This is a genomic window from Pseudomonas helleri (assembly GCF_009600315.1).
GTDB lineage: Bacteria > Pseudomonadota > Gammaproteobacteria > Pseudomonadales > Pseudomonadaceae > Aquipseudomonas > Aquipseudomonas helleri_A.
In genome coordinates, this window is sequence record NZ_WIWC01000007.1 from 1 (window position 1) to 57671 (window position 57671).

At 57.2% G+C, this 57671-nt stretch carries 49 protein-coding genes (1 of these 49 running past the window's edge); 25 read left to right on the top strand and 24 right to left on the bottom strand.

The window, feature by feature from the left end:
• Positions 1-178: 178 nt before the first annotated feature.
• Positions 179-1492 (bottom strand): MFS transporter, encoded by a 1314-nt coding sequence (locus GHN86_RS06265; protein ID WP_153378196.1) that lies wholly within the window; start codon positions 1490-1492, stop codon positions 179-181.
• Between the two features lie 160 nt (positions 1493-1652).
• Here GHN86_RS06265 and GHN86_RS06270 point away from each other — a divergent pair, with 160 nt between their 5' ends.
• The 3 genes from GHN86_RS06270 to pssA all read left to right on the top strand — a co-directional run bounded on the left by GHN86_RS06270 (position 1653) and on the right by pssA (position 5420).
• The gene (locus GHN86_RS06270; RefSeq protein ID WP_153378197.1) at positions 1653-2768 is read left to right on the top strand and encodes a sugar diacid recognition domain-containing protein; all 1116 of its coding nucleotides are present in this window, start codon (positions 1653-1655) and stop codon (positions 2766-2768) included.
• Positions 2769-2846: 78 nt separating this feature from the next.
• On the top strand, positions 2847-3983 hold the full coding sequence (locus GHN86_RS06275) for a glycerate kinase (protein ID WP_153378198.1): 1137 nt from the start codon (positions 2847-2849) through the stop codon (positions 3981-3983).
• A 93-nt stretch (positions 3984-4076) separates the two neighbouring features.
• Positions 4077-5420, top strand: a complete 1344-nt coding sequence (pssA, locus tag GHN86_RS06280; RefSeq protein ID WP_153378199.1) for a CDP-diacylglycerol--serine O-phosphatidyltransferase — start codon at positions 4077-4079, stop codon at positions 5418-5420.
• A 36-nt stretch (positions 5421-5456) separates the two neighbouring features.
• Here the strand turns inward: pssA and GHN86_RS06285 are convergent, their stop codons facing one another.
• Genes GHN86_RS06285 through GHN86_RS06325 form a run of 9 tightly spaced genes read right to left on the bottom strand, consistent with a single transcriptional unit; the run spans position 5457 to position 17385 of the window.
• Positions 5457-8165: a cellulose synthase subunit BcsC-related outer membrane protein gene (locus GHN86_RS06285; RefSeq protein ID WP_153378200.1), complete on the bottom strand. Its 2709-nt coding sequence runs from the start codon at positions 8163-8165 to the stop codon at positions 5457-5459.
• Positions 8153-9265 (bottom strand): cellulose synthase complex periplasmic endoglucanase BcsZ, encoded by a 1113-nt coding sequence (bcsZ, locus tag GHN86_RS06290; RefSeq protein WP_153378201.1) that lies wholly within the window; start codon positions 9263-9265, stop codon positions 8153-8155. Before bcsZ ends, GHN86_RS06285 begins: the two co-directional genes overlap by 13 nt.
• A gap of 4 nt (positions 9266-9269) precedes the next feature.
• Positions 9270-11558: a cellulose biosynthesis cyclic di-GMP-binding regulatory protein BcsB gene (gene bcsB / locus GHN86_RS06295; protein ID WP_153386248.1), complete on the bottom strand. Its 2289-nt coding sequence runs from the start codon at positions 11556-11558 to the stop codon at positions 9270-9272.
• Positions 11555-14137, bottom strand: a complete 2583-nt coding sequence (bcsA, locus tag GHN86_RS06300; protein ID WP_153378203.1) for a UDP-forming cellulose synthase catalytic subunit — start codon at positions 14135-14137, stop codon at positions 11555-11557. The genes bcsB and bcsA overlap by 4 nt, the downstream gene beginning before the upstream one ends.
• Positions 14134-14856, bottom strand: coding sequence for a cellulose biosynthesis protein BcsQ (bcsQ, locus tag GHN86_RS06305; RefSeq protein ID WP_153378204.1), 723 nt, complete (start codon positions 14854-14856; stop codon positions 14134-14136). Before bcsQ ends, bcsA begins: the two co-directional genes overlap by 4 nt.
• Positions 14853-15080: a cellulose biosynthesis protein BcsR gene (bcsR, locus tag GHN86_RS06310; RefSeq protein ID WP_153378205.1), complete on the bottom strand. Its 228-nt coding sequence runs from the start codon at positions 15078-15080 to the stop codon at positions 14853-14855. The genes bcsQ and bcsR overlap by 4 nt, the downstream gene beginning before the upstream one ends.
• On the bottom strand, positions 15080-15664 hold the full coding sequence (bcsG, locus tag GHN86_RS06315; RefSeq protein ID WP_153378206.1) for a cellulose biosynthesis protein BcsG: 585 nt from the start codon (positions 15662-15664) through the stop codon (positions 15080-15082). The genes bcsR and bcsG overlap by 1 nt, the downstream gene beginning before the upstream one ends.
• Positions 15651-15851 carry a cellulose biosynthesis protein BcsF gene (bcsF, locus tag GHN86_RS06320; protein ID WP_153378207.1) on the bottom strand — a complete coding sequence of 67 codons (201 nt, stop codon included), beginning with the start codon at positions 15849-15851 and terminating at the stop codon, positions 15651-15653. The genes bcsG and bcsF overlap by 14 nt, the downstream gene beginning before the upstream one ends.
• Positions 15838-17385, bottom strand: coding sequence for a BcsE family c-di-GMP-binding protein (locus GHN86_RS06325; RefSeq protein ID WP_323369237.1), 1548 nt, complete (start codon positions 17383-17385; stop codon positions 15838-15840). The genes bcsF and GHN86_RS06325 overlap by 14 nt, the downstream gene beginning before the upstream one ends.
• Positions 17386-17798: 413 nt before the next feature.
• Between GHN86_RS06325 and GHN86_RS06330 the strand changes: the two genes are divergently transcribed.
• Together GHN86_RS06330 and GHN86_RS06335 are read left to right on the top strand one after the other, a co-directional pair.
• Positions 17799-18053, top strand: a complete 255-nt coding sequence (locus GHN86_RS06330) for a YdcH family protein (protein ID WP_153378209.1) — start codon at positions 17799-17801, stop codon at positions 18051-18053.
• A 9-nt stretch (positions 18054-18062) separates the two neighbouring features.
• Positions 18063-18359 (top strand): putative quinol monooxygenase, encoded by a 297-nt coding sequence (locus GHN86_RS06335; protein WP_153378210.1) that lies wholly within the window; start codon positions 18063-18065, stop codon positions 18357-18359.
• Between the two features lie 60 nt (positions 18360-18419).
• Here the strand turns inward: GHN86_RS06335 and GHN86_RS06340 are convergent, their stop codons facing one another.
• Positions 18420-20192, bottom strand: a complete 1773-nt coding sequence (locus GHN86_RS06340) for an acyl-CoA dehydrogenase C-terminal domain-containing protein (RefSeq protein WP_153378211.1) — start codon at positions 20190-20192, stop codon at positions 18420-18422.
• 41 nt (positions 20193-20233) lie between these two features.
• Positions 20234-21856, bottom strand: coding sequence for an acyl-CoA synthetase (locus GHN86_RS06345; RefSeq protein WP_153378212.1), 1623 nt, complete (start codon positions 21854-21856; stop codon positions 20234-20236).
• Between the two features lie 179 nt (positions 21857-22035).
• Between GHN86_RS06345 and GHN86_RS06350 the strand changes: the two genes are divergently transcribed.
• Positions 22036-23844: a PAS domain-containing sensor histidine kinase gene (locus tag GHN86_RS06350; protein WP_153378213.1), complete on the top strand. Its 1809-nt coding sequence runs from the start codon at positions 22036-22038 to the stop codon at positions 23842-23844.
• Positions 23845-23847: 3 nt separating this feature from the next.
• Positions 23848-24483, top strand: a complete 636-nt coding sequence (locus GHN86_RS06355; protein ID WP_153378214.1) for a response regulator transcription factor — start codon at positions 23848-23850, stop codon at positions 24481-24483.
• 84 nt (positions 24484-24567) lie between these two features.
• On the opposite strand, the gene GHN86_RS06360 is transcribed toward GHN86_RS06355, so the two are convergent.
• Complete coding sequence (locus tag GHN86_RS06360) at positions 24568-25425, bottom strand: SDR family oxidoreductase (protein WP_153378215.1); 858 nt, start codon at positions 25423-25425, stop codon at positions 24568-24570.
• A gap of 300 nt (positions 25426-25725) precedes the next feature.
• On the opposite strand from GHN86_RS06360, the gene GHN86_RS06365 reads away from it, so the two are divergent.
• From GHN86_RS06365 to GHN86_RS23380, 3 genes are all read left to right on the top strand, one after another.
• Positions 25726-26571 (top strand): site-specific integrase, encoded by an 846-nt coding sequence (locus tag GHN86_RS06365; protein ID WP_153378313.1) that lies wholly within the window; start codon positions 25726-25728, stop codon positions 26569-26571.
• Between the two features lie 66 nt (positions 26572-26637).
• Complete coding sequence (locus GHN86_RS06370; protein WP_153378216.1) at positions 26638-26871, top strand: PLD nuclease N-terminal domain-containing protein; 234 nt, start codon at positions 26638-26640, stop codon at positions 26869-26871.
• On the top strand, positions 26868-27038 hold the full coding sequence (locus GHN86_RS23380) for a hypothetical protein (RefSeq protein WP_194286201.1): 171 nt from the start codon (positions 26868-26870) through the stop codon (positions 27036-27038). The genes GHN86_RS06370 and GHN86_RS23380 overlap by 4 nt, the downstream gene beginning before the upstream one ends.
• Before the next feature lie 9 nt (positions 27039-27047).
• Here the strand turns inward: GHN86_RS23380 and GHN86_RS06375 are convergent, their stop codons facing one another.
• Positions 27048-27497 carry a GNAT family N-acetyltransferase gene (locus GHN86_RS06375; RefSeq protein ID WP_153378314.1) on the bottom strand — a complete coding sequence of 150 codons (450 nt, stop codon included), beginning with the start codon at positions 27495-27497 and terminating at the stop codon, positions 27048-27050.
• Positions 27498-27829: 332 nt separating this feature from the next.
• Between GHN86_RS06375 and GHN86_RS06380 the strand changes: the two genes are divergently transcribed.
• Positions 27830-29377: a TerC family protein gene (locus tag GHN86_RS06380; RefSeq protein WP_153378217.1), complete on the top strand. Its 1548-nt coding sequence runs from the start codon at positions 27830-27832 to the stop codon at positions 29375-29377.
• A gap of 54 nt (positions 29378-29431) precedes the next feature.
• Here the strand turns inward: GHN86_RS06380 and GHN86_RS06385 are convergent, their stop codons facing one another.
• Entirely contained in the window at positions 29432-31852 is a 2421-nt protein-coding gene (locus GHN86_RS06385) for a glucose/quinate/shikimate family membrane-bound PQQ-dependent dehydrogenase (RefSeq protein WP_153378218.1), read from the bottom strand.
• Between the two features lie 377 nt (positions 31853-32229).
• Between GHN86_RS06385 and GHN86_RS06390 the strand changes: the two genes are divergently transcribed.
• Together GHN86_RS06390 and GHN86_RS06395 are read left to right on the top strand one after the other, a co-directional pair.
• A complete protein-coding gene (locus GHN86_RS06390; RefSeq protein WP_153378219.1) occupies positions 32230-33591 on the top strand; it encodes an MATE family efflux transporter in 1362 nt (453 codons plus the stop codon).
• A gap of 22 nt (positions 33592-33613) precedes the next feature.
• Positions 33614-34261, top strand: coding sequence for a TetR/AcrR family transcriptional regulator (locus tag GHN86_RS06395; RefSeq protein ID WP_153378220.1), 648 nt, complete (start codon positions 33614-33616; stop codon positions 34259-34261).
• Positions 34262-34277: 16 nt separating this feature from the next.
• Here GHN86_RS06395 and GHN86_RS06400 read toward each other — a convergent pair whose 3' ends face one another.
• Positions 34278-36974, bottom strand: a complete 2697-nt coding sequence (locus GHN86_RS06400; protein WP_153386250.1) for a beta-glucosidase — start codon at positions 36972-36974, stop codon at positions 34278-34280.
• Positions 36975-37006: 32 nt separating this feature from the next.
• A complete protein-coding gene (locus GHN86_RS06405) occupies positions 37007-37252 on the bottom strand; it encodes a hypothetical protein (RefSeq protein ID WP_153378222.1) in 246 nt (81 codons plus the stop codon).
• Between the two features lie 609 nt (positions 37253-37861).
• Here GHN86_RS06405 and gspE point away from each other — a divergent pair.
• The 12 genes from gspE (at position 37862) to GHN86_RS06465 (ending at position 48517) form a co-directional block, all read left to right on the top strand.
• Positions 37862-39586 carry a type II secretion system ATPase GspE gene (gene gspE / locus GHN86_RS06410; protein ID WP_153386252.1) on the top strand — a complete coding sequence of 575 codons (1725 nt, stop codon included), beginning with the start codon at positions 37862-37864 and terminating at the stop codon, positions 39584-39586.
• Positions 39583-40785, top strand: coding sequence for a type II secretion system inner membrane protein GspF (gene gspF, locus GHN86_RS06415; RefSeq protein ID WP_153378224.1), 1203 nt, complete (start codon positions 39583-39585; stop codon positions 40783-40785). Before gspE ends, gspF begins: the two co-directional genes overlap by 4 nt.
• A 20-nt stretch (positions 40786-40805) precedes the next feature.
• Positions 40806-41231 carry a type II secretion system major pseudopilin GspG gene (gene gspG / locus GHN86_RS06420; protein ID WP_153378225.1) on the top strand — a complete coding sequence of 142 codons (426 nt, stop codon included), beginning with the start codon at positions 40806-40808 and terminating at the stop codon, positions 41229-41231.
• Positions 41232-41240: 9 nt separating this feature from the next.
• Positions 41241-41672: a pilus assembly FimT family protein gene (locus GHN86_RS06425; protein ID WP_153378226.1), complete on the top strand. Its 432-nt coding sequence runs from the start codon at positions 41241-41243 to the stop codon at positions 41670-41672.
• Positions 41669-42037: a prepilin-type N-terminal cleavage/methylation domain-containing protein gene (locus GHN86_RS06430; RefSeq protein WP_323369238.1), complete on the top strand. Its 369-nt coding sequence runs from the start codon at positions 41669-41671 to the stop codon at positions 42035-42037. Before GHN86_RS06425 ends, GHN86_RS06430 begins: the two co-directional genes overlap by 4 nt.
• On the top strand, positions 42034-42663 hold the full coding sequence (locus GHN86_RS06435) for a prepilin-type N-terminal cleavage/methylation domain-containing protein (protein ID WP_323369957.1): 630 nt from the start codon (positions 42034-42036) through the stop codon (positions 42661-42663). The genes GHN86_RS06430 and GHN86_RS06435 overlap by 4 nt, the downstream gene beginning before the upstream one ends.
• A 47-nt stretch (positions 42664-42710) precedes the next feature.
• Positions 42711-43382, top strand: coding sequence for a type II secretion system protein GspK (locus GHN86_RS06440; protein ID WP_228384899.1), 672 nt, complete (start codon positions 42711-42713; stop codon positions 43380-43382).
• Positions 43379-44434, top strand: a complete 1056-nt coding sequence (locus GHN86_RS06445) for a PilN domain-containing protein (RefSeq protein ID WP_153386254.1) — start codon at positions 43379-43381, stop codon at positions 44432-44434. Before GHN86_RS06440 ends, GHN86_RS06445 begins: the two co-directional genes overlap by 4 nt.
• Positions 44415-45026 carry a type II secretion system protein GspM gene (gene gspM, locus GHN86_RS06450; protein WP_153378229.1) on the top strand — a complete coding sequence of 204 codons (612 nt, stop codon included), beginning with the start codon at positions 44415-44417 and terminating at the stop codon, positions 45024-45026. The genes GHN86_RS06445 and gspM overlap by 20 nt, the downstream gene beginning before the upstream one ends.
• A complete protein-coding gene (locus tag GHN86_RS06455; RefSeq protein ID WP_153378230.1) occupies positions 45023-45544 on the top strand; it encodes a general secretion pathway protein GspN in 522 nt (173 codons plus the stop codon). Before gspM ends, GHN86_RS06455 begins: the two co-directional genes overlap by 4 nt.
• Complete coding sequence (gene gspD, locus GHN86_RS06460) at positions 45544-47751, top strand: type II secretion system secretin GspD (RefSeq protein WP_153378231.1); 2208 nt, start codon at positions 45544-45546, stop codon at positions 47749-47751. Before GHN86_RS06455 ends, gspD begins: the two co-directional genes overlap by 1 nt.
• 280 nt (positions 47752-48031) lie before the next feature.
• On the top strand, positions 48032-48517 hold the full coding sequence (locus GHN86_RS06465; protein WP_153378232.1) for a hypothetical protein: 486 nt from the start codon (positions 48032-48034) through the stop codon (positions 48515-48517).
• Between the two features lie 178 nt (positions 48518-48695).
• On the opposite strand, the gene GHN86_RS06470 is transcribed toward GHN86_RS06465, so the two are convergent.
• The 7 genes from GHN86_RS06470 to GHN86_RS06500 all read right to left on the bottom strand — a co-directional run.
• A complete protein-coding gene (locus GHN86_RS06470; protein ID WP_153378233.1) occupies positions 48696-49811 on the bottom strand; it encodes an aromatic ring-hydroxylating oxygenase subunit alpha in 1116 nt (371 codons plus the stop codon).
• A 255-nt stretch (positions 49812-50066) separates the two neighbouring features.
• Entirely contained in the window at positions 50067-52478 is a 2412-nt protein-coding gene (locus GHN86_RS06475) for a glucose/quinate/shikimate family membrane-bound PQQ-dependent dehydrogenase (RefSeq protein ID WP_323369240.1), read from the bottom strand.
• Between the two features lie 390 nt (positions 52479-52868).
• Positions 52869-54149, bottom strand: a complete 1281-nt coding sequence (gene dctM / locus GHN86_RS06480) for a C4-dicarboxylate TRAP transporter large permease protein DctM (RefSeq protein WP_153378234.1) — start codon at positions 54147-54149, stop codon at positions 52869-52871.
• The gene (locus GHN86_RS06485; RefSeq protein ID WP_153378235.1) at positions 54146-54784 is read right to left on the bottom strand and encodes a TRAP transporter small permease; all 639 of its coding nucleotides are present in this window, start codon (positions 54782-54784) and stop codon (positions 54146-54148) included. Before GHN86_RS06485 ends, dctM begins: the two co-directional genes overlap by 4 nt.
• A 115-nt stretch (positions 54785-54899) precedes the next feature.
• Positions 54900-55892, bottom strand: a complete 993-nt coding sequence (locus tag GHN86_RS06490; protein WP_153378236.1) for a TRAP transporter substrate-binding protein — start codon at positions 55890-55892, stop codon at positions 54900-54902.
• 55 nt (positions 55893-55947) lie between these two features.
• Complete coding sequence (locus GHN86_RS06495) at positions 55948-56775, bottom strand: HpcH/HpaI aldolase/citrate lyase family protein (RefSeq protein ID WP_153378237.1); 828 nt, start codon at positions 56773-56775, stop codon at positions 55948-55950.
• 35 nt (positions 56776-56810) lie between these two features.
• Positions 56811-57671: the 3' portion of a CaiB/BaiF CoA transferase family protein gene (locus tag GHN86_RS06500; protein ID WP_153378238.1), read on the bottom strand. It continues 345 nt past the right edge of the window; only the last 861 of its 1206 coding nucleotides appear in the window; its start codon lies beyond the right edge, outside the window; the stop codon is at positions 56811-56813.

Here is a 57671-nt window from a genome sequence, read left to right on the forward strand (position 1 = left end):
TCCGTGGGCACGCCGTGACGGGCCATCCTTGGCCCAACACGGCTCTCCCGGCATCCATGCCGGTCGACCCACTGCGCGAAACCTCCTCTCGGCCTTCCGACGGGGCGGCAGATCAAGATCACAAGCCAGATCACAAGCCGATCACACGCAGATCGAAAACTCGCTTACGCGCTCACGGCTAAGCGTTATTCAGCCCGCGGGTCATCCGTAATGCCAATATGCTGCCACCGACGATAACCGCAGCGAGCAGGTACAGGGCCACATCGGTCGAGCCCGTAGTGTCTTTGACCCAACCCACCAGGTACGGGCTAAGGAAACCGGCCATCTGGCCCATGGAGTTGATCAACGCCAGGCCACCCGCGGCCGCTCCCGCACTGAGCATCGCCGTCGGCACGGGCCAGAACATTGGCAAACCGGTGAGGGCGCCCATCGTGGCAATGGTCAGGCCAAGAATCGCAATGGTCGGTTGCGCCGCAAAATTCACGGCAATCACCAGCCCAATTGCACCCATCAACATGGGCACTACCAAATGCCAGCGCCGCTCTTTACGCAAGTCTGCCGAGCGCCCCACCAGCAACATGAAGACCGCCGCCAGCAGGTAAGGAATCGCACTGATCCAACCAATCACCAGGGTGTCGCTGAAACCCAAGTTCTTGATGATGGAGGGCAACCAGAAGTTGATCGCGTAGACGCCGCTCTGGATGCAGAAGTAAATCAGGCCAAAGGCCCAGATCGCCGGGTTCTTGAACACGGCCAGCAGTGAATCGGTAGCCGTGGAGGGTTTGTTGGCCGCATCCAGGTCATGATCCGCTTGCAACACGGCACGTTCATGGGCACCCAGCCATTTGGCATTGGCAAAGCTGTCACTCAGCAGGAATATCGCCAGCCCGCCGAGGACTACGGTGGGAATGCCTTGCAGCAGAAACATCCACTGCCAGCCGGCGAGGCCGCCCTGGCCTGCGGCGAAGTGGCTGAGGATCCAGCCCGAGAATGGCCCGCCAATCAAGCCGGAAACCGGGATGGCGCACATGAACAACGCCATGATGCGACCGCGGCGAAAGGTCGGAAACCACTGCGAGAGGTACAACACGACGCCCGGAAAGAAACCCGCCTCAGCGGCGCCGGTGAAAAAGCGCAGGGTGTAAAAGCCGGTCGGTGTGGTCACGAACATCAGGCAGGTCGACAGCGCACCCCAACTGATCATCATCACGGCAATCCAGCGCCGTGGGCCAAATCGGGTCAGGGCCAGGTTGCTCGGCACGCCGCAGAGCACGTAGCCAATAAAGAAAATCCCGGCACCCAGGCCGTAAACGGTCTCGCTGAATTTCAGCGCATCGAGCATCTGCAGTTTGGCAAAGCCAACATTGACCCGGTCAAGGTAGTTAAACAGGTAGCAGATGAAGATAAAGGGAATCAAACGCAATGTAATGCGCTTGTAGATGGCGTTTTTATCGTCTTCGCTGATCAGCGAAGCGGTGGCGCTCTGTGACATTGCATGTCTCTCTTTATTATGTTTTTTCACGATCCGGGGTTAACGTTGATCGCGGCCTGAGTTTCGACCACCTTAACGCTGCTGTCTTTGTGCCTGCGCACAGGGAATTTCCATTTGCGCTGTGCCCAAGAACAAAAATTTCTCAAGGATTGTCGTCCCCATGTTTGAGTTGGATCATGATTTGGCGCAGGACATCGTCGATCGCGCGATGGCCATTTTGCCTTACAACGTAAACGTCATGGACAGCCAGGGGTTGATCCTGGGCAGTGGCGAACCCGAGCGTATCAATACCCGGCACGAAGGTGCGCAGTTGGTGCTGGCCAATGGACGAGTGGTGGAAATCGACGCGCAAACCGCCACCTGCCTGAAGGGGGTTCAACCCGGAATCAATTTGCCGCTGCTGCTGGATGAGCGGCTGGTCGGTGTGCTGGGACTGACCGGGGAACCCGAAAAGCTGCGCACCTACGCTCAGCTGGTGCGCATGACCGCCGAAATGCTGGTCGGCCAGCGTTATCAGCAGGCCGAACAGCAGTGGCGCCGCCAGCGTTGTGAAGACCTGGTGGCCTTGCTGCTGAGCGAAGGCGGCGATTCTCCGCGCCTGATCGATGAAGCCCAGCAATTGGGCTTGAAACCGCAGTTGTCGCGTATCCCTTATCTGTTCGAGCTGGGCAAAGGTCAAAGCGCCGAAGCCTTGAGTGTGTGGTTGCACTCGCGTTACCCGGACAGTTGGTGTGTGACCCCGGCAACCGGCTCGCTGTTGTGGTGCCGACCTGCCACGGTGGTGCTGGATGACCTGCGCCTGCTGGAAAGACTGGATGCTCAGGGCTGGAAGGTGTTGCGCATTGCGGCAGGCGGCCAGGCGGATGCCCTTAAAGGCTTGCGTCGTTGCTATCGCCGGGTCGCGGATTTGCTGGCGTATGGGCGCGACGTGCTGCCCCAGACCCGCGTGCTGGCGCTGGATCGCTACCGCTTGCCGGTAATGCTATGGCGCCACCGGCATGATGATGCCCTTGAAGAACTGCTGGGGCCGTTGCACAAAGTCGTGGCCAAGGACAGCAACGGTCAGTTGATTGCCACCCTGCGCAGTTGGTGTGAGCACGATGGACAGAGCCAGCTATGTGCGGACGCACTGGGCATTCACCGCAACAGCCTGCGTTACCGCATGGAACGCATCGCTGAATTGAGTTCAGTGGACCCGCTGAGCTTGAATGGCATGCTGGCGCTGTATTTGGGTGTGCAATTGTTGCCTTGTCAGAATGAACAACAATCACAGTGATTGCTTGTGCGCCTGACTGGCGTGTTTGTGGCCCATTGATGGCAGCATGGTTGGCATAAGACCTGGAGATGCGCCCCTATGAAAATCGTGATTGCCCCCGACTCGTTCAAAGACAGCCTGAGTGCCGAAAAAGTCGCCGATGCCATCGCCGCAGGCCTGGCCGATGCGCTGCCCCATGCGCAACTGGTGACCTGCCCGATGGCCGATGGCGGGGAAGGCACAGTGGAGGCCATCGTTGCCGCAGGCAATGGCCAGTTGCGCCGCAATCACGTGCAGGGCCCACTGGGCGAACCGGTCGAGGCTCACTGGGGCTGGTTGCCGGACAGCCATACGGCGATTATCGAAATGGCCGAAGCCAGCGGTTTGCAACGCGTGCCTGTGGCACAACGCGATGCGCGCATCAGCAGCACGTTTGGTACCGGCGAGCTGATCAAGGCAGCGCTGGATGCGGGCGCACAGCGCATTATTCTGGCCATCGGCGGCAGCGCCACCAATGACGCGGGCGCGGGCGCGTTGCAAGCACTGGGGCTGGGGCTGTTCGACGCTGAACAGCAGCTTTTGGCACCCGGCGGTCTGGCGCTTTCCCGATTGGCACGCATCGAATTATCAGGACTGGACCCGCGCTTGGCGGACGTTCGTTTTGAGATTGCTGCTGATGTTAACAACCCGCTGTGCGGCGAACACGGCGCTTCAGCCATCTTTGGCCCGCAAAAGGGCGCAACACCCGAGCACGTTCACTTGCTGGATCAGGCGCTGGGGCACTTTGCCGATCATTGCGCGGCTGTTTTACCCAAGGATGTGCGTGATGAGCCCGGTTCGGGCGCCGCGGGCGGACTGGGTTTTGCAGCCAAGGCGTTTTTTGGCGCACAGTTTCGCGCCGGGGTTGAAGTGGTGGCGGAATTGGTGGGGCTGGCAGAAGCTGTCAAGGGCGCCGATCTGGTGATTACCGGCGAAGGCCGTTTTGATGCGCAGACCTTGCGCGGCAAAACGCCTTTTGGCGTCGCGCGCATTGCTCAGGCTCAGGGTGTGCCGGTCGTGGTGCTGGCGGGGACGTTAGGCGAGGGCTATCAAACGCTGTATGAGCACGGCATCAACGCCGCGTTCGCCGTGACCAGCGGCCCCATGACCCTCGAACACGCCTGTGCCAACGCCGCGCAATTGCTCACCGACCGGGCGCGGGACATTGCTCGGCTGATGGCTATTCACACGTCTTGATTCGAGCGGGCCGCCGCTTTCGCGGCGGCTACAGCTTCAAAGCTCAATCGTGTAAGCTTTGCGGTTCTTCGCATTCGACCCTTAGCGAGCCCTATGCCGTCGCTCTTCAAACGTTCTTTGCTGCCTAAACTGCGCAGCTTTCCTATGTCCGCCGATGCCATCAGCATCTTGTCCAGTGCGGCGCAATTTCGTCAGTGCCTGCTGGATCACATTGCCAGTGCACGCCAGCGCATCACGCTGGTGGCTTTGTACTTGCAGCAGGACGAAGCCGGACAGGAAATCCTCGATGCCTTGCACGCCGCCAAAGCCGCTCGTCCAGAGCTGGAAATCGTGGTGGTGGTGGATTGGCTACGGGCCCAGCGCGGCTTGATCGGCGCCGGCAAACAGCCGGGCAATGCTGCCTGGTATCAGGCCCAGACCGCTGCCCACAGCAGCGAAGTGCCTGTTTATGGCGTGCCGGTGCAAACCCGCGAGCTGTTCGGCGTGCTGCACCTCAAAGGCTTTATTGTTGACGACAGTGTGATCTACAGCGGCGCGAGCCTGAACAACGTGTACTTGCACAAGTTCGACAAGTACCGCTTCGACCGTTATCACGTGCTGCGCAACAAACCGCTGGCGGATGCCATGCAGCGCTTTGTGGTTGAGGATTTAATCACCACCAAGGCGGTGCATCGTCTGGATGTGCCTCAATTGCCGTCTACCCGCAGCCTGCGCAGTGCCATTGGCGATTTGCGCAGCAGCTTGAAAAAAGCCGCTTACGACACCCGCGAAGCGACAACCGGCTATTTTGGCCTGTCGGTAAGTCCGCTGCTGGGTGTGGGCAAAAACAACCCGCTGAGCCGGGTGATTTGCGAGCTGATTGCCAGCAGCCAACAGCAATTGACCATTTGCACGCCGTATTTCAACTTGCCGCTGCCCGTGACCCGTGAAATCAATCGGGCGCTGGAGCGTGGCGTGAAGATTGATATTGTGGTCGGCGACAAGACGGCTAACGACTTTTACATACCGCCCAGCGAACCGTTCAAGGTGATCGCGGCGTTACCGTACCTGTATGAGTTGAGTTTGCGCCGGTTTGCCAAAAAGCATCAGCGCATGATCGACAGCGGCTTGTTGAACCTGCATCTGTGGCGCGATGGCGATAACACCTATCACCTTAAAGGCATGTGGGTGGATGACCGTTACACCTTGCTCACGGGCAACAACCTCAACCCGCGAGCGTTCCGTCTGGACCTGGAGAACGGGTTACTGATTGATGATCCGCGGCGCGAATGGCTGGAGCCACGACGCCAGGAACTGGCATCGATTTTCGCCCACACCCGGCGCATCGAGAGTTACAAGATTCTGGAAACGCTTGAGGAATACCCGGCAGCAGTGGCCAAGTTCTTGCGCCGAGTGAGTCGGGTCAGAATTGAACGGTTGTTGTACCGGATTTTGTGAGTCACCGGCTTGCCTGTTTGGCAGGCAAGCCGAACCTTAGCGAAATTGCGCATACGGTATTAACGGCTGTACGGGTAGTGGCAAGTTGCCTTGCCACGGGTCGAAGGTGTACCTCAGATACAGCATCGCCCGACTGGGTGCGTAATCTTCACTGTGCTGATAGAGCACACCGCCCCCCAGCACCAGATGGTCTGACAACCTGCGCTCGACCAGCCCTTGCAGCTGAATGCCGATCCCGTTGTTGTTGTCTGCCTGGGTCTTGCCCAGATCGCCCACCACCTCAAAGCCCGCCTGATCGACTGCATTCAGCAATTTGTCGTTAAGCCCGCTCAGGGGATAGAGATCATTGCCCCGGCTTTTCGCGTAGGACCAGCCCACGCTGCTTTCCAGTGATACCGACCAGTTGGCGGTGCGAAAGGCATACGTCAGCGGTACACCGATCGAGTAATAGTGCTGCGGGCTGTAATAACCGCCCTGACCCAAGGTGTACTCACTGAGGTCCTTGTCGTAGCCCCAATACATCAAGGTCAACCCGGTGCGCAGGCGCTCATCGGCCCGCTCGACCAAGCGGTAGTAGTACCCGGCCATCGCCGTGGTTTTGTGGTTGTCCTGTACGTTTTTACCCTTCAACCAGTGTTGCCCCAGACTGGCCCAGACGCCGTCAACGCCGCCTTCGTCATGGCTCAGGTCCAGGGTTAGACCGTTCGCGGTCACACCGCCCCAGGTCACTCCAGTCGCGGGATCCGTAGCCCCTGCATACGACACAATAGAATTACTCAACGGCCGCCGTGAGCCGGTCAGGGTCCACCCAACCGAACCCAGTTTGCTGCTGTATGCCACGCCACCCAGCCAGTTAGGCACTTTGAAGGTGTCGGGCGTACGGCCGATATCGACGTTCCAGCTCTGGTTTTTCCAGCCAGCAGCCATTAGCGTGCCATCTGCGGTTTGAGAGCGATCATCACAGCCTGAATAAATCGGCCCCTGCGTGCCCTTGCGTCTGACGCCCACTGCACAGGTGCCATAGCCCTCGCGAACACGGCCGTCTGAATCGGTATCAAAACGCCCCGCGTCCATATTGATGTGTTCGGCCCGAACAAATCCGACGCCATCAGCCATTGGCAGGTCAGCTTGCAGGATAGTGGTTTGGGTGTCGGTGTCCGAGGTGCCTGCAGACGCATCGTCGGCGCGCCAGCCGTAATCGGTATACAGGTGCACGGTGGGCGTCTGCCGCTGGTACAGCGCGTCAACGTCACTGCGCAGGCTGCGTTCCAGCCATTGATCGCTGTCCTTGGCGCGACTGGCCCGTGTCAGGGCACGGTTGTCTCGTGGGTTGGCGTGCTCTTCGCTCAACAACCCGGCGCTGGCCATGCTTTTGGCGTAGTAATCCAACGCCAGCTGCGGCTGGATGGCAGAGAGCAGTCTTGCCGCGTCGCGGTAAATCAGCGGGTCGCTCTGCGGCGTTTTGAGCAGGTGCGCATACAGGGCGCGGGCTTTGTCAGGCTCACCCACGTCGGCCCAGGCATTGGCGAGGCGGCGTAGCTGCCAGGGCGCAAGCTCAACGCCAGACGCTGTGTTGAACTGCTCCAGTTGCTGTCGGGCAGGTTTCAATTGCTGATCAGCGATCAGCGTTTCGATAACCCCAAGCCGTGCTCCGGTGTTTTCAGGGTCTTGTTTGAGCACTTGGCGATAGAGCGCTTGGGCCTTCGCATAATCCCCGCGCTCTTGAGCCCAGTCTGCCACCGTTATCAAGTCGTCGCGGGTCGGGTTTTGCATCAGCAAGGCAATGGCCTGAGGCTCTTGCCCCGCCTTGCGCAGGCTGTGCGCTCGGGCGACAAGAAGAGTGCGCTGCAAGCGGCTGTGCAGTTCACCCATGGAAGGGCTCCACTGCACTTCAGGCACTTGCTCAAGGGTGCGCAAAGCACTGGCGTCACGGTCGCTGCTCGACAGGTAGAGTGCGTACGCATACGCGGCTTCGGGGTTGTTGCTCTGCTGCTGCATCAGCTGTTTGAACGCCTCATCCGCCGCGCCCGGTTGATTGTTTTGCTGAAAAGCTTTGGCCAGATGATAGGTGGCCCATGGGTCATTCGGAGTCAGCGTGCGAATTTTTTCGCGCAGGGCTACAACGTGCGGCCAGTCGTGTCGAGCGGTGGCGGCCTCGGCTTGTTGATTGAGTTCATCCCGTTGCAAAGCGAGGTGCTGCCAATCAACTTTTTTATTGCGAGCGGGCTGTTTGCTGTTGAGTGGTGCTTTGCGGGGCTGGCGCGCAACCGTGCGCAGCTGCGTTCGGCTGTTTTGCTTAGCCTGCGGCTTGCCTTGATTGACGGATGACGGCTGGGCTGGCAGAGGGTTATCACCGTCATTGCTCTGGGGCGCAGCCGGGGCCTGTGCCTGCTGCAGGTCTGTCGGGCCGGGCGGGTCTTGTAACTGAATCAGGGCTTGCGCCTCACGCCACGTATCGGAATCGGGTGCCACGGCGTGTAACTGAGCAAGACGCTGCTTGGCCAGTTCGCGGTTGTCCTCGCGCAAAGCCTGACGAATCAAGGCCAACAGGGTGCGCGGGTCATTGGGCGCAATCAGCTGCAAACGCGCCAGTGAGTCGCGCACCAGATCATCACGGTGCAGGGCTTCCCCCATACGCACCTGTTCGAGCAGCCACTGCTGCTGATCCACCACATCGGCCGGTTGTGCCAGAGCGGTCATCGACCACCCACTGAGTAGCAATACCCACGTGTTCAGTTTTGGCATGTGTGCGTCCATGCAGGCAGAAGCTGTCCATTTTTGTCAAAGCGATAGCGCTGTTCGGTCCAGCCCAGACCAAACAGCATCAGTGAGCGACTGTAGTAAGCATCTTCTGCGGGGGGGTGGTCATGTACCCGCGCACGTTGTACTGCGAACGCGGGTGAATCGGTGCTGGCAAGCAAGGGCAGCATCGCCGCCGAAAAGCCCACGGAGCCTTGGCCTGAGTAAGTGCCGGTCAGCGCGTTGACGCTTTCTGGGGGATAGCCGAGTTTCTCCGTGAGTTTGACCATCGGGGTAAAGTGCTGTTGCAAGGTATGACGGTTAGGAGCGTCCTCAGCCAGCGTTCCCACCCACAAGTACACGCGAATGGCATCGTAGTCTCCCGCACTGTTTTCTACGGGGTCTGGTGCCCAACCACCTGCGGTTCGCCATAACAACCAGTCCGGTGCGAAGCCTTTGGGCGAACCCTCAATCAGCAGGCGCTGCTGGTTAGCCGCCAGTTCTGCCCAGATGCTGGCTTTCTGGGCAAAAAGAGCAAGCATGGCTGGCGGCAAATAGCTGGGGTTAAACCGCCAGCCTTCCGGGGGTTCAAAGCCGAAGTTGCCCGGCAACAGCATTAAGCCCAGACCGGGCAACGTGCGCAGGCTTTGCGCGGCACTGCGCCACAGCAGGTTGTTTCCCTGCGCGGCATACTCGGGTACGTCCCACAGCCTGCCGGCTTCAAGCAGGCTATAGGCGAGCCACAGGTCTGCATCACTGGCGTTGTTTTTATCCAGGACTTGCCATTTTCCCGACGCCGATCGGCCCCATTGCCACGCCGGCAGGTGGGCGTCCAGACTTCCTTCGGCCAGATTGTTGCGCGTCCACTCAAGAATCCTGGCGAAACTTGCACGATCATTAGCGACCAAGGCAAAAAACAGGCTGTAACTTTGCCCTTCGGAGGTGCTAATCATCTGTTCCGTCGAGCGGTCGATGATGCGTCCGTCGGCACTCATCATGGCGTGTTTGTAATGGTCCCATGCAGGCCAGGAGCACTCGGCAGCACTTATGCCCCGAGACCCCAGACCAACTATCAAGAAAAGGGCGAGCGCGCCAAAGGTTCGCATGGCTTCATTCATCCTGTTGCTGACGACGATCAGTCGCCCAACGCTGGGCCCGCCACGCCAAAAACGTGGCGAGCAGTACGCTGATCACCGCAAAAAGGGCCAGCAGCACCGGGTGCCCGGACAGGTGATACCACAACAGCCAATACCAGGGCAGGTTGCCCACGTAATAGGTGTCACCCACCCGCTGGCTGTAAACCCCGCTGCTACGGATCACGGCCGCCGAGCCGGTTATCGCGTCGAGTTGGGCGCTGTCGCTCAGCGCTTCGCGCAGCAGCCTGAAGTCTGCGTCGTTGTTGCCCGACAGCACGACGATGCTGCGCTGAGGGTGGAAAGGCGACTGCAAACCCTCAATGGCCGCAATCGGTTGATCTGCGGACACTTCAACGCGGTGGGCGGCATTGATACGCTGATCAGCAAGCCTGTCGCGACGGGTGTCGGTTGCCGTGGTCATAGGGGTAAAGGGCTGCAACAACCTGTCGCGCTGACGTTGCAGCAGCACACTGATATCCGGGTTGTCCTGCATGTCTGGCGCCAGTGGCCCCAGCAACAACAGGTCGGCGTCTTCGTGAGCAACGGATTGCCAGTCATCGCTCAACCTCAAACCCAATGCCGGATACCCCGTGCGGCCAGCAATACCGGCGATAGCTTGCAGCAGCGTACTGATGTGCACGGGCGAGGCGAGGCTGGGGACTACCGCAATTGTTTCGGATAAATCAGCCATGCGACTGAACGGAAAACCACTGCGTGCAAAAGCTTTGAGGTTGGGCATGCCGATGTAGTGGTAATAGCCGGACAGATCGAGAGTCGAGTTCTCATCGACAATGGCTTCGTTCTTGATCGGCAGCATCGTCTGGCAACGATCACGCTGGGCGCTGCCGACGACGTTGGCGAAATTGAAGTCGAACGCCAGGCGATTGCGGTCCGCCATTGTCGTTAACGGCAGGATCAATGTGGCCACATGATTGATGCTGTCAGCCGTCAGCACCGTCGACAGTTCTTGCAGACTGCTGCGGTTCGGCTTGAGCAAGGGCAGGCTGCTGATGAAGCTGTTGTTAAGGCTGATGTTGAGTTGCGATTGCTCGTTAGTCGAAGGTGCCGAATAGCGATAGAGCAAGCGCAGAGGAATGCCCTGTTTGCGCCAGATGAACAAGTCCGGGGGCAGGTTGAAGTCGAGCATGACCGGCGGTGGTTGCAGTCCGCTGACCTGCAATTGCTGCGGGTAGGCCATCAGTTGAGCAAAGCGCACCGGTCCGTCGGTGGGCAGCCAGGCGGGCGCATCATAGGGTTTGCGCGGTTGCAATGGTTCAACCCCATTGACCGTCACCCGAGGGCCACGCATCAACTGAGCACCGAACGCCAGTGCGCTGGCCGCAGTGGCCAGGTCTTGATCGTTGCGACCCATCACCAGCAGTACCTTGCTGTAAGGGGCTTGCGGGTGATCAATCAGCTCGACCACAGGCGCCTCAACCAACGGAAAGGCTTCTAGATCGTTCATAAAGGCGGGTCGGTGGTCGTTGGTGGCGAACACCACCGAGGGCAGGGTCGGCGAACTATTTTGTACGCTCGGCAGGGTATCGAACAGCACCGGAAAGCGGGTGCCGCGCCAGTTGGCACGGGCACCAAAATAGGAAGCGAGTATCGCCGCCGCTTTTTGTTCGCCCACCGAGGGATTGGCGGCAAAAACAAAGGGCACGGTCAGCCTGTCAGTACTGCGGGGGTCGAAGAACGGTAACGGGAAATACGCCAGATCGTTACTCAGGCTCAGTGCTTGCTCTTGCAGATTAATGCGGCTGTCTCGGCTGATATTGACCCACAGGGTGTTATTGGCTGGGTCTTCGCAAATGTCGGTGTAATGGCCGATAAACTCCAGACGGACCCGGTTGAAGTCAGCGATCAATCGCGGATCCAGTGCGACGGTTTGCTCCGTGTTGCGCCCCAGTTGGTCTTTTTCGATGGGCAACACCTGCATTAATACGTCGTTGAGGTACACCCGAATCTGTGACATCACCGGGATCAACGACGGCGAGGGGGTGTACTGCAATTGCAGGCTGGCATCACGGGCGATACGGTCGCGACGCAACGTGAACTCGATCTGTTCGGTGTTGTGGATGCCCACCAGCAAAGAGTCCGACTCGCGGCCCAGTTGCTTGAACGTGCGCTGCACCGGCCAACCCGGCAACGCCTGTGCATCGCCCTCCACGGGTGACTCAGGCAGCGGCGCAGACATCAACGCAGAGGCAAAGGACATCAGCATGAGGCCGGCCAACAGGTTTTTTCGGGGGGATTTACTCATGATCTGCTCGCTGTCCGTGTGAGGGGAGGCAAGGGCATGCGCGGTAAATAGCTGCCCAGCCACTGAAAAACACGCCATAAAGGCCGCACCGTTGCATGCACCCCTGCAGGCAAATAGCGGTAAAGGCGGCGATAGCCGTCAACGCCCAGTGTCAGAATCTGGCGCAAGCTCTTGATCGGTTTATCGGCCTGAAAACCGCTGTTGTGGTCCAGCCAGGCATCGGCGCGTCCAAACGTGCACTGAACAAATTCGATCCTCTGCGCATGGCTCATGTGCGTCAGGCTCAAGCCTGCAAACAGGTCATTGCAGCGCGTCACGCTGGCGCTGAAAACAAACTCGCGGTGGCCTCGCATGAGCATCAGCGAGATTTGAGTTCCTATGGGCAATTGCAAGGGCTGGCTGAGTTGCAGGCCGACACCGCCCAGTGAGTAGTCCATCAGTTCACACGGGTAGCAGTGACCGTTAGCCAGCTTTATGGCACCCGGCAAGCGGGTTTGTACGCGGTGGTTATGGCGTAATTGTCGTGATTCAGCGGCAACCGCCACAGCGACGCCGATGATCAGCAGGTTGTAAATCACCCAGACCACACTGACCACAACGGTCAGGATTTCATTCTCCGGCCCGGTCAATAGACGCCATGCGGCAAAGCCCAGACCCAGCACGTTAAGTGCAGAGAGCAGCAGATAGGGTCTGGCGGTCTTCCAGTCGAAGTGCTCTTGTTCTATCCGCCCGCCCTTGACGGTCACGTTGAAGGTGCCGCGCGAGGGGCTGAACAGGGCCACGGTGGTGGGGCGCGCAATGTGCCAGGCCACTACGGTTTCGTAGATTTCACCCCACAAGGTTTGGCGGTAGGGGCTTTGCAGCCGATAGTTGGCGAGGATGGCGTGAATCATGTGCGGCAGTACGTAGAGCACAATCATGAGCGCCGGGGCATAAATGATGTAGGCATGCAACAGCAGAAAAGCCAGTGGCGCCGTTAGAAACACAATACGGGGCAAGCCCAGCAGGAAGTGAAGCATGGCGTTGGCGTAACAAATCCGCTGGAAGACCGTCAGGCCTTTGCCGAACAAGGGGTTATCGGTGCGAAAGATCTGCACCATGCCGCGCGCCCACCGCATCCGCTGAGCGATATGGGCGGACAGGCTCTCAGTGGCTAAGCCTGCCGCCTGCGGGATACGCAAGTAGGCCGAGTTCCATCCTTTGCGGTGCAACCGCAGTGCGGTGTGAGCGTCCTCGGTGACGGTTTCGACTGCAAAGCCGCCAATCGACTCCAGCGCCGAGCGCCGCAGGATCGCGCAAGAGCCACAGAAAAAGGCGGCATTCCACACATCATTGCCGTCCTGAACCAGCCCATAGAACAACTCACCTTCATTGGGCTGTTTGCCAAAGGTGCCGAGATTACGCTCCAGCGGGTCAGGGGACAGGAAGTGATGGGGCGTTTGTACCAGCGCCAGTTTGGGATCGCGCAAAAACCAGCCTGTGGTGACTTGCAGAAAAGAACGGGCCGGAATGTGGTCACAGTCGAAAATCGCCACCAGCTCGCCCTTTATCAGCGTCAAGGCATGGTTCAGGTTGCCAGCCTTGGCGTGACGGTTATCTGCGCGGGTGATGTAGTGGATGCCTGCGTCCTGAGCAAACGCTTTGAAATCGGCGCGCCTGCCGTCATCGAGCAAATGAATGCGCAGCTTGTCTTTCGGCCAGTCGATGCCAATGGCTGCGTAGACCGTGGCGCGCACGACAGACAACGACTCGTTGTAGGTCGGAATCAACAGGTCGACGCTCGGCCACTGTCGGGTGTCAGCGGGCAACGCCGCGGGCTTGCGTTTAAGCGGCCATGAGGTTTGCAGGTAGCCGAGCATCAGCACCAGCCAGGCATAGGTTTCAGCCATCAGCAAGGTAAGGCCGCAAACCAGATCCAGAGTGTTGTTCCAGTTCAAAGTCGAGGTGTAGCGCCACCATAGATACCGGCATGACACGATCACCGACAATGAAATCAGCAACAGTGTCGGGAAATGCCCCGGTAAACGCCGAATCAGCAGAGCAATGCCCCAGAGCAGGATCACAAAGACCGACTGCGCGACATAGTCGAAGGGCTCGGTCATGCACACGAGCATGAGCACCGTGGCCAGCACACCGATGACTACGTACAGCAGGTTGCGCACCGGCTTGCGCAAGCCGTCCCACCACCGCGAACTGTTGTTGACCTGCGGGGCAATGGCCACGGGCAGGCGATCAAAGGTTGTGCCGAGCTTTTCGCAGAGTGCGTGCACTCGGGCCCGCACGTTCTGCAGGTGCTCCCTTATCCATGACCGACGACCGCGCTCTGGCGCTTCGACACGCACCAGCAGTAGCCACACGGTCTGGATGAGGTAGCGCAACGGGTCGCCGAAGCTTGCCGGTTTGTCCGCCAGATGAGGATAAAGACGGCGTCGCTGTGCCCGCACGGTCTGCCAGCAGGGCGACTCAAAACGCAGGAATAGCCAGCCCAGCGCCTGCATCGAGGCCAGAAAGAAGGCGGTGATGCGGGTACAGTTCTGCTCCTCACGCAGTTTTTTATAGGGGAAGCATTGCTCAATCATGCCGCCCCCTGAGCACGCAACACACACCAACTGGCCAGACTGAGAATGTCCTGAGCAATCAGACTGTTCGGCGCGTATCGGCCTGCCGGCTCGCGCCGAGCCAGCGCTTCAGTCATGGCCTCGTCAGCGTGCATCGTGAGTGCCAGCAAGGATTGGGGGTGGTCATGCTGCCAAAGCAGCAGCAGGTCACGCTGCAATTGGCTGGCGGGATCAAAACGGTTAACCAGCAGTAACGGCATGTTATTGACCCGTGACTGCAACAGTACGTGGCAAGCGGCGTCGGCATTGACCAGGGTCATCGGCATGTCGCACAGCGGGCTCGTGGCATGCCCCGGCAGCCGTTGTGGCAGATCAAACAGCAGCCAGTCGAACGCGTCGGCCAAGGCGGCCTGACGTGAGCGCCACAGTTGCGGGTGAGCAACCAGCTGCGTTTCGAGCTGTTCGCACTCGGCGGCGTTCAACTGGCCATAGGGCAGCACGCACAAACCGGTCTCAACACGCCAGGCCTGCTCATGCCAGCGCTGCTGGTCCAGCGTGGCACGTGCCCATCCCGAAGCTGGCATCAGCGGCAGCCCCATGTGCAAACCGAGGGTGTTTTCCGGGCACATGTCGATCAACAACACTTTTTGTCCGAGCTGGTGCAGGGCGTACCCCAAGGCCGCCACGATGGAGCTGCTGCCCACGCCGCCACGCACGCCGCGTACGCTCAGGCTGATCATGCTTCAGGCTCCTTGTGCCGGGGCTCTTGACGATGCTGTTGTACATGGGCGAGCAACGGCCAGCGCGCCAGTGCTTGCGTCAGTTCAATCTGGGACGTGACCTCGACATACTGAAGGGTCGGCAGATCGACCAGAGTTTTAAGCCGGGCGATGTCATCTACCCGCGCACTGCGATCAAGAATATCTGCTTCTATCCGGGCGTTTTTTGGAGGAAGGGAGGCCATCAAGGATGCTCCTTTGTGTGCACTGAAGGCGTGTTGACCTCATCGCGCTCAGTGCTCTGCACGCTATTTGGCGTCTGAGAAGCAGAGCCCATGTAGGTTCGTTGCAGGACGTCCGGGGTTTCCACGGGGGTCAGCACATGACCGAGACTGAACCAGACAAATCCCAACAGGGTCAGCGTGGTCATGCGCAACCATGGGTTGAGGACCCAGTAGCCCACAATCAACAGCAACAACAACGCGCACACATGCCAGTCGATCACAGCTGCCAGCTCGTCTATCAGGTTTTTCAAAGACACACCTTGCGCTGGCGCTATTACATCGTGCAATGGCCCGAATCCAGCGTCTTGATACAGCAAGGTGACAGCTACCAGCAGGGCAACCAGCGAACGGATACGACGCCACAACGCAGAGCTGACTGGTATCAGCAGGGCCAGAGCGAAAATCAGGTTAGGCAATACCTGAAGATGCAGGTGCCCGCTCCAGGCCAATACAAATTTGCTCAGAAAATACAGGTTCCAGATGCCCAGCCCGTTCAAGGGGCAGGCTGACGGTTGAGCCACCAGGACGCTCTTAGATCGACTCATCAGTTGCCCTCGACGAAGCACTGACCGGAGCCCGGCGCCGTACGCCACAGGGTTTCAGGTAGCGCGGGGGCAAACGGCGTTCCCATTGACCCTTGGCATACCGCCCGAGCCGCTGTACCAGTAGCGTTCCTGTCACGCTGATCAGACAAGTCAGGGTGATGAGATCAATAAGGTCAAGAAACGTCATGATGCGGCTCGGCTATAGGTAACGTCATGGGCTGGGGGGCTAGCGGCGGCCGATTGCCAGCGGGTCTGAGAGGGATCGTAGTGTCGCTGAGCGCATGGCTGGCGTACTGGGGAAGTGCCGTGGCCTGTATCAATGCCTCCTCGGGCAACGCCTGCGGGCCGTCCAGACGCTGCAACCCGCTGAACATGTCCCGCCAGGGCAGCCGAAAAATATTGGCCAGTGCCGGCTGGAGCCCGTCATCGCGGCAGGCAAACAGAAACACAAACAGGTGCCCGCCAAACAAGCAGGCGAAATCTCCGTAACGGCGAAGCTGCATCTGGCTCAGGATCAGTTCATCGGAAAGTCCGGGCACCGGTTCGAACCTGATCAGTTGATGAGTGACATCGCTCGATTGGCTGTAAACCTGACGCACAGTGGTCACGAATTGATGCGCACTGACCAGCCCGCGGACGTGAGGTGGGCGCTGGCGCTCAAGCAACGATGCAAGGTCGGGATGGCGGGTGAATTGCCAGCGCTGCCCCTGAACGCTCTCAAGCATGTTGAGAAAACGCGAGAGCGGCGTGCCATAAGGCACCACAAGGTTCGCGCCACTGACCAGCAGCAACTCATCGTCTCGATAACGTACGGCAGGCTCCATTTCACGCACCACGATCTTGAGTGCAGGACCGCAATGCTCGCGCACGTCGAGCAGGTGTTGAGCCAGTTCGACCAGAGGCAGGTTGTTGTCCATCGCGACAATAACGGTCGCCGCTTGTGCGTTTGTGGCGGCCTCACACAGGGATGCAAGGTTCGGGAAAAGACGCCAGTGCCTGGAAGGTGCCGGTGTATCTTCCAGAACGGCACGGTCGGCCAGATAGACGTATTGATCGTCTGCTACAGGTGTTCGGGCATCGAGCGAGGCTTCCGGGATCAGTGTCAGGACGTTATCTTTGTCCGCGAGTTTGAACTCCTGGCCTGCGCTGACGCCTCTGTCGTTGTGCCAGAAAAACAGCCGATAACAGATGTCGTCCTTATGGCGGGACAGGTGACTCAACCCCGAAAGCGTTTCATCAAGAGGCAACAGGCGCTCGTGCAACAAGAGCGATTCGCCATGGCTGATAATGAGCAACGTGGCGTTGTGTACTCGCAACCATTGGCGCAACCCTTCACACCAGCGTGCAAAATCCTTAGCCGTCTCTAACTTAGCCCAACCCTGTGTTGGAGCCAGCAGCAGTATCTGACTGGCGTTTTTCACCCGCGCACGGCCCAGATCTCGGGTCAAATCAGCCAGACCTCGTGAAACCTGGGGGGCAGCCATCTCAAACAGGCGCAATGTATGAGGGCCACGCTGAGGGTCCATCGTACTGATGATGCTCTCTACAGGGTCGACGCAGCTGATAAGGGAGGCGGACACATCCTCAGGCATTGCCTGCAAAAATTGCTGAGCCAGATGCCTGGCATCCGTCAGTTGATCGGCTGTGACCCAATACAGGCCGCCTGCGCGTAGTTCTGTGTATTGATCCAGCATTGCGTGGATAGCCAAGTTGATCGGCACCAAGCGCTATCCTCCCTGAGTGAGCGGCAGGTATTCCTCTTGCGAAGCAGGGAACTGGTTTTTACGCTGAAGGACAGCCGCAGATTTGACCCCAGCCATAAGCCATTTAGGCTAGACGACCAAGTTTTGCTACAGCAGCCCTCTCTCTGGGGAACGAGAATAGTCCAAGGTTTGAAAAACGCTCGTAAACCCGGAACAGGCTTTGGTGGCCTGTTATCGCGCTGCCAGCGCAGAGCGCGTAGAGCGTTTTTTGCTTGATGTTTGACGAGGGGCTGAAGGTGAATGTTCACCCGTAACTGTCGAGGTGGTCAGTTGCGTGCTATTGCTTAGGGAGGTTTTATTGCGACACAACCTTGCCACGGTCTCATCACACGAGCCTTTGGCGATCACCGAAATTTCCACGAGGTGCCGATATGCCTGTCAAACATGATTTGCTCAAAGACCTGAGTGTGACCCCGGAGTTGGCCAGCAAGCTGCGTAACGAAAATCCTCATCTGGATAGATTGTTTGCAGAATACAAGGACAAGGATGAGCAGATTGTTGCGGCTGAAAAAGACAATGCGCTGGGAATATCGGATACGGCGTTACTCAAACTCAAGGAGCAAAGGCTTTTGATCAAAGACAAGATTGCCAGCTATTTTTCAGAATCAAATGCCAGCAAGGTCTAGGAAGTCGATATGTCCAATGTCATCAAGATTGTCGCCACGCTGCGCGCCAAACCCGGCCATCGAGCCGAGGTAGAACAGGCGTTGCGCGCCTGTGTAAAAGGATCACGGGCTGAGGCAGGCTGCATCGCCTACGCCCTGCATGTCGATATTGACGACCCCGACCGCTTTGTCTTTATCGAAGCGTGGGCGAACAGGGAGGCCATAGAGCAGCATAAAACCACGACGCATTACGAAACGATGGCTGGAGCGGTCAAGGATCTGCTTGAGCATCGCGAGGTGCTGTTACTGGAAGAGCTGGAGGGTTAGGTTCGTTCTGCCCGCTCGCCCAACGGCGGCCCTCGAAGGGTCGCCGTTTTTACGGGTGGCTTAAAAATGTGCAGCCTCAAGCTCGAACAGCGACTCACTGCCCGCACGTATGGATTGTTCAAGGCTCAGTGTACGTGGCAACAGGCGGCGAAAGTAAAACGAGGCAGTAGCCAGTTTTGCGTTGTAAAAGTCGCTGTCTGCCGGCAGTGCGTTTTGCGCCACCGCAGCCATGCGCGCCCATAACCACGCGTAGGCCACGTACCCGAACAGGTGCAGATACTCAACCGCTGCGGCGCCCACTTCATTGGGATTGATCCCGGCTTGCGCTGTCAGCCATTGGCTGACGTCTTCCAGACGTTGCACGGCGTCCAACAGTTCGCTGGCGTAAGGGGTGTCGGGTTGGCTGGCGAAGGTGCGGATCTGAGCCGTAAACAGCTCCAGGGCCACGCCATTGTTGGCGATAACTTTGCGTCCCAGCAGGTCCAGTGCCTGAATGCCGTTGGTGCCCTCATAGATTTGCGCAATGCGCACATCGCGCACCAACTGTTCCTGTCCCCATTCACGAATGTAGCCGTGGCCGCCGAACACTTGCTGACCCAGCACGCAACTGTCGAAACCTGTATCCGTGAAAAACGCCTTGGCCACCGGCGTCAGCAACGAGACCAGCGCACCGGCCTGCGCTTGCTCTTGCGGGTCGGCACTGAACTTGCTCAGATCCAGTTGCTGGCCGACATAACTGGCGAACGCCCGGCCACCTTCGGTCATGGCTTTCATGCTCAGCAACATGCGCCGCACATCAGCGTGGACAATAATCGGGTCAGCTATTTTGGCTGGCGCAATGGCCCCCGTGGCGGCACGGCCCTGGAGGCGCTCGCAGGCGTAGGCCGCTGCGTTTTGATAAGACATTTGCGCGCAACCAATGCCTTGAATGCCGATGGACAACCGCTCGTAATTCATCATGGTAAACATTGCCGCCAAGCCTTTATTGGCTTCGCCCACCAGCCAGCCGCGCGCATTGTCAAAGTTGATCACGCACGTTGCCGATGCCTTGATGCCCATCTTGTGTTCAATGGAACCGCAGCTCACAGCATTGGCTGCACCCAAAGAGCCATCGGCATTGACCAGCACCTTGGGCACCAAAAACAACGAAATACCCCGAGGCCCCGCTGGCGCATCCGGCAATTTTGCCAGCACCAGATGGATGATGTTTTCAGTAAGGTCCTGATCACCGCCAGTGATGAACATTTTGCTGCCGCTGAGGTTGAAACTGCCATCCTCCCGGGGTTCTGCGCGGGTGCGAAGGATGCCTAAATCAGTACCGGCATGAGCTTCAGTCAGGCACATGGAACCCGCCCAGCGGCCTTCATACAGCGGCGGCAGATAGGTGCTTTTGAGGTCGTCGCTGGCGTGTGCATCTATCGCCAGGCACGCGCCGCTGGTGAGTGCCGAGTACAGGGCAAAGCTTGAGTTGGCGGCGTAGAGCATTTCTTCGAACTGCACGGCGAGCATTTTGGGCATGCCCAGGCCACCAAACGCTGGATTGCCCGAAAGGCCGACCCAGCCGCCTTCTATATAGGTCGCGTAGGCCGACTTGAAACCGCTTGGGGTACTGACCTCACCGGCGAGCCATTGCGCACCTTCTTCGTCACCGCTGCGATTGAGCGGGGCAATGAGCTGAGCGGTGACTTTCGCGGCTTCTTCAAGAATCGCGTCGGCGGTGTCGGCGTCAACGTGATCAGCCAGAGCCGGGAGCCGGGCCCATAACGCGGGTGCGTCGAAAACTTCGTGCAAAACAAAGCGCATGTCGCGCAGGGGAGCCGTGAATGTTGGCATTTCAAACCCTTATTGTTATGAATGGCGGCTTAAACGCGTTTCTATAGCGCTTTGGCCATATCCCGCAGCACGAATTTCTGGATCTTGCCGGTCGATGTTTTGGGCAATAACGTGAACACCACAGTGCGCGGCACTTTGAACCCGGCCAGATGCTCGCGGCAAAACGCGATGATTTCGCTCTCACGCACGTGCTGGTGATCGGCCTTGAGGGTAATGAATGCGCAGGGTGTCTCGCCCCATCGCTCATCCGGACGGGCAACAACTGCGGCTTCCATCACCCCTGAATGGCGATACAACACGCCTTCGACTTCAATCGTGGAGATGTTCTCACCACCGGAAATGATGATGTCCTTGAGTCGATCGCGGATTTCGATATAACCATCCGGGTGGCACACGGCCAGATCCCCGGTATGAAACCAGCCGCCTTCAAAAGCCTCGGCCGTGGCGCTTGGGTTTTTCAGGTAGCCCTTCATCACGGTGTTGCCGCGCATGAAGATCTCACCCATGGTTTGACCATCCCGAGGTGTCGGCACCAGGGTTTTCGGATCGGCCACCATCACACCTTCCAGCGTGGGGTAACGCACACCTTGGCGCGATTTGATTTCAGCGCGCTCAACCAGTGACTGCTGGTCCCATTTGTCATGCCAGGCGCAAATGGTCACCGGGCCATAGACTTCGGTAAGGCCATAGACGTGGGTTACGTTAATGCCCATTTCTTCCACCGCGCCAATGACTTTGGCAGGTGGCGCAGCCCCTGCGACCATTGCCTTGACCGGGTGATCAATGGCGGCTTTGGCCGACTCAGGCATATTGACCAACGCATTAAGGATTATCGGAGCTCCACACAAATGGGTGACCTGATGCTCACGGATAAGCGTGAGGATTTTTTGCGGATCTACCCGACGCAAAAAGACGTGTACACCTGCCAGCGCGGTAATGATCCACGGGTAGCACCAGCCATTGCAGTGGAACATCGGCAACGTCCACAGGTACACCGGATGGTTGCCGATGGCCCAGACCATCTGGTTGCCCAGCGAATTGAGATACGCCCCGCGATGGTGATACACCACGCCCTTGGGGTTGCCTGTTGTGCCAGACGTGTAGTTGAGCGTGATCGCTTGCCATTCGTCTGCTGGCCACTGCCAGTCAAATTCAGGGTCGCCTTCAGCCAGCAGTGCCTCGTAGTCCAGCGTACTGACGGGCTGGCCTTCGCCGTACTCGGGATCGTCGACGTCAATGATCAGCGGCGGATGGTCGAGCATGGCCACGGCGGCGTGAATCACATCATGGAACTCACGGTCGGCAATCAACACTTTGGCTTCGCCGTGGGCCAGCATAAAGGCGATGGTTTCGGCATCGAGCCGCACGTTCAAGGCGTTGAGCACCGCGCCGGTCATCGGTACTGCAAAATGCGCTTCGAGCATGGCCGGGATATTCGGTAGCATCACCGCCACAGTGTCGCCTTTGCCGACACCGCGCCCGGTCAGGGCACTGGCTAATTGACGGCAGCGGTTGTACGTCTGCGCCCATGTGCGGCGAATCGAGCCATGAATGACGGCCGGGTAGTCGGGGTAGACGCTGGCCGTGCGCTCGATAAAACTAAGCGGCGACAGGGCAATATGATTGACAGCACTGGGCTCGAGGCCTTGCTCAAAGATCGACATAGGGAGTTATTCCGGTGGCTGATTGTTAGCTCTATGGCTGCCCGCGCTGCCGATGGCGTACGGGGCAGTTTTATGTCCGGCGTCACTTATAGCTCAGTCAGTGTTTGATATGGAAGTAATACCTAAGCACTATAGTAGTTGTTCTATATGACAATCCTTTCTCCCGGCCAGGATGCCCCATGCCACTTGCCCTGCTGACGTATGACCCTCAACCTTCTGTGGTGCTTGATGCAGAAGGCTCGCCGAGGATAGCCAATATGGCGATGTCGCAAATGTTGGCGGGAAAGCCGCTGGCTGAAGTGCACACGATATTGCCGCACAATTTGCCAGAGCTGGTGCGGGCCTGCCTGCAACAGCGCAGGGCAATCGAGCAGGTCGAGGCGCAGTGCAATGAGCAGGTGTGGCTCTGGACGTTAATCCCAGAGCCGGACGGCCAATGGGTTGTGGCACGCGGGCGCGAAGCCAGTGCTGAGCTAATGGCCGCGCGTGAAGCGGTCAAATCGCGGCGCCTGTATCGACTTATTACCGAAAACACCACAGACCTGATCTCCCGACATACCCCCGACGGGCGTTTTCTGGATGCCTCACCCGCCTCGTGGACGTTGCTGGGTTACTGGCCCGAGCGCCTTCGCGGCAAGTTGGCCCAGCGCTTCTTTCACCCCCACGCGATGGCTCCGATGTTGCGTCAGGCCAGCGAAGCCCTGGAGCTGGATGGCTATCACACGATGACGTATCGCATTCGCCATCAGGCGGGCCATTACCTGTGGTTCGAAACCGCCAGCCGGGCCATCCGCGATACCTACACGGGCACAGTGGTAGAGGTGGTCAGTGTGTCGCGCGATATTACTGCGCGTATCCACGCACAGGAAAACAAGCAACGACTGGCCGAAGTGGTCGAAGCCAATCCCGACCCGGTTCTGTTTATCGATCAGGCAGGCCGCGTGTCGTATTTCAATGTGGCAGCGCTCCGTTTATTGGCGCTCACGGGTGAGCAGGGCAGGCATTCGCTGTCTGACTTCCTGAGTGACCAAGACCTTGCCCAGTTTGACTCGATGGGCTGGTGTCACGCAGAGCAAGAGGGTTTGTGGCGGATTGAAACCTGCGTTGAACCGTTAAATGGCGCACCTTCGGTGCCTGTGTCGTTGCTGTTACTGGCGCATCGCTCGGCGGGCGGTGAGCGTTATTTCTCATTGGTACTTCGCGATCGGCGCGAGCGAGCGCTGCGTGAAGCCCAGCAACGCCATCATCAAGATGAAATGGCGCATACCGCACGGCTGGTGAGCTTGGGTGAACTGGCTTCCGGGATTGCCCATGAAATCAATCAACCGCTGGCGGCGGTGGTCAATTACGCCAGTGCCAGTCAGCGCTATTTGCAAAGCCTGGGGTCTAATCCGTTGGCCGCAGAGCGGGTGGCACAAGGGCTTGAGCGTATCAACCAGCATGCCAACCACGCCGCCGAGGTGATCAAACGGTTGCGCGGTTTCTTGCGCAAAGGCCGGCGCACCCTGCAACTGCTTGAGGTGCGTGAGGTGGCGCTTCAAGCTGTTAGCCTGTGTGCGTGGGAAGCGCGCGAAAAGGAAGTGACCCTTGACGTGCAACTGCCGCAGAACTTGCCGCAGGTGTATGCCGACCGGGTGCTGCTCGAACAAGTCCTTCTTAACCTGCTGCGCAATGCGATTGATGCCAACCGCGAGCATCATCCCGCGCAGCCATCGAGCGTTTTCTTGCGGGCCTGCACCCTGGGCAGTGACGGCTTGCAGATAACGGTGCAAGACCAGGGGCCGGGGGTGAATGCCGAACAGTTCGAGCAGTTGTTTACCCCGTTTTATACCAGCAAGGCAGATGGGCTGGGGCTGGGTTTATCCATGAGCCGCAGTATTGTCGAAGGCTTTGGAGGTGAACTCGATGCCCAAGTACAACCGCAAGGGCTGTTACTGTGCTGCCGTTTGCCCTTGATGGCGCCACTTAAAAAAGACGAAGGTGTTTAACCAATGACAACCCCAACCGGGCCTGTGGTGTACGTGGTGGATGACGATCAGGGCATGCTCGACTCAACGGTGTGGTTGCTGGAGTCAGTGGGTTTGAACGCCATTCCCTTCACCAGCGGGCATGCGTTCTTGCAAGCCTGTCACTCCCGGCACAATGCCTGCGTGATACTGGATGTCCGCATGCCTGCCATGGGCGGTCTGAATGTGCAGCACGCCATGCAGGAACGGGGGATCACGCTGCCGGTTATTTTTGTCAGCGGTCACGCGGATGTTCCCATCGTCGTACGCGCCTTCAAGGCCGGTGCCCATGATTTCATCGAAAAACCCTATAACCAGCAGTTACTGCTCGACAGCGTCCAGCAGGCGTTGAATGGCGCCTCCACCCAACACACCTCCAGTCAGGCGCAGACCGGACTGCAACTGCGCCTGCAAAGCCTGACGCCCCGCGAACGGGATGTATTGCTGCCTTTGGTCAAGGGCTACACCTCACGGGAAATGGCCGAGCTGCTGGCCCTGAGTATCAAAACCATTGACCTGTATCGCTCTCGGGTCATGCAGCGCATGCAAGCCCGGCATTTACCGGATCTGGTGGGCATGGCCATCGCTGCCGGGCTGGTTGATCCACTCGCGTTGGGCTAATCGAGCAGGGTGTCATGGGCGGCCATCGCGTTGGCAATAGGCCCCGCCAAGGACTTTGGGCGGGGCTCAAGCAAGCTCAACGGCCTACAGAATAGGCTTGCCACCCGTCACGCCAATTCTGGAACCGGAGATATAGCTTGATTCATCGCTGGCCAGCATCACATAGACCGGCGCCACTTCAACCGGCTGCCCCGGACGCCCCATCGGGGTTTGGCCGCCGAAGTCTTTGACTTCATCATCCGGCATGGTGGCCACGATCAAGGGCGTCCAGATGGGACCAGGCGCCACGCTGTTGACCCGAATCCCTTTGTCACCGAGCAATTGCGCCAGCCCGCCGGTGAAATTGGCGATGGCGCCTTTGGTAGTGGCATAGGGCAACAGAGTCGGTTTGGGCATATCTGAATTAATCGAGCTGGTGTTAATGATCGAACTGCCGGGGCGCAAATGCGGCAATGCCGCTTTGCAGATCCTGAAGATGGCAGTGATGTTGATATCAAACGTTCTGACCCATTCCTCATCCGTGATCTCCTCTAGTGAGAAGTGAGTCATTTGGAAGGCGGCGTTGTTGACCAGCACATCAATGCGTCCGAACTGCGCCACGGTTTTGGCGACAATGGATTCACATTGCTCCTTTTGAGCGAGATCACCGGGCAGTAACAGGCACTGACGACCAGCGTCCTTGACCCAGCGAGCTGTCTCTTGAGCGTCTTCATGCTCATCCAGGTAGGCGATGGCGACGTCGGCACCTTCGCGGGCATAAGCAATGGCCACGGCGCGGCCGATCCCGCTGTCGCCGCCCGTAATCAATGCGATTTTGTTATTCAGTCGGCCCGATCCCTTGTAGCTCTGCTCACCACAGTCCGGGTACGGCTCCATTTTGCGCTGTGAACCGGGGACAGGTTGCGCTTGCGGTGCGAACGGGGGCGTAGGGTAGTGCTTCATGGCGTGGCTCCTGATTGATTTCAGAGGTTGCCTGAGTTGTGAATGCACACACGCGCAAAAGTTTAAATAAATTGAAGAGGGATCGATGGGCGGCGCTCTGGATCAAGCCTTTTGAAGCAACAAATCAAATTATGCAGCGATGCATATGGGGTATATTACGAACTGTTTCAGCACGCACCGAGATTGCTTTTGTCAACTATTGACCTCGATACCCCACCGGCTCCCGGCATCCAGCTCAATCGGGTCCAGCCCCCGGTAACGCTCTATCTTGAGCGGCTCGCGCCGTCTAGCCGCCAGACAATGCGCTACATTCTGCAAGACGCGGCTGATCGCTTGGGCGTGGAAGACCTCTCAATTGATGAGTTCCCTTGGCAGGAGCTGCAACCGGGGCATATCACTGCATTGGTAGCGGCACTGCGTGAAGACGGTTATGCGCCCAACACGTCGTCCCTGTATGTGAATGCCATTCGTGGGGTGATGAATCAGGCATGGCAACAAAGCCTGATTACACAGGATCACCTGCTCAAGATTCGTGCCGTAAAGGCGGGCGGGGGATCGCGGCTGGTCAAGGGCCGCAATCTTCGGCGCACCCTGATACGCGAGCTGATGGACGTGTGCGCGGCTGACCCGCGTCCACAAGGGCTCAGAGATGCGGCGATCATGGCGATATTGTATGGGTCAGGGATGCGCAAGTCCGAGTCGGTGAACATGGACCTGTGGCAAGTCAATGTCGTCGAACGCAGCCTGCAAGTGCTGGGCAAAGGCAATAAGCAGCTGATCAAGTTCGCCCCCGCCTGGGCCTTCGAAAAGCTTGAGGCGTGGCTGGCGTTTCGCCGCGAACAATTGCCACAAGGCGTCGAGGATGATGTGTTTCTGTTTAACCGAATTCGGCGAGGCAATCACATCACCCGTGAGCGCCTGACCAAGCACGCGATTTACTACATTGCCAAGCAGCGAGGCAGGCAAATCGGGGTAGAGATCATGCCCCATGACTTTCGGCGCTCGTTTATTACCCGCGTCATCGAGGAGTACGACGTTTCGATTGCACAAAAACTGGCTCACCATGCCAACATCGCGACAACCGTCGCCTATGACATGCGCGATGACAATGAGCGTCGAAATGTAACGGATCGGTTCCAGTTATAACCAAATAAAATATTGAACCCTTGCGATATCGCCTAGCCTAAAGACAAACAACACGGGAGGTGATGTATGCAAACCGAATATATCTGGGTCGCGTCGGCCATCATTTTGTTGCTGGTGGAGTTTTGGGCAATTAGCTGTGTACTCCGAAGCGGAGGCCACGCCACTAGCCGTCTAATGTGGCTCGCAATAATTATCTTCGTTCCACTGTTCGGGATGCTGGCTTGGTTAATCGCCGGGCCTCGAGTTCATAACAGTAGAGCGTTGCATCACAGAGCGCATCGCTCAAGAACTCATCAATGAGTAAGCCAACAAAAAGCGTTGACACGCAGGACAGGCCACCGGGTGAGGTTGAGCGTGACAATGACGCTCTTCGCTCACCTGAAGTGGCTGACAAGCATAAAACCGGCGTGGGCGAGACGACCGCTCAGTCGACCGCCCGCAAACAAAAGGCCAAGCCCGATAAATAGTGGCTGAGGTTAAAGCTGTTTGACCATGATGATGGTGCGCTCATCGCCACAGTATTCATCGCGTTCTACTGAATAGCCCAATGCACGGTAAAAGCCCTCAGCGGTGATCGATGAGGGCACTTTCAATGTCTTCACACCCTCATGCGCGGCCACGGCCTCGAGTATCGACATCAATTTTCTACCGATGCCGGAACCTTGCAGACCCGGCTCGACAAATACGCTGCGAACCACTTGCCCATCCAGACTGGCAGTGCCCACTACGCGGCCCTTCAACGTGGCGACATAGACTTGCCGTTGGCTTAATAACGCAAGGATATGTGCCGCAGTGAAGTTCTGCCGAACCTTCGCGATAACCTCCGGCGGGTAATCTTGCGCGTTGGATACCTGTAGCGCTGCCAAAATGAGCGCACTGATTGGTTCAGCATCTTCAGCGTGGGCAACTCTTGACTGGACGTCCATAGGGTCTAAAACCTTGTGAGTAGCGTTAACCGCTCGGCAGACATTGAAGCGGATGATGCCGCAGCTGGTTAAATTTTGTAATAAGTCTGCCACGCGCTCGAAACCCAAAGCGCTGTAGGATTGCCTCCCCAAATTTCCGAAAGGTTTATATGAACACGCTCCTGGAGCCTCCCAGTCGCTCTTCCTTGCCCGCTTCCCGCCTGCGCGCAGCCACTGTTTTTCAATCCGCATCACCCACCCCACTTTTTCTGAAGCTCGACCATGTGTCTGCAGCTTTGTGCGTCCGTGCGCGTTATGCGCACGCCCTGACTTTGCGAGTGTGTGAATAAATCATGGAATGGATTGCAGATCCCACGGCCTGGCTAGGCCTGTTGACGTTGATTGTGCTGGAACTGGTACTCGGTATCGACAACCTGGTGTTTATTGCCATTCTGGCGGACAAACTGCCACCTGAGCAGCGCGACCGCGCTCGTGTCATCGGGTTGACGCTGGCACTGCTGATGCGACTGGGCCTGTTGGCCAGCATCTCGTGGATGGTGACACTCACTGAGCCTCTGTTTGAAGTGTTTGAGAAGTCATTCTCGGGCCGCGACCTGATCATGCTGTTTGGTGGCCTGTTCCTGTTGTTCAAAGCCACGATGGAGTTGCATGAACGGCTCGAAGGCCATGTCGCCGAAAAGGTCTCGAACCCCGTGTATGCGATGTTCTGGCCAATTGTGGCGCAGATCGTGGTGCTCGATGCTGTGTTCTCGCTGGATGCGGTGATCACGGCCGTGGGCATGGTCGATCACCTGGCGGTCATGATGATCGCAGTGGTGATTTCCATTGGCCTGATGATCATTGCCAGCAAGCCGCTGACCAAATTCGTCAACCGTCATCCCACAGTGATCATGCTCTGTCTGGGCTTCCTGATGATGATCGGCTTCAGCCTGACGGCAGAAGGTTTGGGCTTCCATATCCCGAAAGGCTATTTGTACGCTGCGATTGGTTTCTCAATTCTGATCGAGTTGTTCAATCAGATTGCCCGTTCACGCCGCAAAAAAAGCCTGCAGGGGCTGCGCCCCATGCGTGAACGTACCGCTCATGCCGTACTGCGCATGATGGGCGGTCGCACACTGGATGTGGACGAGGTGGGAGAGGAAATCGCCGACATGCTCGAAGGCGGCAAGAGCGAAGAAGTCTTCCATCGTCGCGAGCGCGTGATGATCAGTGGTGTTCTGCAACTGGCGGAGCGCCCTATACGTTCGATCATGACGCCACGCTCCGACATTGATCACATTGATTTGTCTGACTCGCCCGACACGATTCGCACAACATTAATGCATTCGTCGTACTCACGATTGCCGTTGATCAGGGCAGGGCGGATCGATGAGCCCTTGGGCTTTGTTCACAAAAAGGAGCTGCTGAAAGAGCTGCTGGCCGGTCACGAACCCGACCTGGAAGCGATGGCACGCACGGCGATCAACTTGCTCGACAGCTTCTCGATCCTCAATGCCTTGGAGCAAATGCGCAAAGAGTCGACCCACATTGCGTTTGTGGTCAACGAATTCGGCGATTTCACCGGACTGGTCAGCATGACCGACATTCTTGAGTCGATTGCAGGCGAATTGCCAGATGCCAGCGAAATCGAAGGCCCGAATATCGTGTCGCAGGAAGATGGATTTATGGTCAGTGGTGCCTTGAACCTGAGCCAGATCAGCCTGCACACCGGTTTCCCGGCAAAGGCAACGGATGACTACCAGACGCTGGCAGGAATGGTCATGAGCCTACTGGACCGTCTGCCCATGATTGGCGATACGCTGACGTGGGAAGGCTGGACATTGAAGGTCGTCGAAGTGGAAGAACGCCGGGTGACACGAGTGTTGTTGACTCCAGCCTGATCAGCCACCCAAAAAAAGACCCGCTTGATCAGCGGGTCTTTTTTTGGCTTGAATTTACTCTTTATCAGGCAATGCGTAAGCGATCACGTAATCACCACGATCAGCCGACTGGCGTGCACCACCTGCGGTGATGACAATGTATTGCTTGCCGGTTTTAGGCGACACAAACGTCATGGGGCCGCCCTGGCTGCCAACAGGCAGACGTGCTTTCCATGCTTCTTGACCATTCGCCGAGTTAAACGCACGCAGGTAGTAATCTTGCGTGCCAGCGATAAAGATCAAACCGCCTTGAGTCGACAGGGTACCGCCGAGGGTTGGCATACCGATGGGCAGTTGCAGGCCCATTTTGATCCCCAGTGGACCGGTGTCCTGTACGGTGCCAACCGGTACTTGCCACGCGACTTTCTGGGTCTTCATGTCGATAGCCGTCAGCGTGCCAAATGGCGGTGCCTGGCAAGGAATACCGGCAATCGACAGAAAGCGGTTCTTGTTCACTGCATACGGTGTGCCTTTAAGCGGTACGGCACCCATGCCCGTGTTCAAGGCCTCACCACCAGAGTTGGCAATGGCAGTCTTTTGTTGGGGAACCATCTGCACCCACAGGCCCAGACGCATGTCGTTGACGAAGATAAACCCGTGTACTGGATCGGTCGATAGACTGCCCCAGTTCATCCCGCCCAGCGAACCTGGGAAGCTCAAGGACACATCAGTACCCGGAGCGGTATACAAACCGTCATAGCGCATTTTTTTGAACGAAATACGGCACAACATTTGATCGAACGGTGTAGCGCCCCACATATCCGATTCAGTCAGCGTTTGAGCGCCAATCTGCGGCATGCCCACCGATTTTGGCTGTGTCGGGGAGTAAGGTTCGTTAGGGATGTTGGAAGCTTTGACAGGCACTTCTTCAACTTGAGTCAGCGGCTGGCCAGTGTGGCGATCCAGTACATAAATCTGACCGGCCTTGGTGCCGATAACGAGCGCCGGAACCTTGCTGCCGTCAGGCTTGGCAAAGTCGATCAGGCTCGGCTGCATAGGCAGGTCAAAGTCCCACAAGTCATTGTGGACCGTCTGATAGACCCACTTTTCATCACCCGTGGTGGCGTTGAGTGCCAACACTGAAGCGCCGTACTTGTGATCCATTTCAGTACGTTCAACCCCGTAAATATCGGTAGACGAGCTGCCCATCGGCAGGAAAACCGTATTCATCAAAGGGTCGTAAGACATTGGCGCCCAGCTGTTGGGCGTGCTGCGAACGTAGGTCTGACCTTCAGCCGGCGCTTGTTTGTCTTGCGGATTGCCCGGGTCAAATGCCCAGCGCATGGCGCCCGTGATTACATCAAACCCGCGAATAACGCCACCCGGCATATCGGTTTGAACGTTATCGGCCACACGGCCGCCAACCACTACCGTAGTACCCGCCATCAGCGGTGCAGACGACAGCTGGTAGAAGGAGTCCGGCACATTGCCCAAGCCAGCCTTGAGGTCTACCTGGCCATGGTTGCCGAAATCTTCACAGAACTTGCCGGTATCCGCATCGACCGCGATCAGGCGTGCATCGATGGTGTTGGTCAAGAGACGACGCTGACACGCTGCACCCGGCTCAACCGAAACTGCTGCTGCCGGGATGCTGCCATCGGTGGGCTGGGCAATCGGGGCAGTTGCATCGAAGTAAGCCAGACCACGGCAACGCTGCCATACCGCTGACTTGGCATTAATGTTGTTCTTCCACAGTTCTTTACCGGAGTCGGCATCCAGCGCGATCAGGTTGTTGTGCGGGGTGCAGATAAACACCTTGTCGCCCACCTGCAGTGGCGTCATCTGATCTTCAGCCCCATTGCCATCGCTGATTGCGACGTCGCCGGTGTGGTACGTCCAGGCTGGAACCAGTTTGGAAACGTTGTCACGGTTGATCTGATCCAGCGCAGCGAAGCGGCTGCCGCCTTCATCGTTACCGTAATGTTCCCAGTTCTTCTGGGCTTTAGCCGGGTCAACCTTGGTCAGACCCGGGCCGTCACCGGTCGGCGATACGGAAGCATGAGGCTGGAACATGCCCCAAAAACCTGCAGCGATGGCCACGCCCAGTAGCACGCTCAGCGCATAACCACCGTTACCGTTCAGACCATTGGCTTTGCGCAATGTCGGGTAGGCCAGTGCGACGACAAGGCTCAGCACCGCCAGTGCGAACAGGCGCGAGACCAGCGGCCAGAAGACCAGGCCGGCATCCAGCACGGCCCAGACAATGGAGGCGATCATGACAACAGCAAAGAGCAATGCGCCCAGTAAACGCTGCTTGAACAGCAGAACGGACGAAACAATCATCCCGATACCGGCGAGCAGGAAGTACAGGCTACCGCCCAGCGTGGCGAGATACCCACCACCGGCTACAAAGAGTAATCCGAAGACCAGCACACCGAAGGCGGCGACCCAAACGGGCCAGCGACTTACAGAGGCCGAAGGTTGTGACTTATTCATGTTGCGGGACCCTACTGATGCAAAAAAACGGGAGGGAGGAGGGCAATAGCCCTTCGACTATAGCGAACTGCAGCATCTGGAGGTCATAGACAACGCCCTAAGCCCAAGGCTCAAAGCGAGAAACCGGCAGGCACATTTAGCTATGTACTAAACAGTTAGTTTTGCGACTTTATCAAAAACCCGGGCCTGCGACAAATTGTCAGTGTTCGGCTGAGCGTGAAAGACCCTTGTCGAAAACGTAAAAATACAAATATTGGGCGTAGAGCCACTCTGTAGAATGGCTTTTTTGTGCCTGAAAACTGCCTTGATATTGAAAAAGCTCCATGGGGCTTTAAATCATTCGAGGGAATAAGGCAGTAATTTCAATAGGTATCGCAATGACTGGCAGGAACGCAAGATTCACTCAAGGGAGCGTCTCGCGTCATGTGATGGTGATGGCCAGCACCAGCGCTTTAAGCTTGTTCGCGGTGTTTTTGGTCGACATCCTGACGCTCTTTTACGTTGCCCTGCTGCATGAACCTGAGCTGCTGGCCGCAGTCGGCATCGCCAAAGTCTTGATCTTTCTTAACAGCGCGTTGGCCAACGGGCTGATTATTGCAGCCGCTTCTGTGTTGTCCGAGCGTATTGGGCATAAACGATCCCACTCCCTGAAACAGTTGACGACCAGTCTGTTGCTGATGGTGGTGACCGTCTCGGGCGGATGCGCAGCTATTCAACTGGCCCTGATGGCGCCGATCACCCACTGGTTAGGTGCTCATGACGGTGTGTATGAGGCGGCCCGTGATTTTATCTGGCTGATTTTGCCCTGTGCAGTGCTGCAGTCGGTGATGCAAATGACCGCGCAAATGCTCAGGACGGCAGGTGACAGCCGCCGTGCCTTGTGGGTGGTGTTGTGCGCAGCCGGCACATTGGCGGTGGCAGACCCACTGCTCATCTTTGTACTGGGCCTGGGGCTTAAAGGTGCAGCCATTGCCTACGGTATTTCGGCCGTCGTATCCACTGCACTGGGCTTGTATTGGGTGCGCCGCCAGATCGGCCTGGCGTTGTGGGTCCGTCCAAAACGGCTGCGGCTTTACGCTCGGCGTATCTTTAGAGTGGCCTTCCCGGCGATGGTTGCGAACCTGGCAACGCCGGTCGGGCTGGCGTATCTGGTGTCGACAGTGTCGGTGTATGGCACTTCGGCCTTGGCCGCTATGGCCGTGCTGGACCGAGTGATGCAGTTTTGCTTTTGCGCTTTTTTTGCATTGCCAAGTGCCCTTGCGCCGGTCCTTGGCCAAAATATCGGTGCTCACCTGGACAAACGGGTAAACGCTGCAATTGTATTCACCCGTCGAGTGGTCGTAGCTTACGGCGTGGCCATATGGGCGTTGTTGCTCGCTTCATGCGGTATCATTGCCGACTTTTACGGGCTGCAGGGCGAGGGCCGTGACTTGTTTTTTGCCTTCTGCCGAATCGGCGCCGGTCTTTGGGTGTTGATCGGCCTGGATTTTGTGGCAATAGCCGTGTTTATCACCATGGGCCGCCCTTGGCTGATAGCTGTCTTCGCCTGGCTACGCTCCACGCTCGGCACGATACCGTTCATTTATGTGGCCACGCACCTGTTCGGCAGCAGCGGGACAATGTCGGGAATGTTCGCAGGCAACGCACTGGTCGCCATCGTTTCGATTTTCACCGCGTCGCGGGTAGCGCGCAGTTTTTTTACAAGACGGGCCCGGCCGACGTGTGTCGGGGTAAGTTGAATACAGCGTATATCGGGTAGTTATGTCAGTTGACGAGTCAGGGAAATCAGACGAAAACCATCAGCCCAAACGCCGACGTGCGCCCAAGGGTGAATTGCGCAGAGCCGCGTTACTGGATGCGGCCACGGTCATTTTTGCGCGAGATGGCTATGGCGCCTCTTCCATGCGAGACATTGCAGCTCTGGCCGGCATTACAACCGTAGGCTTGCTGCATCACTTTGCTAACAAGGAAGCGCTGCTCAGCGCTTTGCTGGAACGTAGGGATGAACGGGTCACTTCACGGTTTCACGAGCTGACCATTGAATTGACGCTGGAAGGCTTTCTGAAGTTTTTACGTCAAAGCATGAGCTTCAGCATTCAAGATGCTGCCGAATCCCAGGCTTCAATGGTGATGAACGTCGAGAGCCTGTCCCGCACACATCCGGCGTGGGGCTGGTACGAAGAGCGTTTTCACCTGACCCATCAGCATGCCCGGGGCCATTTGACGGCATTGATAGAGGCCGGTGAAATCCGTGCGGACATCGACGTTAAACGCATCGCTCAGGAAATTTTCGCCATGATGGACGGCTTGCAGATTCAGTGGCTCAGAAGCCCGGAAGACGTTGACGTTATGGCGGTGTTCGACGGCTATGTGCAGCGACTGGGAAGGGACCTGCAGGCTCATCCTTGAGCGTGCAGGCTAAACCTTAGTAGGTCTGTGACGCGTCAACCTGCACTGCCTTGCGCAGTGGAGCAGGCAGCGGATTACTGTCGCGGGTCGTCAGATGCTCAGGGAACAACGTCTTGAGCGTGCCCTTGAGTTGCAGATTTTCCGAATCTGCACCGACGAGAATTTTGAACTTGCCGGCATCCACATCCCAGCTCGCGGTGTTGTCCACGTAGTACGCCAGGGAGCGCGAGTCAATCGGGATGCTTACCGTTTTGCTCTCACCCGGTTGCAAATACACCTTGGTAAAGCCCTTCAGTTCTTTCTCGGGGCGATCAACAGCCGGTTTCACGGGTTGCACATACAACTGTGCAACTTCAAAGCCTGCTTTGTCACCGGTGTTGGTCAGGGTGAAACGTACATTCACGGTTGCGCCGGGTGCCATCACGTTGCTCGACAGCTTCAAGTCGCTGTAGTCGAACGTGGTGTAGGAAAGGCCAAAGCCAAACGGATACAGCGGTTTAGCGTGTTTTTTGTCATAACCGCGATACCCCATGTACAAACCTTCGCTGTAGGTCATTTCCGTTAGCGCGTTATCGCCACGGTAGGCAGCCGGGTCCGGGTACGATGCGTAGCTCGGGTTGTCTTCGATGTGCTTGTCGATGGTGATTGGCAACTTGCCTGATGGGTTGACCTTGCCATACAGAATCTCGGCCAGTGCCTGACCGCCTTGCTGGCCCGGGAACCAGGCTTGCAGCGTTGCGCCCACTTTTTTCGCCCAAGGGTGCATATCAGCGACACCGCCGCCGTGCATCACGACGATGGTTTTAGCATTGGCCTTGGCGACATGCTTGATCAATTCAGCTTGTTGATCGGGCAAGTCGTAGCCGTGGTCAGACCCTTCGCCTTCGTTTTCATAGTTGTTGCCGACAGCCACTACCACTGCATCATATTTCGACAGGTCAGCCGGTGGACGCAAAGCGGCCCAGCTCATCTGTACCCCGGTCACGCTGCCCAGTACAGGGATGAAGTTGCCTTGTACACGTTGATATTCAAGTTTTACAGAGTACGACTTGTCAGCTTTCAGCGAGCCGGTTGTACCTGACGTGGTCAGTGCGTTGACCACGTCATTGGAGTACGGCACGCCGTTGCTCTCAACCACCAGCTTATCGTTGACCCAAACTTTGTAAGGGCCGTCAGCGCGAACCTTGAAGACCTGAGGGCCTGAAATGGTCGGTTTGATGGTGGCCGTGAAGCGGGCAGAGAACGCGCCTGCATTAGGGCTGAAACCTGAAACGGCTGTAGTCCCGGCCTGCGTGACATTGCTGCCAGTCATCCAGTCAAGGTTTACACCCGGCTCAACGCGTGTGACAACGGGGTCACCGGAGAAACTGGTATTGGAAAAGTATTCGGCTTTCACGCCGGAATTATTGACGTCGTTTTTACCGGTAGCAGGCTGGAACCACGTCGCAGTTTTCGGGTTGAGACTCATGTCCGACAGGTAAGTGACGTTCGTGCTGTTCGAGGCCAGTTGCTGCAAGCCGCTGAGTTCTGTCACGTAGCTGTTGGGAGGCGAGTTGGCAGTGCCGAAAGGCGATGCCGGTGCCTCATGGGCCCAGTTGCCGATGACAGCAATTTTTGCCGTGCGCGCCAGAGGCAAGAGCGGTTTACCTGAGTGCATTTTTTCGTTGCGCAACAGCACGATGCCTTCACGGGCCGCATTCAGCGATGCGCGCTGTCCGTATTCAGGGTGATCGAGCGTCTTGGCGGTGTTGAGGTGTTCCTGGAAATCGTAGCTGACGATAGCGCGCAAGTTGCGCTTGACCTTGTCGTCGATCACGTTTTGAGTCAGCTGGCCGCTCCACAGGTAAGGCAGCAGGTTGGCCTCGTTAAATTGCAGACCGGACGGCATGTCGATATCAGTGCCGGCCCAAGCGCCCTTGAAGGCGTCATGGATGGCGTTGAAGTCGCTGATAACCGTGCCTTGATAGCCCCATTCACCCTTGAGAATGTCCGTAATCAGGTGATGGTTTTCACACGCGTAGTCGCCATTGATCTTGTTGAAACCGCACATGATTGACGCAACATTGGCGTTTTTGACCATCGACTCGAAGCCCGGCAAATACAACTCGCGCAACGTGCGCTCATCGACCTTGACGTTCAACGCCTGACGGTTGGCTTCCTGTTCGTTGGCAACGTAGTGCTTGCCGCTGGCCTGAATCCCCTGGGCCTGAATACCGTTGACGATGGCTGGCGCCAATACCGCTCCCAGAAACGGATCTTCGCCACTCACATATTCTGCTGACCGGCCGTTGTACGGCGTGCGGTACAAGTTGGCGCCGGGGGAGAGCATTTGCTGGCCGCCCGAGATACGCGTCTCATAAGCGACTGCCAATCCGAACTCTTTGGCGCGGTTGATGCTCCAGGTTGCGGCCAACGCTGACTGCGAAGGGTACTGGGCGCCGAAAGTAGCGTTGTTGACATGCACGCCCATCGAGGAGTCATAAGCGACGGTGCCCTTGATGCCCCACTTGAGCAGCGACGGAATCATATGACCGTCGTCAACCCGGGTGAAGTTGATCTTTTCCGACTGATTCATGTTGTCGAGGATGGAGCTGACGCGTGCCTCGACTTCATTGCCGGTGACCGGCGTCACGGTGGCGGCCAGTGCCAGATTGGCCTGGGTAATGCCGAAAGCCAGCAGGCTAAGCCCCAGGGTGTGCTTGAAGGATGACAAAGCGGGTGTCCTTTTTACGAGTGCGAGAGGAATCAAGGTCGTTGTGCCTGCGTGGGTGCATCGTCAGTTTCAACCGGCAGGTCGAGCATCTGCGAAGCCCCGGTTTGGGGGGCGGGTGCGAGGGTCGCTGCGCCGGTCAATTCGGCCCGCTGAGTGTCGACTTGCTGACGGATCTGTTGTTCAGAGGTTGCGCGAGCGGTTGAGTCTTCTGCCAGTGCATAACAACTCGGCGCGCACAGAAGAAAGACGCTAAAAAAAGACAGCGTTGTTCTATTCATCGATGTATCTCGATCAAGGGTGGGGGGGAAATATAACGGGTCAAGTTCGCGATGGAGGCTCGACAGGTGAGGCTAAGTCCACTTGAAACTTTAAAAGTTCAACATCAAACAAAATATTCTTTTAATACGCACAATTAAATGATGGCCTTGTGCCTTGCTGGCTATATCCTCAATATTTTTGATGGCGCAAAGGGATATTGCATCCATTTATTGGCTTATTAAGCCAAATATCGAAGTATATTTGAACATTAATTGCCTTTCGGCGCTGATTATTAAATGAATATTGCTATCTGCTAAACAGAATTGCAGTTAGGTTTAAAGGTCTGTTAAGCTTTGCCACCTGATGAAGTGACGCATTTTATATAGGCATTAAATACGATCAAATCAAATGCCTGCAGTGCGCGAGTATCGCCCTGAACACACTTCCAATAACAGTGTAGAAGTTTCGAAGTTAGAAAGGCTTACCTGAGCTTATATGAGGCGATCATTCAGTCGCTTGAAGTGAGCCCGCGAAAACATATCAAGTGCCAGAGACGCTTAACAGGGATGTAACTTGATACTCGACCGCGATACACGTGTTTGTTTTCGTCTTTCCAGATGCCATGAATTATGCCGTACACGCCCATCGATACTCAGCTGATACAGCTTGCCAATACCGAACAGCTCTGCGCTTGGCTGATGCATAACAGCGGTTTGAAAACCGTTGATCTTGAGCGCGCACAACGCCTTTCAATCGAGTCCGAAGACACTGAGTTGCTGGGTCTGCTCACCCGCCTTGGGCTGGTCAGCGAAATGGACCTTGCACGTGGCTGGGCTGACTTGCTTGACGCACCGTTGTTACTGGCCGATGCCGCGCCGCCGCTGCTTGATCCACTGCCCCCGTTGACCGAACGTTTTATGCGTCATCATCAAATAGTCCCCGTGGGCTGGCACCAGGGCGGTCTTTGCGTGTTGGCAGCCAATCCGTCACAGCGGTTTGCCTTCGAAGCAGTTGCCTATGCCTGCAAAGTACCTGTCTGGTTGGCAATCGGCCCGCGCAACGACGTCGAAACCTTGATCGAGCGTTATTACGGTCAGGGTCGATCGGCCATGGGCACCTTGATTGAAAATATTGATGAGCAGAGCAGTGCCCTCGAAGACATTGAGCACCTCAAGGACATGGCCTCTGAAGCGCCAGTGATTCGGCTGGTCAACCTGATCCTGCAACGTGCGGTCGAGAACCGTGCTTCTGACATCCATATCGAGCCTTTCGAAAACCAGTTGCAAGTGCGCTATCGCATTGACGGCGTGCTGCATGAGGCTGAGGCGCCGCCGTCCAGCCTTTCTGCAGCGGTGATTTCGCGGGTCAAGATCATGGCGCGTCTGGACATTGCCGAGCGCCGCCTGCCTCAGGATGGACGCATCATGTTGCGTATTCAGGGCAAGGAATTGGACTTGCGTGTGTCCACAGTGCCCACCAGTTTTGGCGAGTCCGTGGTCATGCGCTTGTTGGACCGGCAGACCGTAAAGTTCGACTTCCAGAGCCTGGGCTTTGATGGTCAGCGGCTTGAAACCTTTCTGGATGTACTGGAGCGACCGCACGGCATATTGCTCGTGACCGGCCCCACAGGTTCGGGCAAGACCACAACCTTGTACACCGCGTTGTCCCGACTTAACACCGCCGAGCGCAAGATCATCACCGTTGAAGATCCGGTTGAATATCAGCTGGAAGGCATCAACCAGATTCAAGTCAAACCCGCTATCGGCCTGGACTTTGCCGGTGCGCTGCGTTCCATCGTGCGACAGGACCCGGACGTGATCATGATCGGTGAAATCCGCGATCTGGAGACCTGCCGTATTGCCATTCAGTCGGCTCTGACCGGCCACCTTGTGCTGTCGACCTTGCACACTAACAGCGCGGCCGCGAGCATCACCCGGTTGCTTGATATGGGGGTTGAGAGTTACCTGATCGCCTCCACCGTCAACGGTATTCTTGCGCAACGGCTGGTGCGACGCCTTGATCCTGAAACCCGCGAAGCCTTCGCAGCGCCGGAACAATTGATCCAAGAGCACGGTCTTGATCGGTTTACCGACGAGCGTCCAATAATGCTTTACCGCCCTCGTTCAGATGCGCCGGGCGGTGGTTACCACGGTCGCAGTGCCATTACCGAATTACTGGTGATGAATGAGGAATTGCGCAGCCTGCTAATGCGTCAGGCTGATGCTGGCACATTGGAAAATGCAGCCCGTCGAGGTGGCCTGCGCACCTTGTACGAGGAGGGCTTGCGTCAGGCGGTGGCGGGGGTGACGTCGCTTGAGGAAGTGTTGCGCGTTACCCGGGGTGATGGCGCATGAGTCTGTTTACATACCGCGCCATCGACAGTAACGGCATTGCGCGCAACGGCGCATTGGAAGCCCAGGACCTGAAAACTGCCGTGACATTGCTGCAAAAGCGCGGCTTGCTGGTGTTGGACATTGACCTTGCAGGTCCGCAAATGCTGCGCAAAGCCTTCGGACGCGGGCAGTTGAAGGGTGCTGCCTTGGTCAGTTTCACCCAACAATTGGCCACCTTGCTCGGGGCTGGCCAACCGCTCGAACGCTCGCTGGGTATCCTGCTTAAGCAGCCCGGCCAACCCCACATGCGGGCCCTGATCGAGCGTATCCGCGATCAAGTGAAAGCCGGTCAGCCCTTATCCAATGCGCTGGCACAGGAGGGCAGCCTTTTTTCGCCGCTTTATCTGGCCATGGTGCGAGCCGGTGAGGCGGGCGGAGCACTGGAAAACACCTTGCGCCAACTCAGCGACTATCTGGAGCGCAGCCAGTTGCTGCGCGGTGAAGTGATCAACGCGTTGATTTACCCGGCGTTTCTGGTAGTCGGCGTATTGGGGTCCCTTGCGCTGTTGCTGGCGTATGTGGTGCCGCAATTCGTGCCTATTTTCAACGATCTTGGGGTGCCCATTCCTCTGATCACCGAGGTCATTTTGGGCCTTGGGGAATTTCTCGGTGCTTACGGCCTGACCGTTTTGGCAGGGCTGATAGCCACTGTCTGGACGCTAGTCGCACGTTTGCGCAACCCGCAACGCCGTGAAAAATATGACCGGCGCCTGCTCGGCATACGCATCATCGGCCCCTTGCTGCAACGGGTAGAAGCCGCACGTCTGGCGCGTACCTTGGGCACGTTGCTCAGCAACGGCGTGGCCTTGTTGCAAGCCCTGGTAATCGCCCGACAGGTCTGCACCAATCGCGCCTTGCAAGCACAAGTGACTCAAGCAACTGAATCCGTAAAGGGCGGCGGTACGCTGGCCAGTGCTTTCGGCGCGCAACCTCTGCTGCCTGATCTGGCGCTGCAAATGATTGAGGTCGGCGAACAGGCCGGCGAACTCGACCGCATGCTACTGAAAGTCGCCGAGGTATTCGACGTCGAAGCCAAACGCAGCATTGACCGCATGCTCGCTGCGCTGGTACCGACACTTACGGTGGTTATGGCGGTGCTGGTGGCGGTCATCATGCTGGCAATCATGCTGCCGTTGATGAGCCTGACCAGCAACATATGAACTCTTTAGGAACTCACTCCATGCGCCAGACCCGATTCAAATCCGCTCGCCGCCAAAGCGGTTTCACCCTTCTGGAAATGCTCGCCGTCATCGTACTGCTGGGTATTGTCGCGACCATCGTTGTGCGTCAGGTCGGTGGCAACGTCGACAAAGGCAAATACGGTGCAGGCAAAGCTCAACTGGCCAGCTTGGGCATGAAGATCGAGAGCTATGGCCTTGATGTCGGCTCGCCACCCAGGACCCTGCAACAGCTGGTAGTGAAAGCCCCCGGCGCGGTGGGCTGGGCTGGGCCGTACGCCAAGCCGTCCGACCTCAAGGATCCCTTTGGGCATGCCTTTGGCTATCGTTTTCCGGGTGAGCATGGCGCCTTCGATCTGATTTTCTTTGGTCAGGACGGCCAACCGGGCGGCGAAGGTTACAGCGCTGACCTGGGCAATTGGGAATAAAGCGCGCTCATGGTCAGGCTCCAAGGTGGATTTACCCTGCTGGAAATGTTGGTGGTGATTGTATTAATCAGTCTGGCAGCCGGGTTGGTGGGATTTGGCCTGCAGCAGGGACTTAAAGCCACTGATCAACGCCAGGCTGTAGGGCAAATGGTCGATGCTCTGCGCCAAACGCGTTCGCTGGCCATTATCAGTGCTCAGCCTGCCCGTGCGATTTTTGATATGCAGGGGCTAAGTGTTCAAGTGCCCGGCCGACCGCCCCGGCACTGGCCTGCGGCCCTTCACGTTACCCTGCATACCGCAGAGGAGGCGGGCAGCGCGGTTGAGTTTTATCCTGACGGCAGCTCTACCGGCGGTCATGTCGTGATTGCCAGTGATACCCGACATTGGCGTATCGACATTGGCTGGCTCACTGGCAGTGTGCAATGGACGGTGCTTGAGTGACGCATCAGCGAGGATTCACGCTTTTGGAGATGCTGGCCGCGCTGATGCTTCTGGCGATCTGCGGCACTGTGCTGCTGGTCGCTTTTGGGCAGAGCGCCCGTTCTCTGTTACAGGTCAACCACAGCGACCGCTTGACCCATGCTGCGCTGAGCGTACTGGCTGAAGAAACGGCAGGGCCGCTGGCCAGTGGTGTACGTCAAGGCACGCTGGATAGCATTAACTGGCACCTGACGATCAACCAACAGCCGAGCCGTACGGGTCAGCCCCGTCTTTTTCACCTTGACCTGACGGTTCGTGAGGGTAAACGACAGGCACGGTTCAGCACACTGAAGCTGCGTGCCGCCAGCGACAAGGTGGCGCCGTGAAGCCGCGTCAACAAGGCTTCACCCTGCTTGAAATCATGATCGTGCTCAGCGTTTTAGGGGTGCTTCTGGCCTTGGTCGGTTCGGTTCTGGTGGGCACCCAAAAGGCTTTGTTGAAGGCCCAGCGCTATACCACGAGCCTGGATGAAATCCATGCAGCGCAGCAGTTTTTGCGTACTTCGCTGGCTCAGGTATTGCCTATGCAGATCAAGCTGGAAGGGCGTGACCGCGCGGGCATTTTTTACGGCTCGGCCCAGCGCCTGACCTTTGTGACCAGCTTGCCCGGCCAATTGGGCGGTGGCATCCGACGCTATAGCCTTGCCCTGCACGGCGCCGCAGACGAACACAACTTGCAAGTAAGCTTTGCGCAACTCAGCAAAACCGATGATGGCACGGCTTATCAGCCTTGGGGGCAGCCGCAAGTATTGATACCCGGCGTTCGACAATTACGCTTTGCCTATCGGGGCACAACACCTGAGGGTCAGCCCACCGGCTGGTTGAGTGAATGGCCATGGCCCAGGCGTTTGCCGCGCTTGGTCCGTATCGAATGCCAGAACAGCGGCCCGGTGCCCTGGGTGACAGAAGTGCTCGCCCTGCGCTTGGATCTGGCCAGCGGAGCCAACCTGTGAAGCACCAGCGTGGTGTGGCTTTGCTGCTAGTGCTCTGGGTGCTGGCCATGTTGAGCGTGATGCTCAGTGGCCTGGCCGGATGGGTGCAACTGCAAAGCCGTCAAAGTGCCTGGAATCGCCAGCATGCCCAAGCGCAGCTTGCGGCTGAAGCCGGTTTGAACCTCGCACTTCAGGGCCTGACAGATCCACAACAGCGTCAGCGCTGGGTGGCCGATGGCCGGGAAATAACCCTGGAGTTTGACGGAGCGCAGCTGCGCATCAAAGTGTTCAGCGAGCGTGGAAAACTGGATATGAACAGCGCCGCGGCGCAAGACGTTGCACGGCTTGCCCGTGCCGTTGGCGCCAGCAGCAGTCAGGCGCAAGCGCTGGCTCATGGGCTGCAAGCCCAACGCAGCAAGGATGCCGAGTCTATGCAGGTCATTGAGCAAGCACGACAACTCCCGGGCATGACTCAGCCGTTGTATACGCGAATGTTGGCGCATATCACGTTATGGAGCGGTCTGGACCGGCCCGATCCGGCTTTCGCCAGTGACACATTGCGCCGCGCCTTGAATCTGGGCAGCCCGAGTGCAATAGGGGTTGATGCCGGAGAAGTGCTGGTTATTGACTGTCGCGCACAGCGGCCCGGCGGTTATCACGCCCGGCTGCAAACCACCTTTTTATTAAGCCCATCGGAGGGAAGCGCACAGCCGTACAAGGTATTGCGTTGGCAAGAATGAATCACACCTTTAAAGCGCCTTTGGCGCAGCTAACAAGGCTGGCACAGCCGCTGGTCCGTTATTGGCGCGCGAGTGTATGGCGACAGGGCTGGGACCTGTGGTTAACGCACTTGCGCGCCTGTCTACCGGAGCATTGGCAGCACCGATTGCTGGGTTATCAGCCCGAAGTCCTGTGCCCGTGGCCCTTGATCGGACCACAGCCTGTTCTGGTTGCGGGGGCCAGACTGGTGCTGTTGTTGCCGCGTTCGGCCGTGCTGGTTCAGCATCTTGAATTGCCATTGGCCAGCGCTCGCAATTTGCAAACAGTGGTGGAGTACGAGCTTGATCGCCTGACACCGTTCGAGGCTTCGCAGTTGTATTTTGTCGCTCGGCGAGAAGGGCGTAACGGCAGGTTTATTCGGATCAGGCTGGTGGCGATTTTGCGCGACCACCTCGATGCGCTTCTTAAAGAATGCGCAACCCAAGGTCTGCATCCTTCTGCGGTTGATATTCAAGACGATGCAAACACTCGCCTGCATATCGACCTTTTGCCTGCGAGTTTACGCGTCATCCAACAGGCCTCAGGGCAGGGCGTAAAACGGTTTTTGTTATGGCTCTGCGCAGGCTTGCTGATCAGCGCCATGCTGCTTTTACTCAATCAGCGTCACGCGGTTTTAGCGCAGATGCAGACCACGGTTCTCGCCCAGAGGGATGAGGTCGCGCAACTCCAGAAAGTCCGTCAGCAATTGGCCAATACGCGCGATGCGGCGGATTACCTGATCCGCCGTAAAGCGGCGCAACCGCCACTGGCCGCGCTGCTCGCCGAGCTGACCGGCTGCTTGCCCGCAGACACATGGGTCGAGCAACTGGAAATCAATCACGGCGCCGATATTTCGTTCACTGGGCAAAGTGCCAAAGCCAGCGCACTGATCGGGCGAATCAAAGACTGCCACAGCCTCAAAGACGCTCGTTTTGAAGGCGTCATCCAGCCAGACCCGCACACCGGCAAGGATCACTTTTCCATTCGTGCCCACATTATTCAGGAGGCAAGCCATGCGCCGTTCGCTGACTGAGCGCGAGCGCCGTGGCGCCGCATTGATTATTTTGACGTTGGTGTTAGCTGCCGCTTACTGGCTGTTAATCGACAGCTGGTTCGCCGGGCCATTGCGAGACATCAACGCTCAGGCTCAAGGGCTTCGTGAACAGCAGCAACGCTACGCTGGGGTTCTGCAACACCGCGAAGCGCTGCAACAACAATTGCAAAAGGCGAGAGATGACCCATCGAGCAACAGCAGTCTGTTACCGGGCGACGACCCGAGCACCGTAGCGGCCGACCTGATGCAGCGCATGGCAGACAGTGTCAGCCGTCATGCCACATCCGGTGCAGGTTGCGTCCTGACCCAACGCATGCCGATGACACCCGAACAAGACAGTGCCGAACCGTACCGGCAGGTTAACGTCAGCCTTACCCTGAGCTGTGCTGTTGAACCCTTGATCGCATTTCTGCATGACGTCGAATACCAGCGGCCGTTTCTGTTTGTTGATCAGTTGAGCGTACGGCGTAATGCCAATGCGCCCGCACACGGTGGCGCGGGAAAGCTTGAAGTGCACCTACTGGTGCGCGGTTACCTGCAAGCGGCAAGTGTGGAGGAGGTGGCGCCATGATTCGTTCACTTCCTCTATTCGAAAGCGTATTGACCGGTATTGCTGCCGCCCTTGGGCTGGGCATTGCCATCATTGCCTGCGGAGTGGGCAGTAGTCCCGAGTGGTTACCCGCACAAGCACGTCTTAATCCTGCTGAAGGGCTCGCAAAATCGCTCGTGGCGCCCACTGTCACGCTGCAAAACCTGGCCATCTCATGGCAAACACCGCTCTTCAGCACGGATCGCAGCCCAGATCCCAGCACAGCTCACGTCGTCTCCAACCTTACGGGCGTGACCTTGACGGGCGTACTGATCAACGTCGACCTGCGGATCGCCATGCTCAAACGTGCGGACGGTTCCACCCTTGACGTTCATCAGGGCCAAACCTTACCCAATGGCTGGACCCTGCAAACACTCACGCCTACACACGCAACCTTCTCCTCACAGGGACGTACCCAACGCTTGTCGCTACATGCACTGCGTCTACCGCCGCCGTCCCTGACGCCACCGATATCCCTTTCACACGAGTCCACACCGTAATGGCCAGTTCTACAGGCGTTTGTCACTTCGCCACCCCCATGCTTTGCCTTGCTACCGCCGTTGCACTGGCGGGTTGCGCAGGCATCCCTGATACCTACGAGCAAGACCGCGCCATGATGCGCGAAGGGTTGCAGGGCACGGGCTCTCAACGCCTGCCAGTGGATTCGCAAAGCGAACAACCTGCGCTTGCAGCCCCAGCCCAAACGGTTGCGCCTCGTCGCGAGCTTATCCGTGGCACCCGTCAATTCATTCGCAAACCCGCTGCAAAAGCGGTGAGCGGGGAATCCGAGACGGGGGACATCGTCTTCAATTTCACCAACCAGCCGATTGCGGCGGTGATCAACAGCATCATGGGCGACCTGCTGCACGAGAACTACAGCATTGCCCCTGGCGTGAAAGGCGAAGTTAGTTTCTCCACCGCCAAGCCGGTGAACAAACAGCAAGCGCTGTCCATTTTGGAAACGTTGCTGTCCTGGACCGATAATGCGCTGATCAAACAGGGCGAGAGCTACGTTATCTTGCCGGCCAGTCAGGCAGTAGCAGGCAGGCTGGTGCCGCAAGTGCGCGTGGCACAACCGCCCAGCGGCCTCTCGGCGCGCATGTTTGAGCTCAGCTATATCTCGGCAACCCAAATGCAGAAACTCCTTAAACCGTTCGCCCGGGAAAACGCATTTCTGTTGGTTGATCCCACCCGCAATGTGCTCAGCCTGGCCGGCACCGCAGAGGAACTGGCCAACTATCAGGACACCATCGATACCTTCGATGTTGACTGGCTTAAAGGCATGTCGGTCGCGGTGTTTGGTTTACAACGCGCTTCGGTGGCCGAATTGATGCCCGAGCTGCAAAAAATATTCGGCCCAGACAGCGGCATGCCCTTGGCGGGCATGGTGCGCTTTCTGCCTATCGAAAGAACCAACTCGGTCGTGGCTATCTCGTCCCAGCCGCAGTACCTCACCGAAGTCGGAGAATGGATTCATACGATTGACGAGGGTGGCGGCAACGAACCGCAAATGTACGTGTATGACGTGCGCAACATGAAGGCCACAGACCTGGCCAAATACTTGCGGCAGATATACGGCAGCGGCGCGATCAAAGATGATTCGGCGGCTAAAGTTGCACCCGGTTTACGCACCCGAACACTGTCATCGTTAAGCATGACAGGAGCTTCCGGCGGGTTGGACAACAGCCAGGAACAAGCCAGCGAAGACCCTGAAGACAGCAGTGAAAGCGTAGACAGTGAAACCGATAACGAACTGGCGAATGACGAACCCGGTACCGCCGCCAAAGGCATAGACGCCAGTACCCGTATCACCGCGCAAAAAAGCAGCAATCAGTTGCTTGTTCGCACTCGCCCGGCGCAGTGGAAAGAAATCGAAACGGCCATCAAACGCTTGGACAATGCCCCACTGCAAGTGCAGATAGAAACGCGGATTCTTGAAGTCAAACTCAGCGGCGATCTGGATTTGGGCGTTCAATGGTATCTGGGTCGATTGGCGGGCAATTCCTCCAGTAGCACCGTGACCAATACCCCTGGCAGCCAAGGCGCGCTGGGCGGAGGAGGGGTTGCGGCGGGTGCCAGCTCGTTGTTCTACTCATTTGTCAGCAACAACTTGCAGGTTGCCCTGCACGCACTGGAAACCAACGGACGCACCCAAGTGCTCTCGGCCCCTTCATTGGTGGTGATGAACAACCAGCAGGCCCAGATTCAGGTGGGTGACAACATCCCCATCAGCCAGACCACCGTCAACACCAGCACCTCCGACACCACCTTGAGCAGCGTCGAATACGTACAGACGGGCGTGATTCTCGACGTTGTGCCGCGTATCAATCCAGGCGGGTTGGTGTACATGGACATTAAGCAGCAAGTCAGCGATGCCGATACCAGCGCAATGAGCAGCACACAAACCAACCCGCGCATTTCTACGCGCTCCGTATCGACGCAAGTCGCCGTTCAAAGTGGCCAGACTGTCTTGCTTGGCGGCCTGATTAAACAAGACAACGCTGAAAGCGGGACATCAGTGCCTTACCTCGGCAAAATCCCCGGCTTACGCTGGCTATTTGGCACCACCAGCAAATCGAAAGCGCGCACGGAGTTGATCGTACTGATCACCCCGCGTGTCATCACCAGCAGCAGCCAGTCGCGACAAGTGACCGATGATTACCGTCAGCAAATGCAGTTGCTAAGTGTTGAGGGAGGGAAGCGCTAGACATAACCGATGGAGGTTATCCGTATATAACTAAACTAAAGAACTATTTAGTAGAGTTAGATTCTTATGGAATATATGCCCGGTTCTTGAGGGCCATTTATGACGTTAAAGCTCGCTTCAGCTTAATCCGTAACGGACTGGCTGCGAGCTAGGATCAGGCGCAAAACTGGCCATCAAACTGGACGATCCGCGCTTGATACCAATACACCAAATGGCCCAAAACAACGTAATGACCGCTGTTGCACGTATGCCTTCACATCTGGTGGGAGGCCCGTAAACATTGATCGAAGCCTTGGTTTTTCACCCTGACGGCACCCAAGCGCTGTACAGCAAGCAGCATCTGCATCTGCATCCTGGTGAAGAATCTGTAATCACTGCAGGTACTGGAGGTGAAACTCTGACGATCGACAACCGTGCAATTGCCTTGGCCATTTGTGTCGATGCTATGCAATCCAGCCACCGGGCAAACGCTTGCAAAGCAGGCGCTGATATTTACGCCCCCGGTGTTTTGATTTCGCCTGCATCCTATGCGGCCGAAAGTCAGCAGCTTGCTGATTACGCAAAGTCAGACCGGATGATGGTCTTGCTGGCAAATCATGGCGGTTCATCTGGCGGATGGCAATGCGCAGGCCGCAGCGCGATTTGGTCAAGCTCAGGCGAATTGATCAGTGCCGCAAAAGGCCAAGGTCAGTGGCTTGTGATCGCACAAGAAAACGAATTGGGAGAATGGACTGGCAAGGTCATCAATGCGGGGTTTGAAATCTGACCTCCACTGACCCTGACAGTCCATCACTAAGGTTCGCATAATGTATATTATGTTAAATTAGATATTATCTTAGATCAGCCAATCAAGATCACGCTTCACCCTCCTTCTATTTTTCCACCTTGATCCCAATTTCAGCCTATGCGTAGGTAGAAAGATCCTGGATGTCCTTAGCACACAATCATTCATGTTCGCCGGTGATGTCCACTAACGGAATAGGCTCAATCGCCCAAGCGCTGACATGGCGACGTTCGGGACACGGTACAGCGCAAGCCTTTCGTCCCGTGAACGTTCGCGCAAGACGCTCTTCATCGATACGCCAGCCGCGCTGTTCGAGTACTTGTACACTTTTGCGAAACGCAATTTGCAGTGCATCAGACTTTAGCGAAACCTCTTGCTGAAATGAGTCCGGTACACGCTCGGGACGTACTTTTTTGAGCACTGCATGGTCTTGTTCAAAAATACGCAGGTTGCTGGCAATGAACTTGCGATCAAGCAGCAGCGAACGCAGAAACGTTCTGCCCATCATCCACCAGGTTCGTGTGCGGTTAGCATCAATAGGCACATGCGCCGAGACGATGTAGATCCGCCAGCCGTTAGGTAACTGGAGCTCCAGCGTTGTACATGGGCCGGACAAATGAAAACCCGGAACAGTGACCACGCTGACAAACTCAGTCGATGACTTGCGCCTCAGTAAGCCTTTGCGTACCGGCCTGCGCATGAGCATTTGCGCATGACCGCTCCACGTATCGCTTTGGACATCGAATGAATCAATCTCGGGATGATCCGGATCACCGAAGGTTGAACCATGTACAAAAGGTGCGTGCGCGAAATCGAGGCCATTTTCGATAATTCGATCCCAACTGGCCTCCCAATCAAAATGACCGGCAACTGTGCGAATGGCAGGATCGTCGACCCAGTCTAGAGTAGGTAAAGGTGGACGTTGCGCTTCGGGGAGGTCACCCAAAAAAGCCCAGATCCAACCGTAACGTTCCAATGTTGGGTACGCATCGACCCGGGCCTTCGCCGGAATTCGCAAGTCTGGCTGCGCGGGAATGAGCGTACAAGTACCTTCAGGCCCAAATCGCCAGCCGTGATAAGGGCACTGCACGCTGTTGCCTACCTTAATACCAGCAGATAACGAACCGCCGCGATGCACGCAAACATCCGATAGCAAGTGAGCGACACCCAGGTCATCACGGAACGCTACGAAAGGTTGGCCAAGTAATCGGACTGGCTTCAGTCCGTCAGTCAACTGTGACGATGGGAGAACGACATACCAGAGGTTAGTAAGCATGGGGTGTGCGTCCTGTCAGGTTGTAGGCATGACTATAGTTACAGCTGAATGGTGGGCCAACCCCTGCTCAGGCTGAATGTCAGGCGCCCTCCTCTGATCATTGCCGCTTTCGCCTATTCACAAACGCCACGGGGCTTACCATCAGCTACTGATGATTATCGCAACTCCAACAAAAAAGACCCCAAAGCGGTCAGTTGTAGTCCATACAACTGACCGCTCAGAGGTCTCTAGGTTTTATCAGCGATTGGGCCTACATCATTTCCCTTTAGAATCGGGCAGCGCGTAAGCGATCAGTGAGTCACCCATCTTTGTACCGAACGAGCCATGACCACCGGCCATGATCACAACATACTGTTTGCCGTTCGACTCATAGGTCATCGGTGTTGCCTGACCACCCGCGGGCAAACGGGCCTGCCAAAGCAGATCGCCATTGGTGACGTCATAGGCGCGCAGGTAGTTATCCTGAGTCCCCGCGATAAACATAAGGTTGCCGGCAGTCGAAATCGGGCCGCCCAACATTGGCACACCAATTTTCATCGGCGGCAACTGGATACCCTGCAGGCTGTCCCGCGCCGTACCTATACGCTTACGCCACACGACCTCGTGGGTTTTCAAATCCACACCGGCAACGTAACCCCATGCAGGTGCTTTGCAAGGCAGTCCCAATGGCGAAAGAAATGCATTGATCTCAACCCCATACGGCACGCCATACTGAGGCTGAATGCCCGTTTCAGTACCAGACCCCTTCGCTCCTTCTTCAGGCCACAGCGGGTTATTGGGCCCACGTGGAATCAGTTTGGATACGAACGGCAGCGCCATCGGGTTCATTAGCGCTATCTGGCGATCCGAGTTGACCGAAATACCGCCCCATTCAAATACACCGAGATTGCCTGGGAAAACCAACGTGCCATTTTCTGAAGGAGGCGTGTATTGGCCGTTATAGTTGAGCCGCTTGAAGATCACTCGGCACATCAACTGGTCAAACATTGTGGCGCCCCACATGTTCTTGTCGGTCAATGTCTGGATCGGGGTAAGGTTCAGTGCGGAACGCGGCTGTGTCGGGCTGACCCAGTCACCAGGAGCGGCTTCACCCTCAGGTACTGGCATTTCAGTGACAGGTACGATCGGCTTGCCGTCACGACGATCGAAAACGAACATGTTGCCCGCTTTAGTAGGCACATACACCGCAGGAACGGTGTCGCCCGCCGGAGTTTTCACATCCGCCAGTGTCGGTTGCGCCGGTACGTCCATATCCCACAGATCATGGTGGGTCGTCTGGAAGCTCCACGCCAACTTACCTGTTGAAGCATTCAACGCCACAATCGCACTGGCATAACGCTCCATCACAGGGGTACGGTTACCGCCCCAGATGTCAGGCGTAGGGTTCCCGGTCGGGATGTAGACCATATCGATCTTGGCATCGTAAGCCAGTGGAGGCCAAGCGTTAGGCGAGTTGTTGACCAGTGTCTGGCCAGGGCCAGGAATTGCGTTTGGATCTTCCGCGCCGGTATCGAACACCCACTTCAAAGCACCGGTGTTGACGTCGTAACCGCGAATGGCGCCAGAAGGCTCATGTACGGAAAAGTTATCGGTGGTAGAGCCGGCGATCACAACCGTTGTGCCAGTCACCACGGGTGGAGACGTTGGCATCAAAGCGCCCGGGTAGGTATAGGGCTGCATTTTTTTCAGGTCCAGCTCGCCATTTTCCGCGAAGTCTGAACAGCGCTCGCCATTGTCGGCATTGATTGCGAACAGACGACCATCGTTGACCGGCAGCAGCACTTTACGCGGACAGCTGGTCGGGGCCTGTGCGACATCTTTCAAGCTGGTCGCAAATTCCTCTGTGTTGGCCTGGTCGTAATACGCAACACCACGGCAAGTCAGATGCTGAAACGAGGGGTCGGATACGAGTTTCGGATCGAACTTCCACTTTTCCTTGCCGGTCGCGGGATCAAGCGCCACCAGTACTTGGTGGGTGGTGCAGATATACATGTTGTCGCCGATCTTGATCGGCGTCACTTCATTAGTAGTCTCACCCGAGTCATTATCAGTTTTGAATTCACCCGTGTGGAAAGTCCACGCGACCTCCAGGTCTTTCACATTACTGTCGTTGATCTGGGTAAGTGGCGAATAACGGGTCCCTGCCTGGCTTCGGCCATAAGCAGGCCAGTCGCCTGGGGCAATACCGTCAACCGGTTGGGCTTGCGCAGGTTGGGCCGCTGTCAGACTGCCGTTGATCTCCTGAGGGTCGTTGAAAATCGAGTAGACCAACACAGCGATCGCGAATGCTAGCGTGGCTGACAAAAACACTTTGCTGGCTTTCAAACGCGCATCAATGCCGCGCGTTACTGCTGGAATCAGCAGCCAGATGCCCAGAAGGCCGAGAATATCGAAACGAGGTACTAATGCCCAGAAGTCCGAGCCGGCCTCCCATAACCCCCATACCGCGGTCGCCAGCATCAACACCCCGTAAAGCCAGAGCGCTGCTGCGGATCGTCGCCAAAGCAAGACCGCACAAACCAGCAGCACAATGCCGGCGATGATGTAATACAAAGAACCACCCAATGATGCGAGCCAACTACCGCCTACTAATAAAGCAAGCGAAATAATGGTCGTTATCACTGCGGTGAAAATTCTGAATCCTGAACCTTGCGCTTGCGCACTCACAAATGTTTCCTCTAAAACCTAATACAGTTAGTTCCCTATCAATAATACCTTGTTACAAAATACGCGCCTATTAGACTAACGGCGCTGACTGCCAGATTTCTGTGTTCCTGAAGTATCGCCCCATGAAACGAGACAATCTGGTTGCTCAGCTGCATACAGGCGGCGCCCTCCTCGGGGTTTCCGGTCCAGGTGTTCGAGGGGCCGGCTCATTGTGCGATTCGAACTCGCACTCATGACCAATACTCGATTGAGCGTCTGATCGTGGTACGACGGCATGGCAATCAAGATTGATTGACCCGGCCCAAAGCCGAATTCAGTTGCGCTCTCGATTGCCATCACGTTGCTCAACTATCAGATGCTACAGATTGGGTCGCTCCCCCTGCGTCGTACTTACATCCCCAACCAGTTCGGCAACGCGAGAGATACAAACGGCACGTAGGTCACCAGCACCAGGAAGGCCAACATCACCAACAACCAAGGTGAAACCGCGCGCACCACGCGGGTGAGCGGCATACCCGTGACCGCCGAGGTGACAAACAGATTGAGCCCGGTTGGCGGTGTGATTAGCCCGATTTCCATATTCACCACCATGATGATGCCCAGGTGGATCGGGTCGATGCCCAGCTGCATTGCTATCGGGAACAAGATCGGTGCAAGGATCAGGATGATTGCGGATGGCTCCATAAAGGTGCCCGCAACCAGCAATACGATGTTGACCACCAGCAGGAATTCAATCGGTGTAAAGCCCTGCTCTACCACCCACGCGGTGATCGACTGCGGGATCTGCTCGGTGGTCAGTACGTGGGCGAACAGCATAGCGTTGGCGATGATGAACATCAGGACCACGCTCAGCTTGCCCGCTTCGATAATGACCTTCGGGCATTCACGAACGGTCATGTCCTTGTAGATGAAGATGGCCACAAACGCGGCATAGACTGCGGCCACGGCAGCAGCTTCGGTCGGTGTGAACATGCCCGAATAGATACCGCCGAGGATGATCACGATCAACATCAGACCCCAACCGGCCCGTCGGCCTGCGGTCAGGATTTCCTTGAACGATGCCCGTGGTAGCGAGGGCATGTCTTTCACGCGGGCCATGATGTAGATGGTGACCATTAACACGAGGCCCAGCAGCAGGCCCGGCACGACGCCGGCCATAAACAGCTTGCCGACTGAGGTTTCAGTCGCAGTGGCGTAAACCACCATGACAATCGACGGTGGAATCAGAATGCCCAGGGTGCCCGCGTTGCACACGATACCGGCGGCAAAGTCCTGCTTGTAGCCGGAGCGCACCATACCGGCGATAACGATTGAGCCGACCGCAGCCACTGTGGCCGGCGACGAACCACTCAGTGCCGCAAACAGCATGCAGGCGAGGATCGCCGCAATGGCCAGGCCACCCTTGATATGACCGACGCAGGCGTTGGCGAAGTCGATGAGACGACGGGCTACGCCACCACTGGTCATGAATGCGCCGGACAACAGAAAGAAAGGGATGGCCAGCAGCGTGTAGTGCTCGCTGGTTTCAAACAGTTTGATCGCCAGAGAACGAACCGAGTCGTTACTGAAGAACAGGATGGTCATGGCCCCGGACAGCCCCAGGGAAATTGCCACTGGAATACCGACAAACATCAGCACGAACAGGGCGACAAAAAGGAAGGCAATGGTCATTTTTCTGTCCCCGACTGGTCGTTATCCGCCAGTTTGACGGCGTCATCCACTTCACTGTGCAAGCCCAGCCCCTGCTGTTTGCCTTGCACGATACGGATGAACACCTGCAGGAAACGCACGAACATCAGAGCAAACCCGATAGGCACGATCATTACGATCTGCCACTGGGCAATGCCGAAACGGTCCAGGTCTTCTGCACTGGTTCCGACCTCATACAACGTAGCCACCCATTGCTCACTGGAGTACGTCATCAAGGCGCAGTAGCCCAGACAAATGAGCACGGCCAACATGGCCACACGTCTCTGGTTGGCAGGGTTGAACTGGCGCACCAGCAAGTCGACGCCAATGTGCGCACCAATCCGCACGCCCCAGGCCAGCCCCACAAAGATCAGCCAGCCAAACATGGCCTTGGTCAGCGCTACGCTCCAGGTCATCTCCTGGGCGATGTATAGAATGTTGTCGCCGATACCGAGTAAGGCGTCGTTGGCGAAGGGCAGCGAATCCCCCAGCGAGTAGAAAACGCCATAAAGGTTGTTGAACACCACGTACGCGAAAGTGACCAGAGTCATGCCTGCAAGCAGGAACGCCACCAGCATTTCTTCCGCGTGATTCCAGACACGAACGACTGCGTGCATGGGTTTCTCCCTTGATAGAGCGGTCGCTAAGCGACGTGTGGGACCGATGAAGTCTGGGCCGCCGTAAACGTAGCCGTCAGCGACCCGGCACGGGGTCGCCAACGGCAATCGGGCCTTAGCTACTTTTGTTGGCCAGCTCGGCGGCCTGGATCACATCAGGACCAATGGCGCCTTCGAACTTCTTCCACACCGGACGCATGGCTTCACGCCACATCTCGCGCTGCTCAGGGGTAAGGGTGATGATTTGGCTGTTGCCGGAGTCGGCAATCTTCTGACGGGAGTCATGGTTCAGCTTCTCGGCCTGTTTGTTCACCTCCACAGTAACCTCGGCCATGACCTCATCCAGTGTGGTGCGTATTTGCGGCGGCAGGCTGTTCCAGAATTTGGTGTTGGTGATCACCATGTAATCGATGGCGCCATGATTGGATTCGGTGAAGAACTTCTGCACTTCATACACATTCTGGCTCTCGTAGTTGGACCAGGTGTTCTCGGTGCCGTTGACCACACCGGTCTGCAAACCCTGATAAACCTCGGCAAAGCTCATCTTGCGCGGCGCGGCGCGCAAGGCCTTGAACTGCTCATCCAGTACGGCAGAAGCCTGTACCCGGAACTTCAGGCCGCGTGCATCCTTGGGTTCATGCAAGGCCTTGTTGGCAGACAACTGTTTCATGCCGTTGTGCCAATAACCGAGGCCGGTCAGACCCTTGCCTTCCATGGACTTGAGCAAGGCCTGACCTTGCGGACTCTGCTGGAAACGGTCGACCGCATCGATGTCGTCGAACAGGAAGGGCAGATCGAAGATCTGGATCGGTTTGGAGTAGTGCTCGAACTTGGCCAACGACGGCGCCAGCAGCTGCACGTCTCCCAGCAACAACGCTTCCATTTCCTTGCCGTCACCAAACAGCGAGGAGTTTGGATAAACCTCGACCTTGACCTGTCCTGGCAGGCGTTCCTCGGCGAGCTTTTTGAACATCAGTGCGCCCTGCCCCTTGGGGGTGTGTTCGGCGACAACGTGGGCGAACTTGATGCTGATGGGATCGACCGCGCTCGCAAAACCTGCGAATAACGGGAGTGCGCAGACCAGCGCCTTGAGGGTGTGCTTGAACATGGGTACATACCTCTTGTTGTTATAAGTTTGGTAGTGCCTGGTGTTGCTGCTTGAATCAGGCTGACGCAGAACCCGCCCGACGCACTATTCGCCGTGCATGTTCGATCACCGGAGCGTCGACCATCTGCCCGTCAACCACGAATACCCCGTCAGCCGACTCAACCGCAGACAGAATTCGTCGGGCTCGGTCCAGCTCTTCATGACCGGGCATGTAAGTGTCGTGAATCAGTGCAACCTGACTGGGGTGGATGCACAGCAGGCCGCCAAAGCCCATATCCCTTGCATCGGCGGCCATTTGGGTCATGCCTTCGATGTTTTTAATATCTGCAAATACGCTGTCCAGCGGCGGCGCCAGCGCTACCAGTCGGCTGTGCAGCAAAATGGTGTAGCGGGCTTGATCGAGAATTCGCTGCGCTGCGGCGCTGGTGCTGCTAAAGCCCATATCCAGGCCAAGGTCCAGCGCACCGAACGTCAAGCGCTCGATCCCGGCTGCCCGGGCGATGGCCGGTAACTCAAGCAAGCCTCTGGCACTTTCGATGATTGGCCAAACGGGTTTGGCGCACGCCGCAGCCAGCTCTACCTGCGCAGCACTTTCGGCCTTGGGCAGCACGACCGCCACTACCCCCGGCTGGCGACGGCATAAGTCCAGATCGGCCGCCTGTTGCTCATGCTGCGGCGCATTGATACGCACCAGTATCCGAGCTTGAGGGTTGGCATCAAGAAAAGCGTCCAGATTGGCCCGTGCCTGAACCTTGAGGTTTTCTGCGACGGCGTCTTCAAGATCGACGATGACCGCATCGGCGCCGCTTGCCAGTGCCTTGGCAATGCGCTCGGGGCGGGTTGCCGGTACAAACAGCGCTGAACGAATGATTGTTCTGTTCATCAAAGTGCTCCGTGCCCAGGTGCGAGGCGCTAGCCTCACACCGCTCCTTGTTGATGAAGGCGCTGGATGTCCATTGCCCCGTAGCCCAGCTCACTGAGCAGGCTGTCGGTGTGCTCGCCCAAATGCGGCACTGCATCCATTCGTGGTTCAAAAGCGACATTGCGACCCGGTGGCAGCAATGCTGGTAGCTTGCCGGCCGGACTGTCCACCTCGCGCCAGCGATCACGGGCCTTAAGTTGCGGATGGGCCCAGACCCCTGCCATGTCGTTGACATGGGCGTTGGCAATCGACGCCGCGTCGAGCCGTGCGATAACTTCATCGGCACTCATGCGGGCAAATTCCTCAACGATGATGGCCCGCAGCTCAGCACGATTGTCCGAGCGCCGTACATTTGCATTAAAGCGTATGTCGTGCGCCAGCTTAGGCTGCAGCAACACCTTGTTGCAGAACTGCTGCCATTCACGTTCGTTCTGCAAGCCAAGCATCACCGTACCACCATCCCCTGTTGGAAACGGCCCGTAGGGATAGATTGTGGCGTGGGCAGCACCGGCTCGCGGAGGTGGGGCGGCACCGTCATAGGCGTAATACATCGGGTAATTCATCCATTCCACCAGGCTTTCCAGCATCGAAACATCAATACGGCTGCCCTCCCCGGTCTTGTCACGCAACAGTAACGCCGAGAGCACACCGGTGTATGCGTACATCCCCGCCGCGATGTCGGCAATCGAGCAACCGGCTTTGGCCATGTCGTTTTCGCCCGGCCCGCCGGTAACGGACAAAAAGCCGCCTTCGCTCTGGATCAGCAGGTCGTACGCCTTTTTCTGTTCGTAGGGTCCGCCCTCCCCGTAGCCCGAAATATCGCAGACGATCAACCTGGGGAAACGCTCATGCAGGGC

Bases quoted from the DNA above. Each gene is read 5' to 3' on its own strand.
- GHN86_RS06380 (WP_153378217.1), top strand. From the start codon at position 27,830: ATGGAATGGATTGCAGATCCCACGGCCTGGCTAGGCCTGTTGACGTTG.
- bcsA (WP_153378203.1), bottom strand. From the start codon at position 14,137: ATGATTGAGCAATGCTTCCCCTATAAAAAACTGCGTGAGGAGCAGAAC.
- GHN86_RS06275 (WP_153378198.1), top strand. From the start codon at position 2,847: ATGAAAATCGTGATTGCCCCCGACTCGTTCAAAGACAGCCTGAGTGCC.
- bcsF (WP_153378207.1), bottom strand. From the start codon at position 15,851: ATGACGTTTCTTGACCTTATTGATCTCATCACCCTGACTTGTCTGATC.
- pssA (WP_153378199.1), top strand. From the start codon at position 4,077: ATGCCGTCGCTCTTCAAACGTTCTTTGCTGCCTAAACTGCGCAGCTTT.
- GHN86_RS06445 (WP_153386254.1), top strand. From the start codon at position 43,379: ATGAATCACACCTTTAAAGCGCCTTTGGCGCAGCTAACAAGGCTGGCA.
- gspD (WP_153378231.1), top strand. From the start codon at position 45,544: ATGGCCAGTTCTACAGGCGTTTGTCACTTCGCCACCCCCATGCTTTGC.
- GHN86_RS06365 (WP_153378313.1), top strand. From the start codon at position 25,726: ATGCGCTACATTCTGCAAGACGCGGCTGATCGCTTGGGCGTGGAAGAC.
- GHN86_RS06350 (WP_153378213.1), top strand. From the start codon at position 22,036: ATGCCACTTGCCCTGCTGACGTATGACCCTCAACCTTCTGTGGTGCTT.
- gspF (WP_153378224.1), top strand. From the start codon at position 39,583: ATGAGTCTGTTTACATACCGCGCCATCGACAGTAACGGCATTGCGCGC.
- GHN86_RS06385 (WP_153378218.1), bottom strand. From the start codon at position 31,852: ATGAATAAGTCACAACCTTCGGCCTCTGTAAGTCGCTGGCCCGTTTGG.
- GHN86_RS06360 (WP_153378215.1), bottom strand. From the start codon at position 25,425: ATGAAGCACTACCCTACGCCCCCGTTCGCACCGCAAGCGCAACCTGTC.
- GHN86_RS06485 (WP_153378235.1), bottom strand. From the start codon at position 54,784: ATGCACGCAGTCGTTCGTGTCTGGAATCACGCGGAAGAAATGCTGGTG.
- GHN86_RS06340 (WP_153378211.1), bottom strand. From the start codon at position 20,192: ATGCCAACATTCACGGCTCCCCTGCGCGACATGCGCTTTGTTTTGCAC.
- GHN86_RS06470 (WP_153378233.1), bottom strand. From the start codon at position 49,811: ATGCTTACTAACCTCTGGTATGTCGTTCTCCCATCGTCACAGTTGACT.
- GHN86_RS06335 (WP_153378210.1), top strand. From the start codon at position 18,063: ATGTCCAATGTCATCAAGATTGTCGCCACGCTGCGCGCCAAACCCGGC.
- GHN86_RS06440 (WP_228384899.1), top strand. From the start codon at position 42,711: ATGTTGAGCGTGATGCTCAGTGGCCTGGCCGGATGGGTGCAACTGCAA.
- GHN86_RS06490 (WP_153378236.1), bottom strand. From the start codon at position 55,892: ATGTTCAAGCACACCCTCAAGGCGCTGGTCTGCGCACTCCCGTTATTC.
- bcsQ (WP_153378204.1), bottom strand. From the start codon at position 14,856: ATGATCAGCCTGAGCGTACGCGGCGTGCGTGGCGGCGTGGGCAGCAGC.
- GHN86_RS06375 (WP_153378314.1), bottom strand. From the start codon at position 27,497: ATGGACGTCCAGTCAAGAGTTGCCCACGCTGAAGATGCTGAACCAATC.
- GHN86_RS06285 (WP_153378200.1), bottom strand. From the start codon at position 8,165: ATGCCAAAACTGAACACGTGGGTATTGCTACTCAGTGGGTGGTCGATG.
- GHN86_RS06270 (WP_153378197.1), top strand. From the start codon at position 1,653: ATGTTTGAGTTGGATCATGATTTGGCGCAGGACATCGTCGATCGCGCG.
- GHN86_RS06265 (WP_153378196.1), bottom strand. From the start codon at position 1,492: ATGTCACAGAGCGCCACCGCTTCGCTGATCAGCGAAGACGATAAAAAC.
- bcsB (WP_153386248.1), bottom strand. From the start codon at position 11,558: ATGAGTAAATCCCCCCGAAAAAACCTGTTGGCCGGCCTCATGCTGATG.
- GHN86_RS06425 (WP_153378226.1), top strand. From the start codon at position 41,241: ATGGTCAGGCTCCAAGGTGGATTTACCCTGCTGGAAATGTTGGTGGTG.
- bcsR (WP_153378205.1), bottom strand. From the start codon at position 15,080: ATGGCCTCCCTTCCTCCAAAAAACGCCCGGATAGAAGCAGATATTCTT.
- GHN86_RS23380 (WP_194286201.1), top strand. From the start codon at position 26,868: ATGAGTAAGCCAACAAAAAGCGTTGACACGCAGGACAGGCCACCGGGT.
- bcsZ (WP_153378201.1), bottom strand. From the start codon at position 9,265: ATGCGAACCTTTGGCGCGCTCGCCCTTTTCTTGATAGTTGGTCTGGGG.
- gspM (WP_153378229.1), top strand. From the start codon at position 44,415: ATGCGCCGTTCGCTGACTGAGCGCGAGCGCCGTGGCGCCGCATTGATT.
- GHN86_RS06455 (WP_153378230.1), top strand. From the start codon at position 45,023: ATGATTCGTTCACTTCCTCTATTCGAAAGCGTATTGACCGGTATTGCT.
- GHN86_RS06345 (WP_153378212.1), bottom strand. From the start codon at position 21,856: ATGTCGATCTTTGAGCAAGGCCTCGAGCCCAGTGCTGTCAATCATATT.
- GHN86_RS06395 (WP_153378220.1), top strand. From the start codon at position 33,614: ATGTCAGTTGACGAGTCAGGGAAATCAGACGAAAACCATCAGCCCAAA.
- dctM (WP_153378234.1), bottom strand. From the start codon at position 54,149: ATGACCATTGCCTTCCTTTTTGTCGCCCTGTTCGTGCTGATGTTTGTC.
- GHN86_RS06355 (WP_153378214.1), top strand. From the start codon at position 23,848: ATGACAACCCCAACCGGGCCTGTGGTGTACGTGGTGGATGACGATCAG.
- GHN86_RS06330 (WP_153378209.1), top strand. From the start codon at position 17,799: ATGCCTGTCAAACATGATTTGCTCAAAGACCTGAGTGTGACCCCGGAG.
- gspG (WP_153378225.1), top strand. From the start codon at position 40,806: ATGCGCCAGACCCGATTCAAATCCGCTCGCCGCCAAAGCGGTTTCACC.
- GHN86_RS06405 (WP_153378222.1), bottom strand. From the start codon at position 37,252: ATGAATAGAACAACGCTGTCTTTTTTTAGCGTCTTTCTTCTGTGCGCG.
- bcsG (WP_153378206.1), bottom strand. From the start codon at position 15,664: ATGAGTCGATCTAAGAGCGTCCTGGTGGCTCAACCGTCAGCCTGCCCC.
- GHN86_RS06390 (WP_153378219.1), top strand. From the start codon at position 32,230: ATGACTGGCAGGAACGCAAGATTCACTCAAGGGAGCGTCTCGCGTCAT.
- GHN86_RS06495 (WP_153378237.1), bottom strand. From the start codon at position 56,775: ATGAACAGAACAATCATTCGTTCAGCGCTGTTTGTACCGGCAACCCGC.
- gspE (WP_153386252.1), top strand. From the start codon at position 37,862: ATGCCGTACACGCCCATCGATACTCAGCTGATACAGCTTGCCAATACC.
- GHN86_RS06370 (WP_153378216.1), top strand. From the start codon at position 26,638: ATGCAAACCGAATATATCTGGGTCGCGTCGGCCATCATTTTGTTGCTG.